58 protein-coding genes (2 of these 58 only partly in view) are annotated in these 55,993 nt (G+C 72.4%); 23 read left to right on the forward strand and 35 right to left on the reverse strand.

Annotated features, from left to right (window positions below; all coding sequences use genetic code 11):
* Positions 1-617 carry the 3' portion of a hypothetical protein gene (locus tag ABEA42_RS01150; RefSeq protein WP_345500571.1) on the forward strand. 577 nt of this gene lie to the left of the window's left edge, so the window shows 617 of its 1,194 coding nt (coding positions 578-1,194); its start codon lies off the left edge, out of view; its stop codon occupies positions 615-617.
* Positions 618-690: 73 nt separating this feature from the next.
* Here ABEA42_RS01150 and ABEA42_RS01155 read toward each other — a convergent pair whose 3' ends face one another.
* Positions 691-1,653, reverse strand: a complete 963-nt coding sequence (locus ABEA42_RS01155; protein WP_345500573.1) for a lysophospholipid acyltransferase family protein — start codon at positions 1,651-1,653, stop codon at positions 691-693.
* A gap of 22 nt (positions 1,654-1,675) precedes the next feature.
* On the opposite strand from ABEA42_RS01155, the gene ABEA42_RS01160 reads away from it, so the two are divergent.
* A complete protein-coding gene (locus ABEA42_RS01160) occupies positions 1,676-2,278 on the forward strand; it encodes a hypothetical protein (protein ID WP_345500574.1) in 603 nt (200 codons plus the stop codon).
* Here the strand turns inward: ABEA42_RS01160 and ABEA42_RS01165 are convergent.
* Positions 2,244-3,293, reverse strand: a complete 1,050-nt coding sequence (locus tag ABEA42_RS01165) for an NAD-dependent epimerase/dehydratase family protein (RefSeq protein ID WP_345500575.1) — start codon at positions 3,291-3,293, stop codon at positions 2,244-2,246. The two genes, ABEA42_RS01160 and ABEA42_RS01165, sit on opposite strands and share 35 nt — an antisense overlap.
* A gap of 147 nt (positions 3,294-3,440) precedes the next feature.
* Positions 3,441-3,539 carry a 30S ribosomal protein bS22 gene (locus ABEA42_RS01170; protein ID WP_003792170.1) on the reverse strand — a complete coding sequence of 33 codons (99 nt, stop codon included), beginning with the start codon at positions 3,537-3,539 and terminating at the stop codon, positions 3,441-3,443.
* Positions 3,540-3,786: 247 nt separating this feature from the next.
* On the opposite strand from ABEA42_RS01170, the gene ABEA42_RS01175 reads away from it, so the two are divergent.
* Positions 3,787-7,035: a M36 family metallopeptidase gene (locus ABEA42_RS01175; RefSeq protein WP_345500576.1), complete on the forward strand. Its 3,249-nt coding sequence runs from the start codon at positions 3,787-3,789 to the stop codon at positions 7,033-7,035.
* A gap of 99 nt (positions 7,036-7,134) precedes the next feature.
* On the opposite strand, the gene ABEA42_RS01180 is transcribed toward ABEA42_RS01175, so the two are convergent.
* Together ABEA42_RS01180 and ABEA42_RS01185 are read right to left on the reverse strand one after the other, a co-directional pair.
* A complete protein-coding gene (locus ABEA42_RS01180; protein WP_056915613.1) occupies positions 7,135-7,335 on the reverse strand; it encodes a helix-turn-helix domain-containing protein in 201 nt (66 codons plus the stop codon).
* Between the two features lie 162 nt (positions 7,336-7,497).
* Positions 7,498-8,694, reverse strand: coding sequence for an acetoin utilization protein AcuC (locus ABEA42_RS01185; RefSeq protein WP_345500578.1), 1,197 nt, complete (start codon positions 8,692-8,694; stop codon positions 7,498-7,500).
* Positions 8,695-8,802: 108 nt separating this feature from the next.
* Here ABEA42_RS01185 and ABEA42_RS01190 point away from each other — a divergent pair, with 108 nt between their 5' ends.
* Positions 8,803-9,468, forward strand: coding sequence for a potassium channel family protein (locus ABEA42_RS01190; RefSeq protein ID WP_345500579.1), 666 nt, complete (start codon positions 8,803-8,805; stop codon positions 9,466-9,468).
* A 34-nt stretch (positions 9,469-9,502) separates the two neighbouring features.
* Here ABEA42_RS01190 and ABEA42_RS01195 read toward each other — a convergent pair whose 3' ends face one another.
* The 9 genes from ABEA42_RS01195 to ABEA42_RS01235 all read right to left on the reverse strand — a co-directional run bounded on the left by ABEA42_RS01195 (position 9,503) and on the right by ABEA42_RS01235 (position 16,648).
* Entirely contained in the window at positions 9,503-10,027 is a 525-nt protein-coding gene (locus tag ABEA42_RS01195) for a GNAT family N-acetyltransferase (RefSeq protein ID WP_345500581.1), read from the reverse strand.
* 55 nt (positions 10,028-10,082) lie between these two features.
* Complete coding sequence (locus tag ABEA42_RS01200) at positions 10,083-10,625, reverse strand: GNAT family N-acetyltransferase (RefSeq protein WP_345500582.1); 543 nt, start codon at positions 10,623-10,625, stop codon at positions 10,083-10,085.
* Positions 10,618-11,424 (reverse strand): pyrroline-5-carboxylate reductase, encoded by an 807-nt coding sequence (proC, locus tag ABEA42_RS01205; RefSeq protein WP_345500584.1) that lies wholly within the window; start codon positions 11,422-11,424, stop codon positions 10,618-10,620. Before proC ends, ABEA42_RS01200 begins: the two co-directional genes overlap by 8 nt.
* A 37-nt stretch (positions 11,425-11,461) precedes the next feature.
* Positions 11,462-12,412, reverse strand: coding sequence for a proline dehydrogenase family protein (locus ABEA42_RS01210; protein ID WP_345500586.1), 951 nt, complete (start codon positions 12,410-12,412; stop codon positions 11,462-11,464).
* Positions 12,413-12,564: 152 nt separating this feature from the next.
* Positions 12,565-13,299 carry an ABC transporter permease gene (locus tag ABEA42_RS01215; RefSeq protein ID WP_345500587.1) on the reverse strand — a complete coding sequence of 245 codons (735 nt, stop codon included), beginning with the start codon at positions 13,297-13,299 and terminating at the stop codon, positions 12,565-12,567.
* The gene (locus ABEA42_RS01220) at positions 13,296-14,021 is read right to left on the reverse strand and encodes an ABC transporter ATP-binding protein (protein ID WP_345500589.1); all 726 of its coding nucleotides are present in this window, start codon (positions 14,019-14,021) and stop codon (positions 13,296-13,298) included. The genes ABEA42_RS01215 and ABEA42_RS01220 overlap by 4 nt, the downstream gene beginning before the upstream one ends.
* A gap of 46 nt (positions 14,022-14,067) precedes the next feature.
* Positions 14,068-14,679 (reverse strand): TetR/AcrR family transcriptional regulator, encoded by a 612-nt coding sequence (locus ABEA42_RS01225; protein WP_345500590.1) that lies wholly within the window; start codon positions 14,677-14,679, stop codon positions 14,068-14,070.
* Positions 14,676-15,500, reverse strand: coding sequence for a sugar phosphate isomerase/epimerase family protein (locus ABEA42_RS01230; protein WP_345500591.1), 825 nt, complete (start codon positions 15,498-15,500; stop codon positions 14,676-14,678). The genes ABEA42_RS01225 and ABEA42_RS01230 overlap by 4 nt, the downstream gene beginning before the upstream one ends.
* Positions 15,501-15,721: 221 nt before the next feature.
* Positions 15,722-16,648: a Ppx/GppA family phosphatase gene (locus tag ABEA42_RS01235; RefSeq protein WP_345500592.1), complete on the reverse strand. Its 927-nt coding sequence runs from the start codon at positions 16,646-16,648 to the stop codon at positions 15,722-15,724.
* A 79-nt stretch (positions 16,649-16,727) separates the two neighbouring features.
* Here ABEA42_RS01235 and ABEA42_RS01240 point away from each other — a divergent pair, with 79 nt between their 5' ends.
* The 8 genes from ABEA42_RS01240 to ABEA42_RS01275 all read left to right on the forward strand — a co-directional run bounded on the left by ABEA42_RS01240 (position 16,728) and on the right by ABEA42_RS01275 (position 24,174).
* Positions 16,728-17,240 carry a hypothetical protein gene (locus tag ABEA42_RS01240; RefSeq protein WP_345500594.1) on the forward strand — a complete coding sequence of 171 codons (513 nt, stop codon included), beginning with the start codon at positions 16,728-16,730 and terminating at the stop codon, positions 17,238-17,240.
* A gap of 9 nt (positions 17,241-17,249) precedes the next feature.
* A complete protein-coding gene (locus tag ABEA42_RS01245) occupies positions 17,250-18,050 on the forward strand; it encodes a hypothetical protein (protein ID WP_345500596.1) in 801 nt (266 codons plus the stop codon).
* Positions 18,047-18,757 carry a class I SAM-dependent methyltransferase gene (locus ABEA42_RS01250; RefSeq protein WP_345500598.1) on the forward strand — a complete coding sequence of 237 codons (711 nt, stop codon included), beginning with the start codon at positions 18,047-18,049 and terminating at the stop codon, positions 18,755-18,757. Before ABEA42_RS01245 ends, ABEA42_RS01250 begins: the two co-directional genes overlap by 4 nt.
* A 43-nt stretch (positions 18,758-18,800) precedes the next feature.
* Entirely contained in the window at positions 18,801-19,232 is a 432-nt protein-coding gene (locus ABEA42_RS01255) for an SRPBCC family protein (RefSeq protein ID WP_345500600.1), read from the forward strand.
* 71 nt (positions 19,233-19,303) lie between these two features.
* Positions 19,304-20,689 carry a DNA repair protein RadA gene (radA, locus tag ABEA42_RS01260; protein WP_345500602.1) on the forward strand — a complete coding sequence of 462 codons (1,386 nt, stop codon included), beginning with the start codon at positions 19,304-19,306 and terminating at the stop codon, positions 20,687-20,689.
* Positions 20,690-20,733: 44 nt separating this feature from the next.
* Positions 20,734-21,810 carry a DNA integrity scanning diadenylate cyclase DisA gene (gene disA, locus ABEA42_RS01265; protein ID WP_345500603.1) on the forward strand — a complete coding sequence of 359 codons (1,077 nt, stop codon included), beginning with the start codon at positions 20,734-20,736 and terminating at the stop codon, positions 21,808-21,810.
* Positions 21,807-22,709 carry an HhH-GPD family protein gene (locus tag ABEA42_RS01270; protein WP_345500605.1) on the forward strand — a complete coding sequence of 301 codons (903 nt, stop codon included), beginning with the start codon at positions 21,807-21,809 and terminating at the stop codon, positions 22,707-22,709. The genes disA and ABEA42_RS01270 overlap by 4 nt, the downstream gene beginning before the upstream one ends.
* A 1-nt stretch (position 22,710) precedes the next feature.
* Entirely contained in the window at positions 22,711-24,174 is a 1,464-nt protein-coding gene (locus tag ABEA42_RS01275) for an MFS transporter (protein ID WP_345500607.1), read from the forward strand.
* 42 nt (positions 24,175-24,216) lie between these two features.
* On the opposite strand, the gene ABEA42_RS01280 is transcribed toward ABEA42_RS01275, so the two are convergent.
* The 3 genes from ABEA42_RS01280 to ABEA42_RS01290 form a co-directional block, all read right to left on the reverse strand.
* Entirely contained in the window at positions 24,217-24,729 is a 513-nt protein-coding gene (locus ABEA42_RS01280) for an amino-acid N-acetyltransferase (RefSeq protein ID WP_345500609.1), read from the reverse strand.
* Positions 24,722-25,924 (reverse strand): LCP family protein, encoded by a 1,203-nt coding sequence (locus tag ABEA42_RS01285; RefSeq protein ID WP_345500610.1) that lies wholly within the window; start codon positions 25,922-25,924, stop codon positions 24,722-24,724. The genes ABEA42_RS01280 and ABEA42_RS01285 overlap by 8 nt, the downstream gene beginning before the upstream one ends.
* A gap of 171 nt (positions 25,925-26,095) precedes the next feature.
* Positions 26,096-27,466, reverse strand: a complete 1,371-nt coding sequence (locus ABEA42_RS01290; protein ID WP_345500611.1) for an LVIVD repeat-containing protein — start codon at positions 27,464-27,466, stop codon at positions 26,096-26,098.
* Positions 27,467-27,614: 148 nt separating this feature from the next.
* Between ABEA42_RS01290 and ABEA42_RS01295 the strand changes: the two genes are divergently transcribed.
* A complete protein-coding gene (locus ABEA42_RS01295) occupies positions 27,615-28,334 on the forward strand; it encodes a DUF305 domain-containing protein (RefSeq protein WP_345500613.1) in 720 nt (239 codons plus the stop codon).
* A gap of 97 nt (positions 28,335-28,431) precedes the next feature.
* Here the strand turns inward: ABEA42_RS01295 and ABEA42_RS01300 are convergent, their stop codons facing one another.
* The 3 genes from ABEA42_RS01300 to paaK form a co-directional block, all read right to left on the reverse strand.
* A complete protein-coding gene (locus ABEA42_RS01300) occupies positions 28,432-30,945 on the reverse strand; it encodes an ATP-dependent Clp protease ATP-binding subunit (protein ID WP_056882089.1) in 2,514 nt (837 codons plus the stop codon).
* A 219-nt stretch (positions 30,946-31,164) separates the two neighbouring features.
* Positions 31,165-31,674, reverse strand: coding sequence for a hypothetical protein (locus ABEA42_RS01305; RefSeq protein ID WP_345500614.1), 510 nt, complete (start codon positions 31,672-31,674; stop codon positions 31,165-31,167).
* A 204-nt stretch (positions 31,675-31,878) separates the two neighbouring features.
* Entirely contained in the window at positions 31,879-33,159 is a 1,281-nt protein-coding gene (paaK, locus tag ABEA42_RS01310; RefSeq protein ID WP_345500615.1) for a phenylacetate--CoA ligase PaaK, read from the reverse strand.
* A 166-nt stretch (positions 33,160-33,325) separates the two neighbouring features.
* On the opposite strand from paaK, the gene ABEA42_RS01315 reads away from it, so the two are divergent.
* From ABEA42_RS01315 to ABEA42_RS01335, 5 genes are all read left to right on the forward strand, one after another.
* Positions 33,326-34,177, forward strand: coding sequence for a S1C family serine protease (locus ABEA42_RS01315; RefSeq protein ID WP_345500617.1), 852 nt, complete (start codon positions 33,326-33,328; stop codon positions 34,175-34,177).
* 88 nt (positions 34,178-34,265) lie between these two features.
* Entirely contained in the window at positions 34,266-35,303 is a 1,038-nt protein-coding gene (locus ABEA42_RS01320) for an AAA family ATPase (protein ID WP_345500619.1), read from the forward strand.
* Entirely contained in the window at positions 35,282-36,214 is a 933-nt protein-coding gene (locus ABEA42_RS01325; RefSeq protein ID WP_345500620.1) for a DUF58 domain-containing protein, read from the forward strand. The genes ABEA42_RS01320 and ABEA42_RS01325 overlap by 22 nt, the downstream gene beginning before the upstream one ends.
* On the forward strand, positions 36,211-37,197 hold the full coding sequence (locus ABEA42_RS01330) for a VWA domain-containing protein (protein WP_345500622.1): 987 nt from the start codon (positions 36,211-36,213) through the stop codon (positions 37,195-37,197). Before ABEA42_RS01325 ends, ABEA42_RS01330 begins: the two co-directional genes overlap by 4 nt.
* 12 nt (positions 37,198-37,209) lie before the next feature.
* Entirely contained in the window at positions 37,210-38,334 is a 1,125-nt protein-coding gene (locus tag ABEA42_RS01335; RefSeq protein ID WP_345500623.1) for a VWA domain-containing protein, read from the forward strand.
* Positions 38,335-38,409: 75 nt separating this feature from the next.
* On the opposite strand, the gene ABEA42_RS01340 is transcribed toward ABEA42_RS01335, so the two are convergent.
* Entirely contained in the window at positions 38,410-39,237 is an 828-nt protein-coding gene (locus ABEA42_RS01340) for an Fpg/Nei family DNA glycosylase (protein ID WP_345500625.1), read from the reverse strand.
* Positions 39,238-39,363: 126 nt separating this feature from the next.
* Between ABEA42_RS01340 and ABEA42_RS01345 the strand changes: the two genes are divergently transcribed.
* Positions 39,364-40,392, forward strand: coding sequence for an ATP-binding cassette domain-containing protein (locus ABEA42_RS01345; protein ID WP_345500626.1), 1,029 nt, complete (start codon positions 39,364-39,366; stop codon positions 40,390-40,392).
* Positions 40,393-40,395: 3 nt separating this feature from the next.
* On the forward strand, positions 40,396-41,151 hold the full coding sequence (locus ABEA42_RS01350) for an ABC transporter permease (RefSeq protein ID WP_345500627.1): 756 nt from the start codon (positions 40,396-40,398) through the stop codon (positions 41,149-41,151).
* Positions 41,152-41,197: 46 nt separating this feature from the next.
* Here ABEA42_RS01350 and ABEA42_RS01355 read toward each other — a convergent pair whose 3' ends face one another.
* The 4 genes from ABEA42_RS01355 to ku form a co-directional block, all read right to left on the reverse strand.
* Positions 41,198-42,184 (reverse strand): hypothetical protein, encoded by a 987-nt coding sequence (locus tag ABEA42_RS01355; RefSeq protein ID WP_345500628.1) that lies wholly within the window; start codon positions 42,182-42,184, stop codon positions 41,198-41,200.
* A gap of 279 nt (positions 42,185-42,463) precedes the next feature.
* Positions 42,464-43,237 (reverse strand): type I methionyl aminopeptidase, encoded by a 774-nt coding sequence (gene map / locus ABEA42_RS01360; RefSeq protein WP_345500629.1) that lies wholly within the window; start codon positions 43,235-43,237, stop codon positions 42,464-42,466.
* Entirely contained in the window at positions 43,234-43,638 is a 405-nt protein-coding gene (locus ABEA42_RS01365; RefSeq protein ID WP_345500630.1) for a nuclear transport factor 2 family protein, read from the reverse strand. Before ABEA42_RS01365 ends, map begins: the two co-directional genes overlap by 4 nt.
* Positions 43,639-44,520: a non-homologous end joining protein Ku gene (ku, locus tag ABEA42_RS01370; RefSeq protein ID WP_345500631.1), complete on the reverse strand. Its 882-nt coding sequence runs from the start codon at positions 44,518-44,520 to the stop codon at positions 43,639-43,641.
* Positions 44,521-44,580: 60 nt separating this feature from the next.
* Between ku and ligD (ABEA42_RS01375) the strand changes: the two genes are divergently transcribed.
* Positions 44,581-45,534 carry a non-homologous end-joining DNA ligase gene (gene ligD / locus ABEA42_RS01375; RefSeq protein ID WP_345500633.1) on the forward strand — a complete coding sequence of 318 codons (954 nt, stop codon included), beginning with the start codon at positions 44,581-44,583 and terminating at the stop codon, positions 45,532-45,534.
* A complete protein-coding gene (gene ligD, locus ABEA42_RS01380; RefSeq protein WP_345500634.1) occupies positions 45,527-46,393 on the forward strand; it encodes a non-homologous end-joining DNA ligase in 867 nt (288 codons plus the stop codon). Before ligD (ABEA42_RS01375) ends, ligD (ABEA42_RS01380) begins: the two co-directional genes overlap by 8 nt.
* Positions 46,394-46,473: 80 nt before the next feature.
* Here ligD (ABEA42_RS01380) and ABEA42_RS01385 read toward each other — a convergent pair whose 3' ends face one another.
* The 9 genes from ABEA42_RS01385 to ABEA42_RS01425 all read right to left on the reverse strand — a co-directional run bounded on the left by ABEA42_RS01385 (position 46,474) and on the right by ABEA42_RS01425 (position 54,417).
* Positions 46,474-47,103, reverse strand: coding sequence for a (2Fe-2S)-binding protein (locus tag ABEA42_RS01385; protein ID WP_345500636.1), 630 nt, complete (start codon positions 47,101-47,103; stop codon positions 46,474-46,476).
* Between the two features lie 88 nt (positions 47,104-47,191).
* Positions 47,192-47,527: a histone-like nucleoid-structuring protein Lsr2 gene (locus ABEA42_RS01390; protein ID WP_345500637.1), complete on the reverse strand. Its 336-nt coding sequence runs from the start codon at positions 47,525-47,527 to the stop codon at positions 47,192-47,194.
* Positions 47,528-47,603: 76 nt separating this feature from the next.
* Positions 47,604-47,804, reverse strand: a complete 201-nt coding sequence (locus ABEA42_RS01395) for a hypothetical protein (protein WP_345500638.1) — start codon at positions 47,802-47,804, stop codon at positions 47,604-47,606.
* Positions 47,801-49,261, reverse strand: a complete 1,461-nt coding sequence (lysS, locus tag ABEA42_RS01400; protein WP_345501406.1) for a lysine--tRNA ligase — start codon at positions 49,259-49,261, stop codon at positions 47,801-47,803. Before lysS ends, ABEA42_RS01395 begins: the two co-directional genes overlap by 4 nt.
* 292 nt (positions 49,262-49,553) lie before the next feature.
* On the reverse strand, positions 49,554-50,432 hold the full coding sequence (gene nadC, locus ABEA42_RS01405; RefSeq protein ID WP_345500639.1) for a carboxylating nicotinate-nucleotide diphosphorylase: 879 nt from the start codon (positions 50,430-50,432) through the stop codon (positions 49,554-49,556).
* The gene (locus tag ABEA42_RS01410) at positions 50,429-52,117 is read right to left on the reverse strand and encodes an L-aspartate oxidase (RefSeq protein WP_345500640.1); all 1,689 of its coding nucleotides are present in this window, start codon (positions 52,115-52,117) and stop codon (positions 50,429-50,431) included. The genes nadC and ABEA42_RS01410 overlap by 4 nt, the downstream gene beginning before the upstream one ends.
* Positions 52,107-52,535: an aspartate 1-decarboxylase gene (panD, locus tag ABEA42_RS01415; RefSeq protein WP_345500641.1), complete on the reverse strand. Its 429-nt coding sequence runs from the start codon at positions 52,533-52,535 to the stop codon at positions 52,107-52,109. Before panD ends, ABEA42_RS01410 begins: the two co-directional genes overlap by 11 nt.
* A 52-nt stretch (positions 52,536-52,587) precedes the next feature.
* Positions 52,588-53,520, reverse strand: coding sequence for a pantoate--beta-alanine ligase (gene panC, locus ABEA42_RS01420; protein ID WP_345500643.1), 933 nt, complete (start codon positions 53,518-53,520; stop codon positions 52,588-52,590).
* Positions 53,521-54,417: a Rossmann-like and DUF2520 domain-containing protein gene (locus ABEA42_RS01425; protein ID WP_345500645.1), complete on the reverse strand. Its 897-nt coding sequence runs from the start codon at positions 54,415-54,417 to the stop codon at positions 53,521-53,523.
* Between the two features lie 99 nt (positions 54,418-54,516).
* Between ABEA42_RS01425 and ABEA42_RS01430 the strand changes: the two genes are divergently transcribed.
* Positions 54,517-55,470 carry an SAM-dependent methyltransferase gene (locus tag ABEA42_RS01430; protein WP_345500646.1) on the forward strand — a complete coding sequence of 318 codons (954 nt, stop codon included), beginning with the start codon at positions 54,517-54,519 and terminating at the stop codon, positions 55,468-55,470.
* On the opposite strand, the gene ABEA42_RS01435 is transcribed toward ABEA42_RS01430, so the two are convergent.
* Positions 55,454-55,993: the 3' end of a cytochrome P450 gene (locus ABEA42_RS01435; protein WP_345500648.1), read on the reverse strand. Its footprint extends 675 nt past the window's final position; 540 of the gene's 1,215 nt are visible here — the last part of the coding sequence; the start codon falls outside the window, past its right edge — the gene reads right to left on this strand; the stop codon is at positions 55,454-55,456. The two genes, ABEA42_RS01430 and ABEA42_RS01435, sit on opposite strands and share 17 nt — an antisense overlap.

Genomic DNA, 55,993 nt, shown 5'->3' on the forward strand with positions numbered 1-55,993 from the left:
GGTCGCTGGACCGGGCCTGGTCCGAGACGCAGAACCCCCAGGCACTGCTCGAGATGCGCGACTTCACCGCCCGCGCACTGCCCCAGGTCGACGCGCTGCGCACCGAGGTCCCCGCGGCGTCGCTGCCCGCGCTGCGCAGGCTCGAGTCGTTGCTGCGCCAGAGCGAGGTTGCGACCGCCCGACGCATCGCCGCGTGCGGAGGCGGGTGCGCGACGGCCCTGAGCTCAGGACTCGGACCGTCCTCGCTGCCCAGCTCGCTCACCGCCGGCCGCCCCGCGTCCGCCACCTCGACCGCCGCCCCCACCCGGACCGGGGTGACGGTGACCGTGCCCGGCGCACCCGTGACCAGTGGGGCCGGTGGCCTGCCGCCCGCCCCCAGCGTCTCGGGCGGGACCGGCGGCGTCGTCGTCGGCGGCGGGGGCAGCGGGGCGACCCTGTCCACCGGAGGGGCCACCGTCAACCTGCCGACCCTGAGCGCGACGCTGCCCCTGCCCTCGGCCACCCTTTCGGTGCCGCTGCCGTCGGCCACCGTGGGGACGGGCGGCGTGACGGCCACGGTGCCGGGCACCACGCTGGGACCGGTGACACTCCCGGGCGTGACGCTCTCCGTACCCTGACGCCGTCCACGCCCGACCCCCGAGGTGCGCCCGGTCAGGCGCGGGTGGCGCTGCTGATCAGGAGCAGCAGGGGTCAGAAGAAGACGGAGCGGCGCTGCATGAGCAGTGAGTAGAGCGTCTGCTGGATGGTTTCGCGGACCTGGTCGGTGAGGTCGAACACGAGCATGGGGTCGTCGGCGGCGGCAGGTCCGAGGTCGGCCGTCTCGACGGGTGAGCCGAACTCGATGATCCACTTGCTCGGCAGCGGGACGAGCCCCAGCGGGCCCAGCAGCGGCCAGGTGGGGGTGATCGGCGCGTAGGGGGCACCCATGAGCCGCGCCACGGTCTTCATGTTGCCGATGATCGGGTAGATCTCCTCGGCCCCCACGATCGAGCACGGGATGATCGGGGCACCCGTACGCAGCGCCGCCGAGACGAAGCCTCCACGGCCGAACCGCTGGAGCTTGTAGCGCTCGCTGAACGGCTTGCCGACTCCCTTGAAGCCCTCGGGCCACACCCCGCAGAGCTCGCCGTTGGACAACAGCCGCTCGGCGTCCGGGTTGGCCGCCAGGGTCGACCCGGACTTGCGCGCGATCTGGCCGACGACGGGCGTCTGGAACACCAGGTCGGCACCCAGCATGCGCAGGTGGCGGTGGGCAGGGTGCTCGTCGTGCACGGCGACCTGGGTCATCAGCGAGTCCATGGCGATCGTGCCGGAGTGGTTGGCCACGACGAGCCCGCCACCGGTCGCGGGGATGTTCTCGATCCCCCGCACCTCGACCCGGAACCACGAGCGGTAGAGCGGGCGCAGCACCGGCAGGTAGAAGTGCCGGGTGAAGTCCTCGTCGAAGCCGAACTCGTCGACCGAGTAGTCGCCGGTGAGTCGGCGCCGCAGGAAGGACAGCATGGAGGCGAGGTGGCGCTCGGCGTCCTCGGCGGAGATACCGGCAGCCTGTGCCGCGGCACGGACCGCTGCGATGCCGGCCGACAGGAGCTCCTCCACGCCCGGGGCGACGCTGCGGGTGGTGGCCTCCGGGGCCGGTACGGCGGCGAGCACGGGAGCATCGTCCGGCACCGCCTTGAGGGCACGGGCCGGCCGGGCCGCACTGCTGGCTGCTCCCGCCTTCGCCGGTCGGGTCGTCCGGGCGCCGGACCTGGCCACGGCCTTCCGGCTGGGGACCACCTTGGCTGCCGGCCGCGGGCGCGGGCGGTGCTTGCTGGTCGCGGCAGCTGCCGGCTGGGTGCTCGAGTCGTCGAGCGGGTTCGCGACCGGGGCGTCGGTGCGGGCCTCCGCGCGGTTGTCGGCCGCGGCGGACGACACCATCGGCGGCACCGTCGTGGCGGCCAGCAGCGGGGTGCTGCGGCGCTTGGCGCGCTCCCCCGACGCCCGTGCCGCGCCGGCGGCGAGCGCTCCGCGGCGGGGTGCGCCACCGGCACTCGAGGAGGCGGTCGCTTTCTTCGCCGTCCGCTTGGCGGCCGCCGTCTTCGCCGCGGTCGTCTTCGCGGCCGTCTTCGCGGTGGTGGACGTCGCCGCGGTCGTCTTCGCGGCCGTCTTCGCGGTGGTGGACGTCGCCGCGGTCGTCTTCGCGGTGGACTTCCTCGCCCCCGGAGTCTTCTTCGACGCCGTCTTCTTCGGGGTGGTCGCCATCAGTCGTTCCTCCCTGCGGGCCAGACGTGGCTGAGGGCCTGCGCCGCGGAGCCTGCCATCCCGGACACGGCGGAGCCCAGCGCCGCCCCGCCTGGCACGACGGCAGCGATGCCGCGGACGTAGTCCTCGAAAGCGGCCCGCGTCGAGTACACGGGCTCGAAGCCGAGCACCTCGCGCATCCGGCGGGTGTCCAGGCCGCGGCCGAAGGCGAGGAACTGGATCTGGTCGCTGCTGAAGTCGGCGAGGCCGGAGCGCTTGAGGACGAGGCCGAAGAGCCCCGCGGCCGGCATGGGCACGGGCAGCACCGGACGGCCCGCGAGGCCGGCGGCCTGGGTGACGGTGATGACGCCGTCGCCGGCGATGTTGGTGATCCCGCTCGACGGGCCGGTCGTCGCGAGCAGCAGCGCCCCGACGGCGTCGGACTCGTGCACGAACTGCAGGCGCGCGTCGTAGCCGAGCGGCACGGGCACCACGGGAAGGGCGAAGTAGTCGGTGAGCGAGGTGCGGATGCCCGGGCCGATGATGTTGGCGAAGCGCAGCATCGAGATGTCGACGTCGGGGCGGCGGCGGGAGAACCCGCGCACGTAGCCCTCCACCTCGACCGAGTCCTTGCCGAACCCCGCGCGGGGCAACGCCTTCGGACCCATGTCCTCGGTGAACATGGCCGGGTCCCGCGGGCTCGAGCCGTAGACGGCAGCAGACGACTTCACCACGAGGCGCCGGATGCTCGGCGCCTTCTGGCACGCCGCGAGGAGCTGCATCGTGCCGATGACGTTGATCTCCTTCTGGGAGGTCCGTCCACCGGCGTGGGTCGGTGTCGCGATGACGTTCATGTGGACGACGGTGTCGACCTCGGCCTGCGCGATGATCTTGCCGATCATGGGGTTGCGGATGTCCGCCCGGACGAACTCGGCCCGGCCGATGTCGTGCGGCGGGGGGATCACGTCGACGCCGATGACGCGCTCGACGGACGGGTCGGCGGTGAGCTGACGGGCGAACTTCCCGCCGAGGTAGCGGGAGACGCCGGTCACGAGGACGACCTCTGCCACAGCACCTCCCCTGGTACGCCGGTCACGGACGTCGCGACTGCTGCCACCCTACCCAGCGACCCGGGGTCGCCGAAGGCCCAGTCCCGGTCGTGGACGCCGCGTCTGGTGGGGGCAGACGAAAGGCCCCCGCGGTGCGGGGGCCTTCGATCACTTCTTGTTGCGACGCTGGTGGCGAGTCTTGCGCAGAAGCTTGCGGTGCTTCTTCTTCGCCATCCGCTTGCGGCGCTTCTTGATGACAGAGCCCATGGTGTCCTCTTGGTCGTGGTCGTGTTGCCGGACGGGGCAACGAACCAACGCACCACGCCGAACAGTGGTGGCCACTCTAGCGGCCCCGCGCGCCCCAACCCAAACCCGGTCCACGGCGCGCAGCTGGCGGGAAGCCGACGTGGCAGCGGCGGCAGTCCGCCAAAGCAGTCGAGTAACCCGAGGTCGGGCGGCCTCGTTGACAGCGCGACCGGGTCATCGAGGACCCGCCAGCCAGCAGGAGATTCCCGTGAAGTCGTCCCGCAAGCACTCGATCGCCGTGGGGGTGTGCCTGCTCACCGCGGCCGCCACCGCACTCCCCCTGTCCTCGGCCGCCGGAGCCACAGCCTCGCCCCCCACGGCCGACCCCGGCTCGGCGCTCACGGGACTCGGCGACACCGTCGACGCCCTGGCGAAGACCCTCGACACGCGCTCGGTCGACCGCCCGGTGGTTCCCACCACGGCGGCGAAGGACGCGGTCACCGCACTCCTGTCCCGCAGTGGCCACGGCGCCCGGGCGACGTGGGACGAGAGGTTCGGGACGCTGCGGTCGCTGCGCGGCCAGCAGCCCCTGACGGCGCCGACGAGCGGCACGGCAGTCAGCATCGCGCGCAGCTGGCTCCGGGCCAACGCCGCCGCATTCGGCCTCTCCACCACCCAGGTCGACGGGCTCGCCGTCGTGCGCGACCACGCGCTGCCCGGCACGGGCACCCACGTCGTCGACCTGGTCCAGACCGCGGCCGGGGTGCCCGCTGCCCGCGGGGGCCGGCTCAACGTCGCGGTCACCCAGGACGGCCGGATCCTCTCCTACGCGGGCGACCCCACCCCGGGAGCAGGCCTCACCGGCGGTTGGGTGCTCGGGGAGGGCGGCGCCGTGCTCGCGGTCGCGGGCGCCCTCGCCCCCGGCATCGCGTTCTCCCCACAGGCCACGGGAACCCAGGCGGGCTACACGACCTTCGCGCGCGGCCCCTTCGGCGGTCCCTCGTACGCCAAGAAGGTCACCTTCGGCACGCGGACCGGCAGCGTCGCGGCCTACAAGGTCTACTTCATCAAGAGCCCGACCGAGGCGTGGGAGGTCGTGGTCGACGGGACCACCGGCCGCACCCTGTACCGCGCGTCCGTCGTCCAGCACGCCGAGGACCCGCAGGGCACGGTCTACGACAACTACCCCGGGGCCGCCAGGGGCGGAATGCCACGCCAGCAGTCCTTCGGGCCGAGCGCGCAGTCACCCAAGGGCTGGGTGGACCCCACCAGCCTCGCCGGCACCGGCGTGACGACCTACGGCAACAACGCCGACACCTACGCCAACTGGTCCAACTACCTCGCGCCCGTCGACAACGCGCCCCGCCCGGTCTCGCCCACCGGCAACTTCAGCTACACGTACACCAACCAGTGGGCGGCGACGAAGGGCCAGACCGTGCCGCCGTCCTACGCCCAGGACCTCGACCCCGCCGCGACCAACCTCTTCTTCCAGCACAACCGGATCCACGACGAGTACTACGCGCTCGGGTTCACCGAGACGGCCGGCAACTTCCAGCTGGACAACGGGTCGAACGGTGGCATGGGCGGTGACGCGATCCGTGGCCTCGTCCAGGCCGGGGCGGCCTCGGGCGGCAGCCCGACCTACACCGGTCGCGACAACGCCTACATGCTGACGCTCGACGACGGCATCCCGCCGTGGAGCGGCATGTTCCTGTGGGAGCCGATCGACGACGCCTTCGAGGGTCCCTACCGCGACGGCTCGTTCGACATGAGCGTGATCCAGCACGAGTACACCCACGGCCTGTCGACCCGGTACGTCGCCGGCGGCAGTGCGCTCGGCTCGCAGCAGGCCGGGTCGATGGGTGAGGGCTGGTCCGACTGGTACGCGCTCAACCACGGCTTCAACGCCGGGTTGCTGACCAAGCCGATCGTCGGCGACTACGTCACCGGCAACGCGACCCGCGGCATCCGCAACTGGAACTACGACCAGAACCCGACGACGTTCGGCGACATCGGCTACGACCTCACCGGTCCCGAGGTCCACGCCGACGGCGAGATCTGGACGGCGACCCTGTGGGACCTGCGCAAGGCGCTCGTGGCGCGATACGGCGCGGTGAAGGGCGCGGACGTCGCAGCCCGCATCGTGACCGACGGCATGCCGCTCACCGCCCCCGACCCGTCCTTCCTCGACGCCCGGGACGGCATCCTCTCGGCCGACCTCGACCGCTTCCACGGCGACGACACCGACCTCATCTGGTCGGTCTTCGCCCGGCGCGGTGCCGGCGCCTCGGCGAAGTCGGTCACGGGCGACGACACCGACCCGACGCCGGGGTTCGACCACCCGGCTGCAGCCCTCAACGGCACGGTCGCGCTGACGGTGCTCAACGCCACCACCGGCAAGCCCGTGCCCGGAGCGAAGGTCATCCTCGGTCGCTTCGAGGCACGGGTGACCCCTCTGGGACGCACCGGCTCCACCGGCGGCTTCTCCGTCAAGGCGGTCTCCGGAACCTACCCGCTGACCATCCAGGCCCCTGGCTTCGGTGTGCAGACCATCGACGGGTTCGCCGTCGCCGCCGGGAAGAACGCGGCCCGCACGATCAAGCTGGCCCCCAACCTCGCCTCCACCGCGGCGGGCGCCACCGTGGTCAGCGCCTCGAGCCAGGACGACGGTGCCCCGGCGAAGTTCGCCTTCGACGACACCGCGGCCTCGGTCTGGGCGACCAGGGCCGGCACCACGCCGTACAACGACGGCCCCGACGAGCGCGTGACCGTGAAGCTGGCCGCGCCCGCCACCGTGAGCAGCGTGCGGGTCAGCGCGTTCAAGGCCACCAACGCCTCACGGTTCACGGCCCTCAAGGACTTCACGGTCCAGACCTCGACCGACGGCGTCACCTGGAAGACCGCCCGGACCGGAGGCTTCGCGTACGCCGCCCCGCGGCCGACCGCGCCCGACCTCAACTTCACGACGTTCGCCCTGGCGACCCCGGTGAAGGCGGCCTACGTGCGGTTCTTCGTCGACTCCGTGCAGGGCAACACGGCCACCCAGGCGCAGGTCGCCGACATCGAGGTCTTCGGCTCGGGTCCGGTGGTCCAGAACGGCTCGGTCACGCCCGACCCGGCCTACACCGACTCCGGCACCATCACGGCCCCCAACCCTGCTGCCGGTGACGCCACCGGCCTGCAGAACGTCTTCGGGGTCACCGGGACCGAGATGAGCACCGCCTGCACCTTCCCGCCCGCCAGCCAGGGCGTGGACGGCTGGGTGACGAAGTTCCCCGCAGGTTTCTCCGACGGTCTGCACTCGGTGTCGGTGAAGGGTACGAGCGACGCGGACGCCACGGTGGGGCACGACCTGGACCTGTACTTCCTCGACAGCGCCTGCCAGCTCACCGGGTCGGTGGCCACCGCCGCAGCCGACGAGTCGGCGGTCATCCCGCCGGGCTCGGTCTACCTCGTCACGCAGCTCTACACGGGCGCCGACGTGGCCGTGCAGGTGACCGCGGTCGACAACCGCTGACGAGCCCGTCCGCCGTCGCAGCGCCTGGGTGACACGGAAGGGGCGGGCCGGGACCACCTCGGTCCCGGCCCGCCCCTTCTTCGTGCTCTCAGCCGACGATCAGGCGGTGTCGACGTACGACGTGCGCAGGTACTTGTGCACGGCGTCTTCCGGGACCCGGAAGGACCGGCCGACGCGGATGGCGGGAAGCTCTCCTGCGTGCACCATGCGGTACACCGTCATCTTCGACACGCGCATGATCGAGGCCACCTCGGCAACGGTCAGGAACCGCACCTCGGCGAGCTGTCGCTCGTTGGACATGTCCACCTCGATCTTCTGCACGCGCGCATCGCCGGCTTCCCCTCCGGCGGACTCCTACGCTCGTGCATGAGGAACTGTAGGGGCAGATGTGACTCGTGGGGAAGTCAATGGGAAAACTTGCCCCACGATGTCCAGTCGACACGCCGCACAAGGGAGGAAATGTCAGTCGAACCAGGGGTCGAGGCCGTGCAGGGGGAAGACGGCCTGCCGGGTCGCCATGACCGCCCGGTCGACCTCGCTGTGCGGGTTGTAGCCCATGTCCCAGGGCTGGTGCCAGATCGGCCCCTCGGCCGGGTCGCGGTCGCCCATCCGGCGCGGACCGACTCGTCCGAGCAGGGTCTGGACGTGGTCCAGCCACTCCTCCGGCACCGGCTCGGTCAGGGCCACCGGCTGGTGGGCCGCGATCGCGGTGAGGTGCGTCCACGTCCGCGGCACGACGTCGACGACCTCGTAGCCGCCACCCCCGAGGGCGACCCAGCGCCCCTGGCACACCTCGTGGGAGAGGCGGTGCAGGGCCTCGGCCGCCGCGCGCTGGGCGTCGACCGACAGGGCGAGGTGGGCGAGGGGGTCCTGCACGTGGGTGTCGCAGCCGTGCTGGGTGACCAGCACGTCGGGCCTGAACGCCCGCACGAGCGGCAGGGCCGTGGCGTGCAGCCCGCGCAACCACGCGGAGTCTCCGGTGCCGGGAGGCAGGGCGACGTTGACGGCCTCACCCTGCGCGGACGGACCACCGACGTCGCCGGCGAACCCGGTGCCGGGGAACAGGGCGCGCCCCGACTCGTGCAGCGAGATGGTGAGGACCCGGGGGTCGTCCCAGAAGATCCGCTCGACGCCGTCGCCGTGGTGCACGTCGACATCGACGTAGGCGACCCGCTCGGCGCCGTGGTCGAGCAGCCACTGGATGCCGACCGCGATGTCGTTGTAGATGCAGAAGCCCGAGGCGTTGCCGGCCATGGCGTGGTGCAGGCCCCCGCAGAAGTTGACCCCGTGCTCGGTACGCCCCTCCCACACGTCGGCGCAGACCACGCGGGTGCCCTCGGCCACCCGGGCGCTGGACTCGTGCATGCCGCTGAACGCCGGGTCGTCCTCGGTGCCGAGCCCCATCGAGCCGTCGGCCGAGTCAGGGTCCTTGGACGCGGCCCGGACCGCCGCGACGTAGAGGGGGTCGTGGACCGTCTCGAGCACCGCGTCGTCGGGCACCTCGGGCGAGAACACCTCGACCCCGGCAGCATCGAAGACACCGAGCGCCTCGCACAGCCGGGCGGTCAGGTCGAGCCGGACCGGGTTCATCGGGTGGCCCGGCCCGAAGTCGTAGGCGGTGAAGCCTGGGTCCCAGACCACCCGCACCTGTGAGGGCATGACGGGAACGCTACCCGTGCGGTCGCCCCCGCGGACAGCACGGTCCCACCTGCAGGGACGCGGTAGCGTGGCGCCCTCACGTCGACGACGCCGCGGAGGGCCGCTCAAGTGGGTAAGAAGCTGTACGAGGACGACGTCCTCGTGATCGGGCTGGGTCGCTTCGGTGGTGCCGTCGCCGTCGAGCTCCAGCGTCTCGGCCACCACGTCGTCGCCGTCGAGCGCGACCCCGCGCTGGCGGAGACGTTCCTGGGCAAGGTCTCCCGCATCGTGCAGGCGGACGCCGCCCAGCCCCAGTCCGCGGCCAACCTCAAGGCCCGCAGCTTCAAGCTGGCCGTCGTGGGCATCGGGTCGTCGGTGGAGGCGTCGGTGCTGTGCGCGATGAACCTCGTCGACGCCGGCATCCCCACGATCTGGGCCAAGGCCCTCAGCCCCGAGCACGCGCGGATCCTCGACCGGATCGGCGTCCACCACGTCATCTCCCCCGAGGCCGAGAGCGGGCGACGGGTCGCCCACCTGGTCAACGGCAAGCTCATGGACTACATCGAGTTCGACGACGGCTTCGCGATCGTGAAGATGAAGCCGCCGCAGGAGTCGATCGGCTTCACGTTGGGGCAGAGCCAGATCCGCAGCAAGTACGGCGTCACCGTGGTCGGGGTCAAGGCGCCCGGCCACGACTTCACCTATGCCGTCCCGGAGACCAAGGTCACCGCCCACGACACCCTCATCGTCAGCGGTCCCACCGACCTGCTCGACCGCTTCGCCTCACGCCCCTAGGCAGGAATGGGCGCCAGGGGCGCCCTCGTCCGCGTCAGAGGGACGGGGTCCCGCGGTCCTCGCCCAGCGGCAGGACCATGGCGATCTCGTCCTCGGGCTCGTCGCCGTTCCTGACCCGCATCGGGCGGCGGCTGTCGGTGGGGCGGAAGCCGAACCCGCTGGCGAAGGCGACGGCGCGACCGTTGTCCGACCCCACCCAGTACGCGAGGTGGGTGCGGCCCTGCTCGCGAGCCGCGTCCGCACCAGCCTGGACCAGGCGGGTGGCCACCCCGGTGCCGCGCGCCGACGGCGCGACCCACAGCCCGAAGAGCTCGGCCACCTTGTCGTTGGCCTCCTGGGCCTGACCGATGCTGGCCACGCCCACGGACTGGCCCTCGACCTCGGCGAGCAGCCGCTGGGAGCGACGCATGCGGGCGCGCCAGAAGTCCTCGTCGTAGGCACGTTCCTCGTCGGCGGTCGCGACGAAGGCCTCGGGTGACTCCTCCAGGGCGCTCAGGCGGGCCGTCCGGTACTGCTCCCACTCGTCCTCGCCCAGTCGGCGCACGGTGATGTCGCTCATGCGGAACACTCTCGCACGCGCAGGGGCCGCGCCGTCAGATGGGTTTTCCCAGAGTTCACCAAGAGCCGGCTGGGAGCTCGCTGAGGACCACGGCCATCTCGAACTCGGTGACGGAGGGCTCGTGCGGCATCACGCCCGTCCTGCCCGTGGGGCGAAAACCCATGCGCTCGTAGAGGGCCCGCGCCGGGGTGTTCTCGTGGGCCACCTCCAGCACGACGCGCCGCAGCCCGTCCCGCACCGCTGCCTCGAGCACCGTACGCACCAGTCGCTCACCCACCTGCTTGCCGCGCGCCGACGGGTCGACCCACATGCCCACCAGGACGCACTCGTCGTCCGGCCCCTCGGGCACCTGGAAGGCGCCCACGGAGCCGACGGCCCCGCCGTCGCTCAGAGCCAGCCACGTGCGGGACTGGCCCACCAGCCGCTGCCACTCCTCGTCGGTGCGGGCAGCCGCCTCGTCGTAGGTCGTCCAGAAGGCGCGCGGGGCGCCCCTGAGCGCGGCGAGGCGCAGGTCACGGTAGGTCCGCCAGTTCGAGCCGTCGACGCGGACCACCTCGAGCCGGTCGACCGGCTGGGGGTCGAGGACGCTGTCACTCATGGCCGGACGCCAGCTCGTGCGACCGGTTGGCGGCCGCCTCCATCGCGGTGATGAACGCCGCCCTCACCTTGTGGTCGTCGAGCTGGCGCAGGGCGGCTGCCGTCGTGCCGCCAGGTGAGGTGACCTGCTCGCGCAGGACGGTCGGGTGCTGCCCCGTCTCGCGCATCATGGTCGCCGCGCCGAACAGGGTCTGGACCACCAGCTCCGTGGCGGTCGGCCGGGGCAGCCCCAGCACGACGCCGGCCTCGATCATGGCCTCGACGACGTAGAAGATGTAGGCGGGCCCGGAGCCGCTGATGGCTGTGACGGCGTCCTGGTGCTTCTCGGCGACCTGGACCACGCGCCCGCACGACCTCAGCAGCTCGGAGGCCTCCTCGGTGTGCGCGGCGTCGGCGCTGCGGCCCGGGCTGACCGCGGCCATGCCCTGGTCGACCAGCGCAGGCGTGTTGGGCATAACGCGGACCACCGCGACGCCGGCCGGCAGCCGCGCCTCCAGCCACGCAGTCGGGATGCCCGCGGCGAGGCTGACGACGAGGTTGCCCGGCGAGAGCTGGTCGCTGATCTCCTCGACGAGCAGGGCCATGTCCTGCGGCTTGACGACCAGCACCACCGTGTCCGCCGCCCGGGCGGCCTCCACGTTGGACAGGGCGCGCACGCCGTACCGCTCGACGAGGTCGGCGGCGCGCTCGGGGCGCCGGGCCGTGACGACCAGGTCGTCCACGCTGCGCCCGGAGCGGACCAGCCCGGACAGCAACGTCTCACCCATGACACCGGCACCGAGGATCGCGACAGTTCCCATGGGGGAAGTGTGTCAGCCGGTGGCGGTGCCGGGCTCCTCAGTTCTTCGAGGCGAGACCGCGCAGGAAGAACATGGTGTTGGCGGGACGCTCGGCCATGCGGCGCATGAGGTAGCCGTACCACTGCTCGCCGTAGGGGATGTAGACACGCATCTGGTGGCCCCTGTCGGCGATGCGCTTCTGCTCCTCGGGCCGGATGCCGTACAGCATCTGGTACTCGTAGCTGTCGGAGTCGCGGCCGTGGTGGTCGGCGAGGGCGGCGGTGATCTCGAGCAGCCGGGGGTCGTGGCTCGCGACCATCGGGTAGCCGTCGCCGGCCATGAGGATCTTGAGGCAGCGCACGTAGCTCTGGTCGACCTCCCCCGACGACTGGTAGGCGACGGACTCCGGCTCCTTGTAGGCGCCCTTGCACAGCCGCACGCGGCTGCCCTCGTGGGCGAGGTCGCGGCAGTCGGCCTCGCTGCGCCGAAGGTAGGACTGGATCACGGCGCCGACCCAGGGGAAGTCCTGCCGCAGCTCGCGCAGCGACTCCAGCGTGGCGTCGGTCGTGGTGTGGTCCTCCATGTCGAGGGTGACGGTCGTGCCTGCGTTGGCCGCGGCCTGGCAGATCTCGCGGGCGTGCTCGAGCGCGATCTTGTGGCCGTCACCGGGGAGGTACTGGCCGAGCGCCGAGAGCTTGAGGCTCACCTCGCCCATGCCGTGCTGCGAGAGGTCGGCGTCCGCGAGCGCCGCGAGCAGCTCGAGGTAGTGGTCGCGGGTGCGGATCGCCTGGGTGAGGTCGGTGGTGTCCTCGCCGAGGTAGTCGATGGTCGCGAGCCGGTTGGTGGCCCGCAGCTCGGCGGTCGCGGCCACCGCGTCGGCCGTGCGCTCGCCCGGGACGAAGCGCCGCACGACGCTGCGGCTCACCGGCGCCTTCTCGACCGCCTGCCGGACCGTCCCGCTCTTGGAGAGCTGGAGCAGGGAGTTGCGCAGCAGGTCACTGGCGTCCACAGGGGTCCTTCCGACGTCGAGGGGTGGCCATCCGAGGCCGTCCCCAAGGCTAACGTCAGCTCCGGGGTCCCCCGTACGCGAGCCTCCAGCGACCTGGACGGACGTCCCCGTGGACTCCCCCGCTCGAGCCCGAGCACGCCGTACGCGAGCGGTCAGGGGGTGCGGCGGCGCAGGGTGAGGCTGCCGAGCACCAGCGAGGCGACCACCCAGACCAGGATGACGACGGCGTCGGCCAGGACGTCGCCGCCGGGGGCGGCGCTCGTCGTGACCACCTTCATGGCGTCCACGGCGTACGACAGGGGCAGCACGTCGGAGACGGGGCGCAGCAGGTCGGGGAGGCGGTCGCGGCCCACCAGCAGCCCGCACAGGAGGAACTGCGGCAGGACGAAGGCCGGCATGAACTGCACCGCCTGGAACTCGGTGCGCGCGAAGCCGCTCGCGAGCAGCCCCAGCGCCGACCCCAACAGGGCGTCGAGGACGGCGACGACCACGAGCTGCCACAGCGGTCCGGCCACGTCGAGCCCGCAGACCCAGACGGCGAAGGCAGTGGCCACCAGCGCCTGGAGGACGGCCATGACCCCGAAGGCAAGGGCGTAGCCGAGCATGAAGTCGCCCTTGCCCATGGGGGTGGTGAGCAGCCGTTCAAGCGTCCCCGAGGTGCGTTCGCGCAGGGTGGCCACGCTGGTCACGATGAACATGACCACGAACGGGAAGACACCGAGAAGGGGGGCGCCTAGACCGTCGAAGACCGGGGTGTCCTGGAAGATCCAGGCCAGAAGGCCGATGAGCACGCACGGGACCACGAGCATGAGCCCGATGGTGCGGTGGTCGGCCCGCAGCTGGGCCAGGACCCGGCCGGCGGTGACGAGGGTGCGGTGGACGTTCATCGGGCGGCCTCCTCGGCGCGGTCGATCAGGGCGAGGAACGCGCCCTCGGCGTCGGTGGCGCCGGTGCGCTCGAGCAGCTCCGGGAGTGTCGCGTCGGCCAGCACGCGGCCCTCGCGCAGGAGCAGCAACCGGTCGCACCGGGCGGCCTCGTCCATCACGTGGCTCGACACGAGCAGCGAACGGCCTTGCGCCGCAAGGCGGTCGAACAGCCCCCACAGGTCGCGACGGAGCACCGGGTCGAGCCCGACGGTGGGTTCGTCGAGGACGAGGAGCTCGGGGTCACCGACGAGGGCGGCGGCGAGCGACACCCTCGACCGCTGACCCCCGGAGAGCCGGCCGACCAGCGCGTCGGCGTGATCGGTGAGGTCGACGGCGGCGATGGCGTCGTCTGCCGAGGAGCTCGGGGCACCGAGCATCGCGGCGAAGTAGCGCACGTTGGCGCGCACGGACAGGTCGTCGTAGACGCTGGGGTCCTGCGTGACGTAGCCGATGCGGTGACGCAGCCCCGGCGACCCGGCGGGCTCCCCGAGCACCTGCACGCTGCCTGCGGCGACGACCTGCACCCCGACGACGGTGCGGATGAGGGTCGACTTCCCGCTGCCGCTGGGTCCGAGCAGGCCGACGACCTGACCTGACGGAACCACCACGCTGAGGTCCGGCAGGACGGTGCGGCCGCCGCGTTCGACCCTCAACCCCTCGATCTCGATGACGTTATTCATCATGCGATGAATAGTAGACCCGGGGGAGGGGGCGGACAAGGGTCGATGGTCAGTCGTCGGGGGCGAGGTACCCCTGCAGGGTCGGGCCGAGCATCACCGCGAGCTCGTCGTGGCTCGCGGCGACCACGGCGGGCAGCTCGACGATGTAGCGCATCACCGCCAGCCCGATCATCTGCGACGCCGCCAACCCCGCCCGCAGCTCGACCTGGTGCGTGGGGACCCGACCGCTCCCCGCTGACGCGGCCAGCTCCCGCACGACCCGGCCGAAGACCTCGCGGGTGAGGAACTCGCGCAGCATGAGGGTGGCCTCGTCGTGGGTCACCGCCGACCGCAGCAGCGCCTGGAACCGCTGCCTGCCCTCGTCGGAGTCCCACACCGACAGGAACGTCCGCACCAAGCTCTCCCCGACCTGGTCACGTGGGCCCTGCACGACCGCACCGATGAGGGCAGCCGGGTCGGCGGGGATGTCGAGCACCGCGGCGAACAGCTTGGCCTTGCCACCGAAGTAGTGGTGCACCAGCGCGGGATCCACCTCGGCACGGCGGGCGATGCCACGCACGGACGTGGCGTCATACCCCTGCTCGGCGAAGTCGGCACGCGCGGCGGTGAGGATGGCCGCACGGGTGTCGACGCCCCCCGGCCGGCGGCCGCGGGGGCTCACCGGGACTCGCCGACGGCGGTGACCGCGGTCGCCAGGTGGAGCCGGGCGAACGCGAGGGCCTCGGCGAGGTCGACCTCACGCTGCTCCGGGCCGAGCTTGCGGGTGCCCACCTCGACGACGACGGGGCCGTCGTAGCCCCACGTCGCCAGCATCTCGAGGAACTCCGCGCACGGCTGCAGGCCACGACCGGGTACGAGGTGCTCGTCCTTGACCGAGCCGAGGCCGTCGGCGAGGTGCACGTGGGCCAGGCGCGGGCCGAGCGTACGGGCCATCTCCATCGCGTCCGACCCGGCCGTGGCGGTGTGGGACAGGTCGAGGGTGACGTTGTCGTAGGCCTGGGGCACGGGGTCCCAGTGCGGCAGGTAGGCCTCGAACTCCCGCTGGCGGGCCCGCCACGGGAACATGTTCTCGACGGCGAGGGCGACCCCCGTCTCGTGCTCGCGCAGTGCCACCCCCTCGACGAACTCGCGGGCGTAGTCCTTCTGCCACCGGAACGGCGGGTGCAGCACCACGGTCGAGGCGCCCACCTCCTGGGCCAGCTCGATCGATTTGTCGACCTTCGTCCACGGGTCAGGTCCCCACACCCGCTGGGTCAGCAGCAGCGTCGGCGCGTGGATCGACACGATGGGCAGGCCGTGGAGGTCGCTGAGCGCCGAGAGGGCACCGGCCTCCTGCGTAACGGGGTCGGTCCACACCATGACCTCGACGCCGTCGTAGCCGAGCCGGGCGGCCATCGCGAAGGCTGCGGCGCAGTTGTCCGGGTAGACCGAGGCGGTCGACAGCGCCACCGTGGCACCGGGAACCGAGACCGCCGAGGGCATGGGGCCGAGCCTACCCACGGTCGCTGGGCGGGCACTGTGGGCGGGCGGCTGACCCATACCCCCGCCCGAAGTCCCAGACCTCGGGGCACGGAGACGCACCTTCGCCCGAAGTCCCAGACTTCGGGTCATGGAGGCGCACGTTCACCCGAAGTCCCAGACTTCGGGGGTATGGGGCGGGCGACGCCAGGAGGCGACGCCGCGAGGGTACGGACGGGCGAGGGTCAGCGCAGGGTGTCGAGCCGGTCGAGGATGACGCCCTCCCGCAGCGCCCACGGGCAGATGTCGAGGCGCTCGAGGTCGAGCAGGTCCATCGCCGCCTCGGCCACCAGCGCCCCGGCGAGCAGCTGGCGCGACCGGCCCGGGGACACCCCGGGGAGCTCCGCGCGACGGGCGGCCGTCAGCCCCGACAGCCGGCCCACCAGCCCACCGAGGGCCGCGCGCTCGAGGTGGCGCGCCGCGTACGGGCCCTCACTGCTCGGCGCGGCCCCCGTGATGCGGGCGAGGGAGCGCAAAGTCTTCGAGGTCCCCACGGCCCGGTCCGGCGGGCCTGCCTTGGTCAGCGGGCGCACCTCGCTGGCGAGCCGGACCCGTATGGCGCGGCGAGCCTCGCGCACCACCTCGGGGGACGGCGGGTCGCCGGGGAGCAGGTCGCGGGTGAGGCGTCCGGCCCCGAGCGGCAGGCTCACCGCCGCGTCCGGCTCCTCGTCCATGCCGGCGGCGAGCTCCAGCGACCCGCCACCGATGTCGACGACCATCAGGGTGCCGCTCGACCAGCCGAACCAGCGCCGCACCGCCAGGAACGTGAGGCGCGCCTCGTCCTCCCCCGTGAGCACCTGCAGGGCCTGACCGGTCTCGGCGTGCACCCGTGCGAGCACCTCGTCACCGTTCGGGGCCTCCCGGACGGCGCTGGTCACGAACGCCATGACCTGCTCGACACCCTGGTCCTCGGCCACCTCGAGGCACTGGGTGATGAACCCTGCGAGCGCCCGCTCCCCCGACCAGGAGATCAGGCCGTCGTCGGTCACGTGCTCGGAGAGCCGCAGCTCGATCTTGTGCGACGTCGCGGGCAGCGGCTGGGCACCCCGGTGCGCGTCGACGACGAGCAGGTGGACCGTGTTGGAACCGACGTCGACCACCCCGAGGCGCATGCGCACACGGTAGCGGCGCCACCCCGGTGGACCGCCGTTCCCGGGAGCGGGAGGGGACGTACCGGGACAGACTGGGTCCATGACAACCGCCTCGTCCCAGTTCCGGCTCGCCGACCGGCCCGGCGGGTCCGGGCCACGCCGCACGTGGCCGGTGACCGCGGGCGTCGTGCTGCTCGGGTGGTGCGTGCTCGCGTGGACGGTGTTCGGCGCAGCCATCAACACGGCCCCGTTCTTCGGCGACACGCCCTCGCGCAGCCAGTACGTCGAGTCGGGCATGGCCTGCCTGGCCGCCCTGCCGCCCGTGGCGCTGCTGCTCGTGGCGGGGCTGCTCGCGGGTTCGCGCTGGGGGCTGCTGGTGCTCGCCCTGCCCGCGGTGCTGCTCGTGCCGATGGGGCTGGACCTGCTCTCGAAGCCCGGCGACCCGGCGGACGCCTCGCCCGGGCGCGCGGTGCAGTTCTCCGACGTGTTCGCCGACCTCACCCGGCTCAGCTGGGCCGCGACCGCGGTGCTGCTGCTCGTCGTCGGGGGCATGCTCCTCGCACGGCGCCGCCGGGCGCGGGCCGGGACCTCCGTGGGCGTCAGCACGCCGTAGGGTTGCCGCGTGCCCGAAACACCGCTCGACACCCCCCGCCTCTGGGTGGAGTTCACCGACCCGGCCGACAGCAGCCAGCGGTTCCGGGTGGACCTCACCTGGCTGACGTCGAGCTGGACCTGCATCTTCGGCAGCGGCTGCCAGGGCATCTACGCCGACCGGCCCGACGACGGCTGCTGCACGCTCGGCGCCCACTTCACCGACGACGACGACGTCAAGCGCGTCAAGAAGGTGGTCAAGGAGCTCGGCGAGGACGAGTGGCAGCACCACCCCGGGACGACCGCGCTCTCCGCCTGGACCGAGCCCGAGGACGACGCCCTCAAGACCAAGGTCGTCGACGGCGCCTGCATCTTCCTCAACCGCCCCGGCTTCCCGGCCGGCGCCGGCTGCGCGCTCCACCAGCACGCCGTGCTGCACGGCAAGGAGCCCCACACGGTCAAGCCCGACGTGTGCTGGCAGCTGCCCATCCGCCGCACCTACCGCACCGTGGAGCTGCCCGACGGCTCCTCGTGGCAGGAGGTGACCATCACCGAGTACGACCGGCGCGGCTGGGGGCCCGGCGGGCACGACCTCGACTGGTACTGCTCCGGCAACCCCGAGGCGCACGTCGGCCGCGAGCCCGTCTTCCGCAGCAACCGTGGCGAGCTGGTCGAGCTCATGGGCGAGGAGGCGTACGCGGAGCTCGCGGTGCGCTGCGAGGCCCACCTGGCCAGCGTGAAGGCCGCGCGGAACGCCTACTCCCGCAAGATGCTCCCGCTCATGGTCCACCCGGCGACGCTGGCCGCGCAGGAGGGCCGCAGGCGCCGGTGAACGAGCCGACCGCAGCCCGGCCCACGCCGACGCGCAGCCCCAACATCTGGGACTCTCCCGACGTCTACGAGGTCGAGAACCTCGGTGCCGACCGCGACGGCGTCATCGAGGCCGCCATGGCCCGGCTGCACCCGTTCGAGGGCGCCGACCTGCTCGACGTGGGGTGCGGCACGGGGTTCCACCTGCCGCGCTTCGTCGAGCTCGGCTGCGCGAGCGTGGTGGGCGTGGAGCCCCACCCACCCCTGCTCGCTGCGGCGCGGCAGCGCACCGCCGGTGTGGAGCGGGTGCGGGTCGAGGAGGGCGTCGCCCAGGCCCTGCCGCTCGGGGACGGTGCCGTCGACGTCGCCCATGCCCGCTGGGCCTACTTCTTCGGTGCCGGGTGCGAGCCCGGCCTGCGCGAGCTCGAGCGGGTCGTGCGCCCCGGCGGGACGGCGTTCGTCATCGACAACGACGCCACCCGCTCGACGTTCGGGCGCTGGTTCGCCCGGGCCAACCCGTCCTACGACCCCGTCGCCGTCGAGCGGTTCTGGGGTCGCCAGGGCTGGTCCCGTGAGGCGCTGACCATCCGGTGGGAGTTCGACCGCCGCGAGGACCTCGAGGCGGTCGTGCGCATCGAGTTCCCGGACACCGCGGCCGAGGGCATCCTCGCCGAGCACCCGGGCACGGGTGTCGACTACGCCGTCAACCTCTGGTGGCGCCGCTTCTGAGTCCGGCGCAGGATGTGGGGCACCGCAACCAACGGAGGTTCGCATGACTGGACACATCGCCAGGGCGCAGACCGAGGTCGCCGCAGACCGGGAGCGCGTGTGGGAGGCCCTCACCGACCCCGAGCAGGTCGCCCGCTACATGATGGGCACCCGGGTGGAGACCGACTGGGCGGTCGGCAGCCCGATCACCTGGTCCGGCGAGATGGACGGCAAGCCCTACGAGGACAAGGGCGAGGTGCTGAGGGCCGACCCGGGATGGGTCCTGGAAGTGACCCACTACAGCCCCCTCATGGGCCAGGAGGACCGGCCGGAGAACTACCACACGGTCCGCTACGAGCTGGCGTCGTCCGAGGATGGCGGGACGGTCGTGACGCTCAGCCAGGACGGCTGCTCCGACGAGCAGCAGGCCGAGCAGTTCTCGCAGAGCTGGCAGGGCATGCTCGACGAGCTGAAGAAGGTCGTCGAGCCGTCCTGACGAACCGGTCCCTCGGACGGGCGTCGACGGGCCGGGGCGTCCCTGTCGGGGGCGCCCCGTAGGTTGTCGCCATGGCAACCAAGGCGTCGACCCGGGCGAGCGGCTACCGCTGCAGCGAGTGCGGCTGGACCGCCGCCAAGTGGGTGGGTCGCTGCGGCGAGTGCCAGTCCTGGGGCACCGTCGCCGAGGTCGGCGCGGTGACCGTGCGCACCACGGCAGCAGCCCGGGTGGAGCGTCCCGCACTGCCCATCGGCGACGTCGACGTTCGCCGCGCCGAGGCCAGGTCGACCGGCGTCGACGAGTTCGACCGCGTCCTCGGCGGTGGGCTCGTGCCCGGCGCGGTGGTCCTCGTGGCCGGCGAGCCCGGCATCGGCAAGTCCACCCTGCTGCTCGACGTCGCTGCGCGCGCGGCCAGGTCCGGCAGCGGCCGCAAGGTCCTCTACGTCAGCGGGGAGGAGTCGGCGGCGCAGGTGCGCATGCGCGCCGAGCGCATCGAGGCCATGGCGACCTCGCTCTTCCTGGCCTCCGAGACCGACCTCGCCACCGTGCTCGGCCAGATCGCGGCCATCGAGCCCGACCTCGTGGTCGTCGACTCGGTGCAGACCATCTCCAGCGGCGACATCGAGGGCTCCGCGGGCAACGTCAGCCAGGTGCGTGAGGTCGCCGCGTCGGTGATCCAGGTCGCCAAGTCGCGCGGCATCGCCACCCTGCTCGTCGGCCACGTCACGAAGGACGGCTCGATCGCCGGCCCGCGCGTGCTCGAGCACCTCGTCGACGTCGTCGTGCAGTTCGAGGGCGACCGCCACTCCCAGCTGCGGCTCGTGCGCGCGGTGAAGAACCGCTACGGCCCCACCGACGAGGTGGGCTGCTTCGAGCTGAGCGACACGGGCATCACCGGGCTCGCCGACCCCAGCGGGCTGTTCCTGTCACGCAGCACCCTCACCGTCCCCGGCACCTGCGTGACCGTGACCCTCGAGGGACGTCGGCCCCTCATGACCGAGGTGCAGGCGCTGGTCGCCAAGAGCGAGATCCCCACGCCCCGCCGTGCCACCAGCGGCCTCGACTCCGCCCGCGTCGCCATGATCATCGCGGTCCTGGCCAAGCGGGCCGGGGCGCCGATCGGCAGCTCGGACGTCTACCTGTCGACCGTGGGCGGCGTGCGGCTCACCGAGCCCGCCTCCGACCTCGCCATCGCGCTGGCCGTCGCGAGCTCGGTGATGGACCGCCCCCTCGTCGAGCGCTCCATCGCCTTCGGCGAGCTCGGGCTCGCCGGCGAGCTCCGCCCGGTGGGCGGCATACCCCGTCGCCTCGCCGAGGCCGCGCGGCTGGGGTTCCGCACCGCCTACGTCCCCTCGGGCGTGCTGAGCCAGGGCCAGGTGCCCACCGGCATGCACGTCGTGGAGTGTCCCGACATCCGTGGTGCGGTGCACTCCGCGCTGCAGCCTGCGCACGGTTAGACTCGCGCCAGACCGGACCGGCGGCACACCAAGGGGACTGAGACGTGGATCTTCGCGAGGACGATGCGCTTCGCGCCACCCTCGCCGCAGTGGCGCCCGGCACCGAGCTGAGGGACGGCCTCGAGCGCATCCTGCGCGGCCGCACCGGTGCCCTGATCGTCCTCGGCCATGACCGCACCGTGGAGAGCCTCGCGACGGGCGGCTTCCCGCTCGACGTCGAGTTCTCCGCCACGAGGTTGCGCGAGCTCGCCAAGATGGACGGCGCCATCGTCGTCGACCGCGAGGTGTCGCGGATCCTGCGCGCGGCGACCCAGCTCGTCCCCGACCCCTCGATCGAGACGAGCGAGTCCGGCACCCGGCACCGCACGGCCGAGCGCGTCGCCAAGCAGACCGGGTACCCCGTGGTGTCGGTCAGCCAGTCGATGCGCATCGTCGCCCTCTACGTCGACGGCCGCCGTCACGTGCTCGAGGACTCCAGCGCGATCCTGTCGCGCGCCAACCAGGCACTGCAGACCCTCGAGCGCTACAAGTCCCGCCTCGACGAGGTCACTGGCACCCTGTCGGCCCTCGAGATCGAGGACCTCGTCACCGTCCGCGACGTCGCCAGCGTGCTGCAGCGCCTGGAGATGGTCCGCCGGATCCGCGACGAGATCTCCGGCTACGTCGTCGAGCTCGGCGTCGACGGCCGCCTGCTGACCCTCCAGCTCGAGGAGCTCACCGGCGGCCTCGGCAACGACCGCGAGCTCGTCATCCGCGACTACCTGCCGGTGACCCGCGCGGGCCTGCAGCTCGACGAGGCGATGGCCGCGCTCGAGGAGCTCACCTCCACCGAGCTGCTCGACCTCTCCGCCGGCGCCAAGGCGGTCGGATTCGCCATCGGCGGCGACGCCCTCGACTCGGCCGTGAGCCCGTGCGGCTACCGCCTGCTCAGCAAGGTGCCGCGGCTTCCTGGCGCCATCGTCGACCGGCTCGTCGACCACTTCGGGAGCCTGCAGAAGCTGCTCGCCGCCAACCTCGAGGAGCTCATGGACGTCGAGGGGGTCGGCGAGGGCCGCGCCCGCGCCGTCCGCGAGGGCCTGTCGCGCCTCGCCGAGTCGAGCATCCTCGAACGCTACGTGTGAGCAGCCGGGCCGCCACCGAGCGGCTGCACGAGCGGGTGCTGGAGTGGTACTCCACCGCCGCGCGTGACCTGCCGTGGCGCACCGACGACGCCACGCCCTGGGGCATCTTCGTCTCGGAGGTCATGCTGCAGCAGACCCCGGTGGCGCGTGTCCTGCCGGTCTGGGTGGAGTGGATGCGGCGCTGGCCCACCCCCACCGACCTCGCTGCGCAGCCCCCGGGTGAGGCCGTGCGGGCCTGGGGCCGGCTCGGCTACCCACGACGTGCCCTGCGCCTGCACGCGGCTGCCGTCGCCATCACCGAGAGGTTCGACGGCGCCGTCCCCAGCACCGAGGCCGAGCTCTCCACGCTGCCCGGTGTCGGCACCTACACCGCTGCGGCCGTGGCGACCTTCGCGTTCGGCGAGCGCACCACCGTGGTCGACACCAACGTCCGGCGCGTGCTGGCGCGTGCCGTGACCGGTGACGCGTACGCCGCCCCGTCGCCGACCCGCGCCGAGCTGGAGACCGCAGCCGCCCTCGTGCCCCTGGAGGCCGACCGGGCGCGCACGTGGAGCGTCGCCGTGATGGAGCTCGGTGCCCTGGTGTGCAGCTCGCGCAGCCCGCGCTGCGACGCCTGCCCCATCCGGGCACTGTGCGCCTGGCGGCTCGCGGGCAGCCCGGCCCACGAGGGGCCGCCTCGGCGCGGACAGGCCTGGGAGGGCACCGATCGCCAGATGCGTGGCGCCCTGCTGCGGGTCCTGCGCGAGAGCGACGGACCCGTGTCGCGCGAACGCATCGAGGCGGTGTCCTCCCTTGCCCTGCAGCGCGAGCGCTGCCTCGACTCGCTCGTCGCCGACGGACTCGTCGAGCCGCTCGCGCGTGGGTTCTACCAGCTGCCCGGGGCGCGGGAGGCGAGCTGAGGTGAGTGCGCCGGACCCCGGTGCCGGTCCCGACCGGACGCACGGCGCCGCCCGGCGCGCAGGCTCGGTACTGCGCCGTGGCGCCTCCGCGACCGGGCGCGCCATCGGGCACGGCACCGTGGCCGGGGCCCGGCTCGCCGGGAGGGGCAGCCGCGCCGGTGCCCGCCGGGCGCGCGCCTACACCAGCTCCTCCGGTGCCGGCGAGAGCGGGCTGGCCCGGATCATCGAGCTCCACTTCGTCAACCTCGCCGGCGACGCGGCCCTGACCGTCAGCCTGGCCGGCACCATCTTCGCCATCCCCACCGACGAGGCCCGCGGGCAGGTGGCGCAGTTCCTCGCCCTGACGATGGCACCGTTCGCGCTGCTCGCCCCGTTCATCGGCCCGCTGCTCGACCGGTTCCGCCACGGTCGACGCTGGGCGATCGGCACCACCCTCGCCCTCAGGGCCTTCCTGTGCTGGGTGCTGGCCGGTGCCGTCGTCGACGGGTCGGCCTGGCTCTTCCCCGCCGCGCTGGGCTGCCTCGTCGCGTCCAAGGCGTACGGCGTCACGCGCGCCTCGGCGGTGCCGCGGCTGCTGCCGCCCGGGTTCAGCCTGGTCAACGCCAACTCCCGCAACGCCCTCGCGGGGGTCGCCGGCATGGCGGTCGGCGGTGGGCTCGCGGGTGCCGCGGCCAAGGTGGGTCCGGAGTGGTCGCTGCGACTGGCGTTCCTCATCTACGTCGTGGGCACGGTCCTGGCCATCCGGCTGCCGTCGCGGGTGGACTCCAGCAGCGGCGAGCTCGACATCGAGGACACCGGCCCGGTGCCCGTGCCCCGTCGCGACAGCGGCGACCGCGTAGGCCTGGTCCACCGGCTGCGGTCGCGGGTGGCTGCGCTGCCGACCGCCGTGCTGGTGGCCCTGTGGAGCGCCGTCGGGGCCCGGTTGCTCACCGGGTTCCTGACCCTGTTCATGGCCTTCCTCATGCGCGAGCACCCGATCCCGGGGCACAGCGGCACCGTGGTGCTCGGCCTGGTCGTCGGCGCGGCGGGTGCCGGCAACGCCCTGGGGACCGTCATCGGCAACGCCCTTCGCCGGCTGCGACCCGATGTCATCATCGCCGTCGCCCTCATCGCCGACGTCCTGGCAGCGCTCGCCGCGGCCTTCTTCTACTCCCTGGGCACGCTGCTCGTCCTCGGCCTCACCGCCGGGCTGGCGGCCCAGCTCATCAAGCTCAGCAGCGACGCGGTCGTGCAGCGCGACATCGAGGAGTCCGTGCGCACCCGCGTCTTTGCCTGGTCCGAGACGGTGCTGCAGATCGCGTGGGTGGTGGGGGGTGGCATCGGCATCGGTCTGCCCCTGGTCCCCCAGCTCGGGTTCGGGGTCATCTCGGCCCTGCTGGTGGTGGTGCTGGGGGTCTCGGTCCGGATCCGCATGGCCCGGCCGGGGCTGTCGGAACGGACAGCAGCGGTCCGGGGGAAGGCCTAGCGGGCGTGCCACCGTCGTCGGGCGCGACCGCGGCCGCCGGGGTCAGAGGGTGCGCAGCATCCTGGTGTTGCCGAGGGTGTTGGGCTTGACCCGCTCGAGGTCGAGGAACTCGGCCACGCCCTCGTCGTAGGAACGCACGAGCTCGGCGTAGACCTCCGGCTCGACGGCTTGGCCCTCGATGACCTCGAAACCGTGCCGCGCGAAGAAGTCGACCTCGAAGGTCAGGCAGAACAACCGCTCGACGCCGAGCTCGCGGGCGTCCTGCACGAGTGCCTCGAGCAGGCGCGAGCCGACGCCGCGGCCCTTCGCCTCGGGGCTCACCGCGAGGGTGCGGATCTCGGCGAGGTCCTCCCACATGACGTGCAGCGCCCCGAAGCCGACGACCCGGCCGTCGACCTCCCCGACCCGGAACTGCTGGACCGCCTCGTAGTAGGTGACCGCGTCCTTGGAGACGAGCACCCGGGACTCCGCATGGGGTCGGACGATGTCGCGGATGGTGCGGATGTCGCTGGTCCTGGCGCGCCGGACGACGACGCCGCCCGCGGCCTCAGGCACCGAGGCGCCCGTCCTTCATGTCGGCGAAGGTGCTGTGCGCCTGGCTGCCCAGCAGCACCACGGACTGTCCCTCGCGCGTGCCGATGGCGCCGGGCACGACCTTATTGGACACCTTGGCGGCATCGCTGAGGTAGAGGCCCGCGCACAGGTTGAGCACCTCCGCGGGGGTCAGGCTGGTGGCGAGGTGGGGGCCCATGAGGCCGAGGAGCCGGGCCAGCTGGGCCGGTCCGAGCTTCTGGGCCATGACCATGCCGGCCTTGATGAGCTCGCCCTGGTTGGCCGAGCGCCCGAAGTCGCCGTTGGGCAGGTGCTTGCGCTCCCGTGCCAGGGCGAGCGCCGTCTTGGACGTCAGCTTGTTGGTGCCGGCCTTGACGATCTGGAAGTTGTCGACGCTGCGCAGCGAGTGCTTGGCGACGAAGATGATGCCGCCGAGGCTGTCGACCATCCCGCGGAAGCCCTTGAACCCGGTGATGACGTAGCCGTCGATCTGCACGCCGGACGCCTGCTCGATGGTGCGCACCAGGGCCTTGGGCCCGCCGAAGACCAGGGCGGCATTGACCTTGGCGTTGCCGCCCGTCGAGAGGGGCACCCACGAGTCACGCGGGATGCCCACCATCCCGCCGACACCCTTGTGGTCGACGCCGATGATGTGCAGCGCGTCGCCGCGGCACTTCTCCACGGGCTGTCCGGTGCGTGCGTCCGAGCCGACCGCCAGCACCCGCATCGTCGGGAACGGGGGGCGGTAGACGGAGAGCGAGGGCCACCAGCCCCCGACGACCGACCAGGACGAGGCGCCGTTGACGAGCAGCGTGACGTCCTTGCCGTGCACGACGCTGGCGACGGTCGAACCCATCCACTTGCCCGTCGTGCCACTGACGGCCACCGAGGTCTTCGCCGTCCTGCGCTTCGAAAGGGCCGAGGCCACGTTCCCGGTCGCGGGCACCTTGCCCCCGAGGTAGAGCGCACCCATCACGGCGAGCAGGTCCTTCGGCAGCCCCTTGCCGGTCACGGCGGCCTTCGGCGGCGCCGGCGCGGTGGTGGTGGTCGTGGAGGACGACGAGCTGGACGGTGTCGCCGGCTTCTTCTTGTCGCCCGAGCAGGCGGCGACGGTCAGGGGCGCCGCGACCAGCCCGAGGAGCATGGAGCGGCGGGGCAGCGAGGACGGCAGCGAGAAGCGAGGTGAGGTGGGGGCCACGGTCACCAATCTACGACGCGAGGCGCGGTGCGCCGTACACCGTCGTGCTGCCCGGGCGCGTCCGCTGGGCCCGGTGCCGGGACAGGACGCAGGCCCGAAACCCCGTGGGTTCGGGCCTGCGTCGTGGTGCGACCGCCTCCCTGCTCGGGCGGCGCACCGCTCACACCGCGGTCACCTGCGGCTGGTGACGTACAGCGGCTGGCTCTGCACGTTGAGCGTGCCCATCTTCACGTCGGCTGCCTTCTTCAGGCTCTTGTCGGTGATGCGCAGGGTGTCGAACCCCTTGCCGAGGTCCGAGGAGAAGACCGTCCCGTTGTAGTAGTAGGACGACCACGTGCCGCCGCCACCACCGGCGGGCCCGGCGGGTCCGCGCTCGAAGTAGCCGATCTCCCGCGGGTTGTCGCTGTCGGTGAAGTCCCAGAAGCTGGTGCCACCCATGTACCAGGACTGCACCATGACGTCGCGGCCCTTGAGCGGGATCAGCGAGCCGTTGTGCGCGACGCAGTTCTCACTGTCGAACTGGTGCCGCGGGATCTTGTAATAGGACCGGAAGGTGAGCTTGCGGTCCTTGCCCAGGTCGTAGATGCCGTTGGCACCGCGGTTGGGGCCGGTGGCCGTGTTGCAGGTGGCCGCGCCGCCGCCGCCGAGCTCGTCGGTGAAGACGACCTTCGTCGCGTCGGTGTTGAACGTCGCCGAGTGCCAGAACGCGAAGTTGGTCGTGTCGCGCACGCGCTCGACGACCTTGGGGGCGACCGGGTCGGAGATGTCCATGATGATGCCGTCGCCCATGCAGGCGCCTGCGGCGATCTTCTTGGCGGGGAAGACGGTGATGTCGTGGCAGCCGGAGGTATTGGTGTAGCCACCGTCCGGGAACAGGTTCGGCTCCGCGACGACCGAGGCGGTGGTCGGCGCCTTCTTCGGCACCTCGACGATGGAGATCGAGTCGTGCGGCGGGGCGCAGTCGGGGTACGTCTCGCTCGGCGAGTAGCTCGACACGTACAGGTAGTCCGACTTCTCGCCGGGCAGGAGGGTGTGGGTGTGCGAGCCGCACGCGGTCTCGACGGACTTGATGTAGCGCGGGTTGCGCACGTCGGTGATGTCGAAGATCTTGATGCCCTCCCACGACGACTTGATGGTCGCGGACTGCGGGACTGAGCTGCACGAGTCGTCGGACCGGGAGGAGTCCGTCGACACGTAGAGCAGGTTGCCCGAGACGCTGATGTCGTTCTGCGAGCCCGGGCAGCTGACCTGGGCCACCATCCGCGGGTTCGACGGCCGGGTCACGTCGTAGATGACGAACCCGTTGTAGTTGCCGACGAAGGCGAGGCCGTCCTTGAAGGCCATGTCGGTGCCCGTGGCGCCCGCGAGCGGGCCGCTGCTCGGGACGTTGGCGAGGTGTTCGACGTTCTTGCTGCGCCCGATCTCGTCCGGTCCCAGCTGGGTGCCGGACTTGCCGACCCCGTCGGCGGCGTGGGCCGCGGTGGCGGGGACGACCAGGGCGAGCGCAGCGACGGTGCCCAGCACCGCGTGGCGCGTTCTCATCAGACAGGCTCCTGTCGTGGTGCCGTCAGCTCCGGCACCCCTTCAGTGCCGTAGTCCCGACGGTCCTTCCACCCTGCCCAGACGTCGACCTGCCCCACAAGACCGGCTTGTCCCGTTTCCGGTAAAAACTTCCGGTTAGGGTGCGGGGGTGCGAACTCTTCTCCGCTCCCACCCCGGGCGCCGGGCCGCGGGGCCGGCGGCCACCACGGTCGCGGCGCTGGGCACGGTCGTGGTCCTGGCCCTCTCGGGCTGCACGGACGACACCTCCTCCCCCGCGTCCACGGCCACGTCGCCGACGGCGCCCGTGCTCCGGCCCGGCAGACCCGGTGAGCCCAACGCCTCGCTGTCCGGGTCGGCCGCCCTGCCGTCCAGGACCGCCGCCCCGCGGGAGGCCGACGTGCGCTTCATGCAGGACATGGTGGTCCACCACGCCCAGGCCATCGTCATGGTCTCGTTGGTGCAGGACCGCCTCGTCGACACCGAGGTCAAGGCGCTCGCTGCCCGCATCGCCGACGAGCAGCGGCCGGAGATCGGCGCCATGGCCCGCTGGCTCGAGGACCACGGCCAGGACGTGCCCCCGCAGGCCAAGGACCCGCAGTACGGCGCCGGCGCCTCCCACGAGCACACCGGCATGCCGGGCATGGCGACACAGGCGCAGCTGGCCCAGCTCGCCAAGGCCACCGGCAGCGAGGCGGACCGGATGTGGTTGCGGCTCATGACCGCCCACCACCAGGGCGCGCTGGCGATGGTGGTGCAGCAGCACCGCGACGGCACCGACGACGTCGTCACGCAGATGGGCGACGAGATCCACGTGACCCAGTCCGTGCAGATCCGGGCCATGCGCGAGATGCTCGACCGCCTGGGCTGACCCACACCCACCGACGCGAGAGGGCGGCACCCCGGCTGGGGTGCCGCCCTCTGGCGTTGCGGTACGGCGCGCGGTCACCCGCGCGCCGTACGCGAGGTCACTCCGAGGAGTCGCCCACCGTCTCGACGACGGGGAGCTCGATCCCGCTCGGGTGCGGCGTGCCGACGAAGGTGAACGTCGCCGACTTGCCCTCGCCGTCGGCGTTGACGAGCACCAGCTCGCCCGCCTTCAGCTCGCCGTACAGGATCTTCTCGGACAGGACGTCCTCGATCTCGCGCTGGATGGTGCGGCGCAGCGGGCGCGCACCGAGCACGGGGTCGTAGCCCTTCTTGGCCAGCGCGTTCTTGGCCTCGGTCGTGAGCTCGATGCCCATGTCCTTGTCCTTGAGGCGCTTGTCGAGCTTGGCGATCTCGAGGTCGACGATCGCGACGATCTCCTCCTGCGTGAGCTGGGGGAAGACGATCGTGTCGTCGACACGGTTGAGGAACTCGGGACGGAAGTGCTGCTTGAGCTCGTCCGTGACCTTGTTCTTCATCCGCTCGTAGTCGCTGCGGGTGTCCGCACCGGCCGAGAAGCCGAGCGAACCCTTGGAGATGTCCCGCGTGCCGAGGTTGGTCGTCATGATGATGACCGTGTTCTTGAAGTCGACCATCCGACCCTGGGAGTCGGTGAGGCGGCCGTCCTCGAGCACCTGCAGCAGCGAGTTGAAGATGTCCGGGTGGGCCTTCTCGACCTCGTCGAACAGCACCACGGAGAACGGCTTGCGGCGCACCTTCTCGGTGAGCTGGCCGCCCTCTTCGTAGCCGACGTAGCCGGGAGGCGAGCCGAACAGCCGCGAAACGGTGTGCTTCTCGGAGAACTCGCTCATGTCGAGCTGGATGAGGCTGTCCTCGTCGCCGAAGAGGAACTCGGCCAGCGTCTTGGCGAGCTCGGTCTTACCGACACCCGTGGGGCCGGCGAAGATGAACGAGCCACCGGGTCGACGCGGGTCCTTCAGGCCGGCCCGGGTGCGGCGGATCGCCTGCGACAGCGCCTTGATGGCGTCGTCCATGCCGACGATGCGCTTGTGCAGCTCGTCCTCCATGTGGAGCAGTCGCGAGGACTCCTCCTCGGTGAGCTTGAAGACCGGGATGCCGGTGCTGGCAGCCAGGACCTCGGCGATGAGCTCCTCGTCGACCTCGGCCACGACGTCCATGTCGCCGGACTTCCACTGCGACTCGCGCTCCGCCTTCTGGGCGAGGAGCTTCTTCTCGTCGTCGCGCAGGCTGGCGGCCTTCTCGAAGTCCTGGCCGTCGATGGCCGACTCCTTCTCGAGGCGCACGGCGGCGATCTTCTCGTCGAACTCCCGCAGGTCCGGCGGAGCGGTCATCCGGCGGATGCGCAAGCGCGCGCCCGCCTCGTCGATGAGGTCGATCGCCTTGTCCGGCAGGAAGCGGTCGTTGATGTAGCGGTCGGCGAGGTTGGCCGCGGAGACGAGGGCACCGTCGGTGATGGACACCCGGTGGTGCGCCTCGTAGCGGTCGCGCAGGCCCTTGAGGATCTCGATCGCGTGGCTGAGCGTGGGCTCGGCGACCTGGATCGGCTGGAAGCGGCGCTCCAGCGCCGAGTCCTTCTCGATGTGCTTGCGGTACTCGTCGAGCGTGGTCGCGCCGATGGTCTGGAGCTCGCCGCGGGCCAGCATCGGCTTGAGGATGCTGGCGGCGTCGATCGCGCCCTCGGCGGCACCCGCACCCACGAGGGTGTGGATCTCGTCGATGAACAGGATGATGTCGCCGCGGGTGCGGATCTCCTTGAGGACCTTCTTCAGCCGCTCCTCGAAGTCACCGCGGTAGCGGCTGCCGGCCACGAGCGCGCCGAGGTCGAGGGTGTAGAGCTGCTTGTCCTTGAGGGTCTCGGGCACCTCGCCCTTGACGATGTCCTGCGCCAGGCCCTCGACGACTGCGGTCTTGCCGACGCCGGGCTCACCGATCAGCACCGGGTTGTTCTTGGTGCGGCGGGACAGCACCTGCATGACCCGCTCGATCTCCTTCTCGCGCCCGATGACCGGGTCGAGCTTGCCCTCGCGGGCGGCCATGGTGAGGTTTCGCCCGAACTGGTCGAGCACGAGCGACCCCGCGGGGGTGCCCTCCTGCTGAACGCCGCCGCCGACACCAGCGGCCTGGCCCTCCTTGCCCTGGTAGCCCGAGATCAGCTGGATGACCTGCTGGCGCACCCGGTTGAGGTCGGCCCCGAGCTTGACGAGGACCTGCGCGGCGACGCCCTCACCCTCGCGGATGAGACCGAGCAGGATGTGCTCGGTGCCGATGTAGTTGTGGCCGAGCTGCAGCGCCTCGCGGAGGCTGAGCTCGAGGACCTTCTTCGCCCGGGGCGTGAAGGGAATGTGGCCGCTCGGGGCCTGCTGCCCCTGGCCGATGATCTCCTGCACCTGCTCGCGGACGGACTCCAGCGAGATACCGAGGCTCTCCAGAGCCTTGGAGGCGACGCCTTCACCCTCGTGGATGAGGCCGAGCAGGATGTGCTCCGTCCCGATGTAGTTGTGGTTGAGCATGCGCGCTTCTTCCTGCGCAAGCACGACCACCCGGCGGGCCCGGTCGGTGAACCGTTCAAACATCTCTTCTGCTCCTGCCTATCGAGATCACCTCGATGCTATCCGTGCGACACGCACCCCGCTCACGCCTTCCGGCGACCGATACCCGATCGGGACGCTTTCAGGCCGCGCGCGTGGTGCCTGCCGCGACGCTTGTCGGTGGAACGCGGGGCCCTGCACCCCTGTTCCCGACCCTGAGCCGAGTCGGCTCATGTTCGCCGTGAGCGGACGGATGCCGCCTCGTCAGGCCGCCGGGCCCTTGCGGCGCACCTCGTCGACGTGCTCCATCGCCTGCCTCAGCTCGGCGAGCCAGCTGTCGGACTTCTCGCCGACGAGGCGCACGCACCAGGCGAGGGCCTCCGAGCGCGACCGGGCGACGCCGGCCTCGACGAGGGTGTCGAGGACCTTGCGCTCCGGCTGGCGCAGCCGGGTCATGACGGGGGCGGCGAGGTGCGTGAAGAGCACCTCGGTGTCGCCGATGCGCACACCCCAGGAGACCTTGCGGCCGGAGAGGTGCTCGAGCTCGCGCGCGATCTCGATACGGCGCTCGCGCGTGTCCTCGCGGAAGGACGCGATACGCCCCCGGGCGGCGATCTCGCGCTCGGTGTCGTCGTCGGTGTCGAGGTCGGGCGCCGCCAGGGTGCCCACCACGAGGAGCTCGTCGCGGTCGCGGGTGACCTCGACGGGGCCGGTGAACCAGTCAGTGGGGAGTCGGCCGGCCAGCCAGGCTTCCGCTGTTGTCTTCGTTGCCATGTAACGATGATTACAAGATTACGAAGACGAAGCCAGCGTCGTCCGCTCAGGGCGGAACCGGGCGAGTGGCCGAAAGTTGCGCCGAGTACGGGCGGGCGGGCTTCGGCTCCCGGGCGAGTGGCCGAAAGTTGCGCCGAGTACGGGTGGGTGGGCGCCGGCTCCCGGGCGAGTGGCCGAAAGTTCGCGGGGTACGGGGCCTTGCGGCTAGCGCAGGTGTCGCTGGTCGCTGATCCGCTTGGCCTTGCCGAGCGAGCGTTCGAGGGCGTGCGGCGCCAGCACCTCGACGGCGACCGTCACCCCGACTCGGTCCTTGACCCGGGTGGCGAGGGCTCGAGCCATACCGGCCCGCTCCTGCTCGCTGGACGACGCCGAGGCGGCCTCCACCTGGACCGTCAGCTCGTCCATCCGGCCGGGGCGGGTGAGCACGCACAGGTAGTGCGGGGTCAGCCCCTCCACTGCGAGCAGCTGCTCCTCGATCTGCGAGGGGAAGACGTTGACACCGCGCACGATCATCATGTCGTCGGTCCGGCCGGTCACCTTCGCCATCCGGCGGAACTGCGGGTGGGCCGTGCCCGGCATGAGGGTGGTGAGGTCGCGGGTCCGGTACCGCACCACCGGCATCGCCTGCTTGGTCAATGAGGTGAAGACCAGCTCCCCCTCCTCGCCGTCGGGCAGCACCTCACCGGTGACGGGGTCGACGACCTCGGGGTAGAAGTGGTCCTCCCAGATGTGCAGCCCGTCCTGGGTCTGCCCGGACTCCTGGGAGACGCCCGGGCCCATCACCTCGGACAGGCCGTAGATGTCGACGGCGCGCAGGTTGCTGCGGCGCTCCACCTCCTCGCGCATCTGCTGGGTCCAGGGCTCGGCCCCGAAGATCCCGATCTCGAGCGAGGTGTCCTTGGGGTCGATGCCCTGGGCCTCCATCTCGTCGAGGATCGCCAGGAAGTAGGACGGGGTCACCATGATCACGCGCGGCTCGAAGTCGCGGATGAGCTGCACCTGCCGCTCGGTCATGCCGCCGCTGACCGGGACCACAGTGCAGCCGAGGCGTTCGGCGCCGTAGTGGGCGCCCATGCCGCCGGTGAACAGCCCGTAGCCGTAGGCGATGTGGACCATGTCGCCCGGTCGGCCACCCGCGGCCTCGATGGAGCGCGCCATCACCTCCGCCCAGGTGTCGATGTCCTCGCGGGTGTAGCCGACCACGGTGGGCCGACCGGTCGTCCCGCTCGAGGCGTGGATGCGTGACACCTGCTCGCGGGGCACCGCGAACATGCCGAACGGGTAGTTGTCGCGCAGGTCGGCCTTGGCCGTGAACGGGAAGCGGGCGAGGTCGGCCAGCTCGCGCACGTCGTCCGGGTGGACCCCGGCGGCGTCGAACGCGGCTCGGTAGTGGGGGACGTTGGCGTACGCGTGCGCGAGGCTCCAGCGCATCCGGTCCAGCTGCAGGGCCCGCAGCTCCTCCACCGACGAGACGACGTTGTCCATGGCGGTCAATGTACGACCTCGCCGGACCGCCGACGCACCCCCAAGGCCGGCGGTCGCCGACCGCTCGCTGCGAACCAACCTGAGAGTTTGCCGTGAAAGCCGACGGGATCCCACGACCCGGTGTCCGCCCGGGTGGATCGGACGTACGCTCGCAAAGGTGGACCCGGTGCCTGCACCGTCGGCCGTCGGCACCCCTGCAGGGCAGGAGGACGACGCGACCGGCCGCGCCGGGAGACGGTTCCCGAGGAAGCTGCTCGCCCTCGCCGCGGTCCTGCTCCTGGCCGGGCTCGCCCTCGTCGCCACGGCCCTCCTGCAGGGACCCGGTACGCCCGTCCTCACCCAGGCCGACGTCGACCGGAGCGTGCAGAAGGGCATCGCCGCCGCGCAGGAGCAGGCACGCAAGTCCCCCACCGACGCCACGACCGCGTACCGGGCCGCGCTGCCCTCCCTCGTGGTCATCCGGACGACGGGCGTCGGGGCGGGCGGCGCCCAGAACGGCACCGGTGCGGGCGTGGTCGTGAGCGCCGACGGCGCGATCCTCACCGCCCTGCACGTGGTCGACGGGGCCGACACGATCCGCGTGAGCTTCGCCGACGGCACCGAGTCGAGCGCCAGGGTCGCGGAGCAGGCAGCCTCCAGCGACACTGCCGTCCTCACCGCGTCGTCGCTCCCCAAGGTCGTCGTCCCCGCCGTGCTCGGCGGGGCGCCCCAGGTGGGTGACGAGGTCTTCCCGCTCGGCCACCCCCTCGGGCTCACGGAGTCGCTGAGCGGAGGGGTGGTCTCGGCGGTCGACCGGAGCATCCGCGTCGGAAGCGGCCGCACGCTCGCGGGCCTCATCCAGTTCGACGCGGCCGTCAACCCCGGCAACTCGGGTGGGCCGCTGCTCAACCGGGACGGCCAGGTCGTCGGCATCGTGACCGGCCTGGCCAACCCCTCCGAGCAGAGCTTCTTCGTCGGCATCGGCTTCGCCGTGCCCATCGCGACGGCCGGCGGCGTGGCCGGCAGCCCGCCGCAGTAGCCACCACCGCCGCCCGACCGACCAGCCACCACCACCGCCCTCCCGACCCAGCAACCAGCGCCGCCCGACCGACCGACCAGGAGACCCCATGGACCCGCACCGTCCCCAGCCCGGCCGACAGCAGCACCCCCTGGAGCTGGCGCTCTACGAGGTGAAGAAGACGATCGTCGGCCAGGACCTGCTCATCGAGCGGATGTTGGTGGCGCTGCTGGCACGCGGGCACCTGCTCGTCGAGGGTGTGCCGGGGCTGGCCAAGACGATGGCCGTCCGGACGCTGGCCCAGGCGATCGGCGGGGAGTTCCAGCGGATCCAGTTCACCCCCGACCTGGTGCCGGCCGACGTCATCGGGACGCGCATCTACAACCAGAAGGACGGCGAGTTCCAGGTCTCGCTCGGGCCGGTGTTCGCCAACCTGGTCCTCGCCGACGAGATCAACCGCGCCCCGGCGAAGGTGCAGAGCGCCCTGCTGGAGGTCATGCAGGAGCGGCAGGTGACGATCGGGCGCGAGACCTACCCGGCCCCGGACCCGTTCCTGGTCATGGCCACCCAGAACCCCATCGAGTCCGAGGGCACCTACGCCCTGCCCGAGGCCCAGGTCGACCGGTTCATGCTCAAGACCGTCATCGGCTACCCCACGCCGTCGGAGGAGTTCGTCGTCGTCGAGCGGATGACCTCGACGATCGAGGCGACCCAGAGGGTGCTCGAGCCCGGGCAGCTCGTGGAGTACCAGCGCCGCGCGGACGCGGTCTACGTCGACCCGGCGGTCATCGAGTACGCGGTCCGGCTGGTGGGGGCGACGCGGGCGCCGGCCTCGGTCGGGCTGCCCGACCTCGCGCGGTACCTCACCTTCGGGGCGAGCCCGCGCGCGTCGATCAACCTGGTGCTCGCGGCGAAGGCCCTGGCGTTCCTGCGCGGTCGTGACTTCGCCCGTCCGCAGGACGTGCGCGACCTCGCCTTCGACGTCATGCGCCACCGCCTGGTCCTGTCGTACGAGGCGCTCGCCGAGGGCATCGGCGCGGACGACGTGCTCGAGCCGGTCGTGGCGACGGTGTCCATGCCCGACGTGCCGCTGCGCGAGCGGCGGCCCCAGCCGAGCGAGGCCACGTGGAACACCGGCCCGCGCTGACCGCCTCCCCCCGCCCCGCGGGGACCTCCGCCCTCACCGCCGAGTCGCTGCTGCGGCGCCTCGAGTGGCGCGTCGTGCGCCGGCTCGACGGACGGCTCCAGGGCGACTACCGGACGCTCTTCCGCGGGACGGGCGTCGACTTCACCGACCTGCGCGAGTACACCCCCGGCGACGACCTGCGCCACCTGGACTGGAACGTCACGGCGAGGATGGACACGCCGTACGTGCGGGAGTACGTCGAGGACCGGGAGGTCACCTGCTGGTTGCTGCTCGACCGGTCGGCCTCGATGGGTTTCGGGCCGGTCGACCGGCAGAAGTCCCTCGTCGTCGCCGAGGTGGCCACGACCCTCGCCCACGTGCTGTCCCGCGGCGGCAACCGCATCGGTGCGGCACTCTTCGACGACCGGGTCGACGTGGTCCCGCCGGGCCAGGGCCGCAACCACGTCCTGCGCATCGCCGAGGCGCTGCTGCGCCCGCCGTCGACGGGTGGGGCGCGGACCACCACCGACCTGTCCGTGCTGCTGAGGGCGGGGCTGGGGCTCGCCCGGCGCCGTTCGCTCGTGGTCGTCGTCTCCGACTTCATCACCCAGCCAGGCTGGGAACGCCACCTCTCGCTGCTCGCCCGGCGCCACGACGTCGTCGCGATCCAGGTGGTCGACCCGCGGGAGTCCGAGCTCCCGGCGGTGGGGATGGTCTACGTCGAGGACGCCGAGACCGGCGAGCAGATCTTCGTGGACACCGACGACCCCGTGTTCCGTGCGCGGCTGCGCGCCGCCGCCACCGAGCGGCAGGACGCCCTGCTCGCGGCAGCGCGGCGAGCAGGTACCCAGGTACACACCGTGGCCACGGACGAGGACCTCGTGCGCGCCCTGGCGCGGATCTCGCACCTGCGAAGGCAGCAGCGGCGATGAGCTTCATGTGGCCGTGGATGCTCCTGGGCCTGCTCGCGGTGCCAGCGCTCGTCCTGGCGTACCGCGCACAGCACCGGGCGCGCGACCGCCGGCGCGCCGAGCTCGGGGCCCTCGGCCTCGTACCCCTGGGGGTCGGCACGTCGCGGGCGGGTCGGGGCAGGCACCTCGCACCCGCGCTGGTGCTCGCGGCCCTGACGGTGCTCATCGTGTCGCTGGCCCGCCCCACGACGAGCGTCGCCGAGCCGCACCGCGAGGGCACCGTGGTGCTCGCGTTCGACGTGTCGACCAGCATGGCGGCGACCGACGTGGCCCCCACGAGGCTGGACGCGGCGAAGGCTGCCGCCCGCACCTTCGTCGGCCGGCAGCCGTCGTCGATCCGGATCGGGGTGGTGGCCTTCGGTGACAGCGCGGTGGTGTCCCAGCAGCCGACCGACGACCGCCGCGCGGTACTCGCCGCGATCGACCGGCTCACCCCCCAGGGGGGCACCGCCGTCGGCCGAGGCATCGTCTCCTCCCTGAGCGCCATCGCGGGCAAGCCCGTGGAGGTGGGCGCGGAGCCGGGCGCCGGCGACGACGCCGACATCGGCTACTACGCGTCCGCGGCCATCGTCCTGCTCTCCGACGGCGAGAACACGACCGACCCCGACCCCAAGGAGGTCGCCGACCTCGCCTCCAGCGCCGGGGTGAAGGTCTACGCCATCGGCATGGGCAGCACCCGCGGCACGGTCCTGCAGGTCGACGGGTTCCAGGTCTCGACGGCCCTGGACGAGGCGACCCTGAAGCAGATCGCCGCGACCACCGACGGCGCCTACTACGCGGCGTCCGACGCCGGCTCGCTCGCCAAGGTGTACAGCTCGATCGACCTGGCGTGGACGGCCCGCACCCGCGAGCGTGAGGTCACCTCGTGGTTCGCCGCGGTGGCCGCGGCACTGCTCCTGCTGGGCGCGGGGGTCTCGGTGCTGCGTTCGGGGCGGGTGGTCTAGGTGCCCGGTCCGGTGTCCTTCGGCCTCCCCTACGTCCTGGTGGCCCTGCTCACCGTGCCCGCCCTCGTCGCGGTGTACGTGTGGCAGCTGCGCCGCCGGCGCCGGCAGGCTGTTGCGTTCTCGAGCATCTCCCTCATCAGGTCGGCCCTGCCGAGGCAGCGCACCTGGCGCCGGCACGTCCCGATCGGGCTGGTGCTCGCCAGCCTCGCCCTGCTCGCCGTGGCGGGCTCGCGTCCGCAGGTCCGGGCGCAGGTACCCGTGTCCAGCTCCGCGGTCATCCTCGCGGTCGACGTCTCGGGCTCGATGTGCGCGACCGACGTCAGCCCCAACCGCCTCGCCGCTGCGCAGGACGCCGTGCGGACCTTCATCGAGAAGCAGGACGACCGGACCCGCATCGGCCTGGTGGTGTTCTCCGGCTTCGCCCAGGTCGCCGTGCCCCCGACGACCGACCACGCCGAGCTGCGCAAGGCGGTGGACGGGCTCACCACGGGCCGCGGCACCACCATCGGCGCGGCCATCCTGAAGTCCATCGACGCGATCGCCGAGATCAACCCCGACGTCGCCCCCGCGGACACCAGCGGCACGACCTCGACCACCCCGGGAGCTCCCGGGGCCCCCTGGAACGGCGGCCCGTCGACGGGCACGCCCCTTCCCGGCACCCCCGCACCGAGGGCAGCGCGCACCGCCCCGGAGATCGTGGTGCTGCTCACCGACGGCGCCAACACCCGCGGCGTGACCCCCCAGGAGGCGGCCACCCAGGCCGCCGCGCGGGGTGTGCGCGTCTACCCGATCGGCTTCGGCACGACCGAGCCCACCCAGATGGTCTGCACCCGCGACCAGCTCGGGGGCGGCCTCTACGACGGCCCCGGGCAGGGGCTCAGCGGGATCGGGCCCGGCGGACGCAACTTCCTGGTCGTCGACGAGCAGGCCCTGCGCGAGGTGGCGACGACCACCGGGGGCGAGTACTTCGCGGCGAGTGACGCGGGCCAGCTGCAGGGCGTCCTCGCCGACCTGCCGAAGCACGTGCAGACGCAGGAGCAGCAGCTGGACGTCAGCGCGGCGTTCGCGGCGCTGGCGGCACTGGTGCTGCTCGCCGGGCTGGCGCTGGGGGTGCGCTGGGCGCCGTACCCCGGCTAGCCGGACGTCACTGGACGACGCCGGCTCAGCGGCGGTGGCGCTCGGCGCGCGCCCACACGTTGGCGCCGGCGCCGGTCAGCGGCGACGCTGGCAGCGACCGCACCAGTACAGGGTGCGGCCCGCCACCTCGCGCGTGCGGATCCGCGAGCCGCAGACACGGCAGGGCTCGCCCTGGCGCTTGTAGACGTAGGACGTCCGCGTCGTCAGGGGGTCGACGCGGCCGGCGGCCAGCTCCGCCCTGACCTGCTCGACCTGCTCGGCGACGGTGACGATCTTGCCGGTGGCCACCCCGAGCGGGAGCAGGTCGACGAGGTCGAGCCAGATGGCGTCCCAGCTGGTGCGGCGCAGCTCCTTGCCCGGGCGGAACGGGTCGATGCGCTGCCGGAACAGCACCTCGCAGCGGTAGACGTTCCCCACGCCGGCGAGCACCGCCTGGTCCATGAGCAGCTCGGCCACCGACCGCGCGGACCTCGAGATCTTGCGCCAGGCGAGCTCGGGGTCGGGTTCGGGGCGCAGCGGGTCGGGGCCGAGGCGCGCCGTGACCGACTCGACCTGCTCGGGGGTGATCACCGCGCACAGGTTCGGCCCGCGCAGATCTGCCACGTGGGCGTCGTTCGCGAGGCGCAGGCGCACCTGGCCGACCACCGGCAGCTCACCGGTGTAGGCCACCTGGTCGATGGTGAAGGTCCCGATGAGGCCAAGGTGCACGTGCAGCCACGCGTCGCCCTCGAACTCGGCGAACAGGTGCTTACCCCACGACGTCGCGTGCAGGAACGTGTGGCCCGACAGCAGGGCGGCACCGGCGGCGAACCTGCCCTGGGGGCTGCTCGCCTGCGGTCGGGTGCCGCGGAAGGCCGTGTCGAGGTCGCGGGCGAGGCGGTACAGCGTGTGGCCTTCGGGCATGCGCCCCATCATGCGGCAGGGCGATGAGTTCTGCCGGGCTCGGGGGTCTACCGGTGTGGAGAAACCCCATCGCCGCTGTCGGTGCGGTGGTGGACACTGTGGCGCACCAGACCAGAGGAGCGAGTGATGATCCATGCGCGGGGGCTCGTGCAGACCTTCCAGGCACGGGACGGCAGGAAGAAGACCGAGGTGCGCGCCGTCGACGGCGTCGACCTCGACGTGGCCGAGGGTGAGGTCGTCGGGTTCCTCGGCCCCAACGGCGCGGGCAAGACCACGACGCTGCGCATGCTGACGACGCTGCTGCGCCCGACCGCCGGCGAGGCGACGGTCGCGGGGTACGACGTGGTGCGCGAGCCGGAGCAGGTGCGCCGCAGCATCGGCTACGTCTCGCAGGCAGGTGGCGCGTTCAGCAGCGCGCGGGCCGGGGACGAGGTCGTCGACCACGGGATGCTCTACGGGATGAAGGGTGCCGAGGCGACGGCCCGCGGCAAGGAGCTGTTCTCCCAGCTCGACCTCGAGGGCCTGTGGACCCGCATGCCGAAGAACATGTCGGGTGGACAGCGCCGCCGCCTCGACATCGTCATGGGCCTGATCCACGAGCCGTCGCTGGTCTTCCTCGACGAGCCCACCACCGGCCTGGACCCCCAGGCCCGCGCCAACCTGTGGGAGCACATCGCCGACCTGCGCCGCAGGCGTGGGGCGACGGTGTTCCTCACGACCCACTACCTCGACGAGGCCGACGCCCTCAGCGACCGGATCCTCATCATCGACCACGGCAGGATCGTCGCGGCCGACACCTCCGACAACCTCAAGGCCCAGGTGGCCGGAGACCTCGTCGACCTCGAGGTCTCGGACGCAGACCTCGTCGCCGCTGCGGCCCAGCGCCTCGACGCGATCGCCGAGGCCCCGCGCCACGGGCTCCAGGGGGTCGAGATCGACGGCAACCACGTCCGCGGCCGGGTCCAGCGGGCCGGGAAGGCGGTGCCGGGGCTGCTGCGCGACCTGCACGACGCCGACATCGCCCTCGAGTCCATCGAGGTGCACCGCCCGACCCTCGACGACGTCTTCCTCACCCTCACCGGCCGCTCGCTGCGCGACGCCGCCGAGACCGACCCCGCCGGCGCCGCCGGCTCGACCTCCGAGAAGGGGATCTGACCGATGCGCTTCCTGCGTGAGTCCTACATCGTCTTCCGCCGCCAGCTGCGGATGAACCTGCGCAACCCCGCGTGGGTCATCATCGGCATGCTCCAGCCGATCCTCTACCTGCTGCTGTTCGGCCCGCTCCTCAAGCCGCTCATCACCCAGTTCGGGGCGACCAACGCCTACACGTTCTTCGTGCCCGGCATGCTCGTCCAGCTCGGCATCTTCGGCGCCTTCTTCGCCGGGTTCAGCCTCATCGGCGAGTGGCGCGAGGGGGTCATCGAGGCCGAGCGCGTCACCCCTGCGAGCCGCACGGCCCTGCTGGTCGGTCGCCTCGTCCGCGACATCCTGCAGCTGCTCGTGCAGGCCCTCATCCTCGTCGGCCTCGGCTACGTGATGGGGATGCGCGGCTCGGCCGCCGGAATCGTCTTCGGCATCCTGCTGACCCTGCTCGTCGGCGGCGCCTGCGCCGCGGCCTCCAACGCGCTCGCGCTGACGACCAAGTCCGAGGACGTCATGGCCCCGGTCATCAACATGGTGATGATGCCCGTGCTGCTGCTGTCCGGGATCCTGCTGCCCATGACGATCGGCCCCAAGTGGCTGCTCAACGTCTCGGACTGGATGCCGTTCCGCTGGGTCGTGGACGCGGTGCGTACGGCGTTCGCCGGCGACTTCGCCACCTCGCCCATGGTCTGGGGCTCGGTGTGGGCTGCCGTGCTGTTCGTCGCCGCCGTGGCCTGGGGTACCGCGACCTTCCGCAAGGAGAACGCCTAGCGGGGACGTCGGCCCGAACTGCCGACCACCCCGCGCACGATCCCCGTCACGCCGGGGTGCGCGGGAGGCGGCTGCGGTTCGGGCCGAGGCGCCGGAGCACCAGGCCCACGCCGAGCAGGCCGGAGCCGAGGAGACCGAGGAGCACGCCGTTCGAACCCGTGGCGGCCAGCTCCGGCCGGGCAGGCGCCGTGTCCGCCGGGACGACGGGGGTGTCGGCACGGGGCGCGCCGCCGGCCACGGGCCGGGCCACCACCGCGGCGGGCAGGATCCGGACGCGCACCGCATCCTGCAGCTGCGTCGTCGCGGTCGGGTCCCAGCGAGCCGACATCGTGAACACCCTCCCCGCGGCACCGGACAGCGCCTCGAGCCGGAAGCTGTACGTCTTCGTCCCCCCAGGAGGCACGGTCCCACCTGCACCGCACTGGTAGGAGGCCGGATCGGTGCCGCAGGTCGGTGGCAGGGAGACCCAGCGGAACAGCTCCCCACCCCCGCCCGGCCCCGAGTCGCTCATGATGACGGAGCCCCGGAACTCGTCGCCCACCGCGACGTCACCGTCGTTTCGCAGGTGCACCACGACCGTGAACACCTGGCCCTCCCGCGCGGTGGCCGGCGCAGTCACGTCCACGTGCGCCTCCAGCGGGACCACGGTCACGGTCGCCGTGGCCACGTCGTCACTGGGGTCGGAGTCGCCCGGCACCGGGTCGACCGTTGCCGTGAGGTCCAGCACCTGGCCCGCTGCCGCGGCCGGGTCCACCGTCACCCTCATCTGCGGCCTGGCCCCTTCCGCGGGGCTGGTGCAGTGCACGGTCCGTGTCGCTGCGGAGACGGTGCACTGACCGTTGGATGCCTCGACCGCCAGGCCTTTGGGGTAGGTGACGCTGAAGCCGAGATCAGCCCCGGCCGGCGGGGTTCCCTTCACGGCGTAGCTCGGCGTGAGCAGGACCCAGCTCCCGGGCGGAACCTGTGCAGCAGGGATGTCGAAGGCCAAGCCCGCGTCGAAGTCGGCGGCCGCGCGCACCTCGGACGTTCCCACCCGTAGGGCACGTGGCCCGGGTGGGAACGGCGCTGGCGCCTGCTCCGCCGATGCCACCCCCTGGCCCGTCAGCAGGGCCGCACCCAAGACCATCCACGCCCCAAGGAACTGCACTGCTCGCCCCATCGCGAACACCCCTCCGCCGGGCGCCGGCCCTTCACTGCGCGGCGCTGCTCGGCACAGTACTCCCCCGCAGGGCATCGCCACCGTTTCGTCGGGCCCTGTTCGTCAGGCCTGGGTCGTCGGCAGGCCCGGGTCGTCAGGTTCAGGTCGTCAGGTTCAGGTCGTCGGCAGGGTCAGGACCTCGACGCCGTCCTCGGTGATGGCCACCGTGTGCTCGCTGTGCGCGGTGCGGCACCCGGTGGCGCTGCGCAGGGTCCACCCGTCGGGGTCGATGACGAGCTCGGCGGTGTCGGCCATGACCCACGGCTCGAGGGCCAGCAGCAGGCCGGGGCGCAGGACGTAGCCCCGGCCCGGTCGTCCGGTGTTGGGGACGTGTGGGTCCTGGTGCATCGTCGAGCCGACGCCGTGCCCCCCGAACTCGGTGTTCACGGCGTACCCCGCCTCGCCGAGGACCGCGCCGATCGCATGGGACACGTCGCCGAGGCGGGCGCCTGGCCCAGCCGCCGCGATCCCTGCCCGCAGCGCGCGCTCGGTCGCACCGACCAACGCGGCGTCCGCCGCGGATGGCTTCCCGCCGATGACGAAGCTGATGGCCGAGTCGGCGACGACGCCGTCGAGGGAGACCGCGAGGTCGAGCGACAGCAGGTCACCGTCGGCGAGGACGCGGTCGTGCGGGAGCCCGTGCAGGACGGCGTCGTTGAGCGACGTGCAGATGTAGTGGCCGAAGGGTCCGCGCCCGAAGGACGGCTCGTAGTCGACGTAGCAGGACTCCGCACCGGCCTCGAGGACCATGTCGCGGGCCCAACTGTCGATGTCGAGCAGGTTGGTGCCGGCGACGCTGCGCCCCCTCAGGGACTGGAGGATGTCGCCCACCAGCGCACCCGTGCGGCGAGCGCGATCGACCTCGGTGGCGTCGAGGATCTCGATCATGCCGTGGGCCCCGAGGCGCGGTCCGCGACGACCGTGCCCTGGTGGTGGCGCACCTGCCAGCGGCCGCGCTCACGGACCCAGACCGAGCTGCGGTGGGCCCGCCGGGTCGGGGTGACCGAGTCGTAGGTGACCAGGACGACGCCGGGCCCGAGCGCCGAGGTGACGAGGTCCTCGGCCTTGATGTCGACCCGGCCGTCGGCGGCCTCCTCCTCCATCATGTCGAGGATGGACTCGCGGTCCCACACCACGCCGGACGCGCCGAACTCGTGGAAGTCCTCGTGCAGCAGGAGGACCGCCGAGGCGCGGTCACCACGGACGGCACCGGTGAGCAGGGCCAGCTCGCAGTCCCTGACGATGTCGCAGTCGTCCTGCGTGGGCATCCCGGTCGTGGAGGTCGCCACTCAGCTGGCCTTCTTCGCGGTCTTCTTGGCGGTGGTCTTCTTCGCCGTCGTCTTCTTGGCCGCGGCCTTCTTCGCCGCCGGCTTCTCGTCCGACGTCGACTCGCCACGGGCGGCCTTGGCCTTGTCCACGGACTTCTTCAGCGCGGCGAGCAGATCGACCACCTCGCCCGACTCGTCCTTGGACTCCTCGGCCACGCGCACCTCGCCGCCCTCGACCTTGGCCTTGACGAGCGACTGCAACGCGAGGGCGTAGTCGTCCTCGTACTCGTCCGGCTCGTAGTCGCCGGCGAGCTGCTCGATGAGCAGGTCGGCCATCGCGAGCTCCTGCTTGGTGGCCTTGCCCTCGTCGTCGAGGTGGGCGAAGTCGGGCTTGCGGATCTCGTCCGGCCACAACATCGTCTGCATGACGATGACGCCGTCGCGGACCCGCAGCACGGCCATCGTCATCCGGGTGCGGATGGAGACGGAGACCACAGCCATGCGGTTCTCCTTCTCGAGCGCGTCCCGGAGCAGGACGTAGGGCTTGGTGGACGCCTTGTCGGGCTCGAGGTAGTAGCACTTGTCGAGCAGCATCGGGTCGATCTGGTCGGCCGGCACGAACTTCTCGACCGCGATCTCCTTGGAGCTGCGCGAGGGCAGGTCCTTGAAGTCCTCGTCGGTGAGGACGACCATGTCGCCGTCCTCGGTCTCGTAGCCCTTGGCGATGTCGTCGTAGGACACGACCTCGCCGTCGATGCTGCAGATCCGCTGGTACTTGATGCGGCCGCCGTCCTCGCGGTGGACCTGGCGGAACTGCACGTCGTGGTTCTCGGTGGCGGAGTACAGCCGGATCGGTACGTTGACCAGCCCGAAGGACACTGCGCCCTTCCAGATCGCTCGCATGCCCCACGCTCCTCGTCCCGGTTGCCTTCCACGGCAGAGCCTATGCGTCAGGATGGCCCCATGCGCCCCATGCTGGCCACCCCGGCCACCTCGATCCCCCACGGTGGGGACTGGGTGCACGAGGTGAAGTGGGACGGCATGCGGGTGCTCGCCGACATCAGCGACGGCCGGCTCACGCTGACGTCGCGAGCCGGCAACGACGTGACCGCGAGCTACCCCGAGCTGGCGCCCCTGGCCGACCTCTACGACGACATGCTCCTCGACGGCGAGGTGGTCGCCCTCGACGGCGGTCGCCCGTCCTTCGGCGCACTCGCCGACCGCATGCACGTCCGCGACCGTCGCAAGGCCGAGCGGCTGTCCGCGGTGCGACCGGTGACGCTCATGGTGTTCGACCTGTTGCGGCTGTACGGCGCCGACCTCACGACCCAGCCGCTGTCGGCCCGGCGGGAGCTGCTCGAGCGCCTCGACCTGCGCGGCCGCCACTGGCAGGTGCCACCGGTGTACGACGACGGCGAGGAGCTGTTCGCGGCGACCCGCGAGCAGGGGCTCGAGGGGGTCGTGAGCAAGCGGCTCTCCGCGCCGTACCTGCCGGGGCGGCGCTCCACGGACTGGCTCAAGTCGCCGCACCGCACCACGGTGTCCGCGGTGGTCGGCGGCTGGCGGCCGGAGACGGGCACCACCGACCGCCTCGGTGCGGTGCTGCTCGGCATGGCGACCCCGCAGGGGTGGAGGTACGCCGGCCGCATGGGTTCGGGGATCGCGGGCAGGGCGCAACGCGAGCTCGCGGGGCTCCTCGCGCCGCTCGCCCGCGACTCGGCCCCCTTCGCCACGCCCGTACCGCGCGTCGACGCCGACGGCGCCTTCTGGGTCGAGCCCCGCGTGGTGGTCGAGGCCCGCACGCTGGAGGTGACGCGCGACGGTCGGCTGCGCCAGCCGGCCTACCTCGGTGTCCGCACGGACCTCACCCCCGAGGACCTGCTGGCCGACGCGCGGGCGGAGGCGGGCGGTGAGTGAGACCACCTCGGTCGTCGTCGAGGGCCGCAAGCTCAAGCTGACGAGCCTGGACAAGCTGCTCTACCCCTCGACCGAGACGACCAAGGGCGAGGTCCTCAGCTACTACGCCCAGGTCGCCGAGGTGCTGCTGCCGCAGCTGGACTCCCGGCCGCTGACCCGGGTGCGCTGGCCCCACGGCACCGGCGACCAGAGCTTCTTCGAGAAGAACCTGCCCTCCGGGGCGCCATCGTGGCTGCCGCGGGTCAAGGTCGACGACGTGACCTACCCCGTGGTCGAGGACCTGGCCCAGCTGACCTACCTGGTCAACCTCAACTCCATCGAGCTGCACGTGCCCCAGTGGAAGGTCGACGAGGACGGCGCGCGCCTGCACCCGGACCGGCTCGTCATCGACCTCGACCCCGGCACCGGGGCCGGGCTGCACGAGTGCGCACGGGTCGCCGTCATGGTCCGCGACCGCCTCGGTGAGCTGGGCCTGGACCTGTTCCCCGTCACCAGCGGCAGCAAGGGCATGCAGCTGTATGCCGCCCTTCCGGGCGACCTCACCTCCGACCAGACCCGTGACCTCGCCCAGCAGCTGGCGCAGGAGCTGACGAAGAAGCACCCCGACCTGGTCGTGTGGAAGATGACCAAGTCGCTGCGTCCGGGCAAGGTCTTCCTCGACTGGAGCCAGAACGTCGCGGCGAAGACCACCATCTGCCCCTACTCCCTGCGCGGCAAGGAGACCCCGACCGTGGCCGCCCCGCGCACGTGGGACGAGGTCGAGGCCGGGGCCGCGGGGAAGAAGCTCGAGCAGCTGATGTTCGACGAGGTGCTCGACCGGCTCGAGGCCGACGGCGACCTCGTCGCCGACCTGCTCTGAGGCCCGGTCTGAGGCCCGGTCTGAGGCCCGGTCTGAGGCCGGCTCAGCGGCCGGCTCGGCGCGGGCTGCAGGGCCCCTGTTCAGCGGCGGCGCAGGCGCGGGCACCCCGCGCACTCGTGGGTGCCCGGCACGGCATACAGGTAGCAGCACGATGTGCGCTCGACCGGTCCCCGACCCTGCAGCCGGGCCACGGCCATCGCCCAGAGGTCGTCGACCATCGACAGGCGCTGGTGGCGTCCGAGGTTGACCCCCGGGTGGTAGCCCTCGGCGAGCTGCCGCCCGGCGTCGAGGTAGGCGTCCCGCGCCAGCCCGAGTCGGCGCACGGGGTCGTCGACGACCTCGCCCGCCGACCGCAGCCGCACGGCCGTCGGGTACGCCGCGGTGGGCTCGACCGCGAGGCTCAGCCCTGTCGTGCGGGGGTCGAGCGCCCACGGGCCGAGCAGCGCGGCCGCCGCGCCCACGGTCGCCGGGACCTCGAGGCACCACTGCAGGACGAAGGCGGCGGGCATGGCCGGCGGCGGCTCGGTGCGGTAGTAGCGCTCGGTGGCGGTCGTGAATGCCGCCCGCCAGCCGGCGGTGGCGGGTCCGGGCGAGGCGCAGAGCTCGGTCCACACGAGCGGGAGGTCCGGGGACTGTTCGATGGCGGCGTCTAGGCGCCAGAGGAGGTGCGGGGCAATGGAGCGGACCAGCGCACCGAGGGAATCATCCACGGTATTCGTGCAGGTCAAAGGCACAGCGGGTGGCATTCGTGGGTTTGCACCCGGAATGCCACCCGCTGGAAGGCGCTGTCGAGCTGATTCAGTGGGCCTTGTCGTAGGCGGCCTGGACCTCGGCCGAAATACGACCGCGCTCACTCACCTTGTGGCCATTCTGGCGAGCCCATTCACGCACGTCGGCAAGGTCGCGCTTTCCGGCCGACGAACGCGGGGCCGAGCTGCGCGGGGACGAGGCGCGGCGTCCACCGGAGCGGCGGCCGTGGCCCACGTACGGGGCGAGGGCGTCGCGCAGGGCGGCGGCGTTGGCACTGCTGAGGTCGATCTCGTAGCTGACGCCGTCGAGGGCGAAGGTGACGGTCTCGTCGGCGGGTCCGCCGTCGAGGTCGTCATCGAGGACGATGTTGACGCGCTGGGCCATCGTTAATTCCTTTCGGACATTCATGCGGGGTGCCATCAAAGTATTGGTTGGAGGCACCCGGCGCAAAGAGGTCCGTTCAGCCGTTTTTGTGGTCGTCCCCGGAATTCGTGGAATCGCCGTCCTTTTCCTGCGACTGCGCGCGGGTGGCATCCCACTGTGAATGCGCGAGACGTTCCTTGCGGTCGCCCTCGACCATGTTCTTGATGACGATCCAGAAGAGCACGCCGACCCCCGCGGAGGGGATCAGCGCAGCGATGTAGGGCCATACACCGCTCATCGCGAGGCCTCAGGCTTCAGGTGCGGGAAGAGGATCGTCTCGCGGATGTTGGCGCCGGTGAACAGCATGACGAGGCGGTCGATGCCGAGCCCGAGCCCGCCCATGGGCGGGGCGCCGTACTCCAGCGCCCGCAGGAAGTCCTCGTCGAGCTGCATGGCCTCCGGGTCGCCCCCGGCGGCCTTGAGCGACTGCTCCTCGAGGATGCGCCGCTGGATGACCGGGTCCACGAGCTCGGAGAACGCCGTGCCGCGCTCGACGCCGGCGATGATCAGGTCCCAGGCCTCGATGAGGTGCTCGGGGTCGTCGCGGTGCGGGCGGGCCAGCGGCTGCGCGTGCGGCGGGTAGTCGCACAGGAACGTGGGCTGGAGCAGGTAGGGCTCGACCAGCTCGCCCAGCAGCTCGGTGACGATCTTCGAGGCCTCCCACCCGGGGTCGACCTCCACGTCGTGGCGCTTGGCGATCGCGCGCAGGGTCTCGACGTCGGTCTCGGGCGTGATGGTCTCGCCCACCGCCTCGCTGACTCCCTGGTAGACCGGCAGCCAGCGCCACTCGCCGTCGAGGTCGACGACCCCCTTGGGCGTCTCGACCTGCCGCGTGCCGACGGCGTCGGCGGCGGCGAGGAACATCGCCCGCATCAGCTCGGCCATCGTGTGCTGGTCGCCGTACGCCTCGTAGGCCTCCAGCATCGTGAACTCGGGGCTGTGCGTGGAGTCCACGCCCTCGTTGCGGAAGATGCGCCCGATCTCGAAGACCTTGTCGACGCCGCCCACGACGGCCTTCTTGAGGTTGAGCTCGAGCGCGATGCGCAGGGTCATCGGCTGGTCGAAGGCGTTGAGGTGGGTGCGGAACGGCCGGGCTGTCGCGCCGCCGTGGATGAGCTGCAGGACGGGGGTCTCGATCTCGAGGTAGCCGCCCTCCTCCAGCGTGGTGCGGATGGCCTTGACGATGGCGGCACGGGTGCGCACCATGTCGCGGGCCTCCTGCCGGACGATGAGGTCGGCGTAGCGCTGGCGCACCCGCGACTCCTCCGACAGGTCCTTGTGCATGACCGGCAGGGGCCGCAGCGCCTTGGACGCCATCTCCCAGCGGGTCGCCATCACGGAGAGCTCGCCGCGGCGGGAGGAGATGACCCGTCCCTCGACGAACACGTGGTCACCGAGGTCGACGGTGGACTTCCAGTCGGCGAGCGCCTCCTCGCCGACCTCGGCCAGGCTGAGCATGACCTGCAGGCGGGTGCCGATGCCCTCCTGGAGGGTCGCGAACGCGAGCTTGCCCGTGTTGCGGATGAAGATGACGCGGCCCGCGACCCCGACGACGTCCTGGGTCTCCTCACCGGTCTCGAGGTGGCCCCACTGCTCGCGGACCTCGGCCAGGGTGTGCGTGCGCGCCACCGAGACCGGGAACGGCTGCCGGCCCTCGGCGAGCAGGCGGTCGCGCTTGTCCCGGCGGACCTGCATCTGCTCGGGCAGGTCGGCCTCGGGCAGGGCGTCCGTCGGGTTCGCGGGGGTCACGGCGGGGGTTTCACTCACCCGCAAAGGGTACCCAGCGCAGTACGCGCCCTCGGCACCGCCGTGACGCCGCAACCCCGGTCGCTCCGTGCGGCCCCTGCTCGACCGACCCCGCAAAACGCCGGTTGCCCGGGGAAGGTCGGGCTGACGACCCGACCTTCCCCGGGCAACCGGCGTTTTGCGGGGAGGGCCGGGCGAGACGAGGCTGGCCGAGACGAGGCTGGGCGAGGGGCAGGGGTGGTCAGCCGACCAGGTCGAGGGCCAGATCGAGGATCGGCGAGGAGTGCGTGAGCCCACCGACGCTGAGGTAGTCGACCCCCGTGAGGGCGTAGTCGCGCGCGACGTCGAGGGTCAGACCGCCGGTCGCCTCGAGCTCGACGGGCTCGCCGGTCGCGCGGACGGCCTCGACCGTGGTGCGCAGCAGGTCGACGGACATGTTGTCGCACAACAGGAACCGCGCGCCGACACCCACCGACTCGAGCGCCTCCTCGGTGGTGGTCACCTCCACCTGCACCGGCACGTCGGGGTACCGCGCCCGCACCGCGGCGTACGCGGCCGCGAGCGAGCCCGCCGCGAGCTTGTGGTTGTCCTTGATCATGGCCACGTCGTAGAGGCCCATCCGCTTGTTCGTGCCGCCGCCGGCGCGGACGGCGTACTTCTCCAGCGCACGAAGACCCGGTGTCGTCTTCCGGGTGTCGAGCACGGTGGCGCCGGTGCCCTCGAGGCGCTCGGCCCACCGGCGCGTGTGGGTCGCGGTGCCCGACAGGCGGCACAGGATGTTGAGCATGGTGCGCTCACCGACGAGGACCACCTGGGTCGGTCCCTCGAGGGTGGCGACCACGTCGCCGCGGACGAGGCGGTCGCCGTCGGCACGCTCCAGGGTGGCGCGGACCGGCTCGGCGCCGAGGCGCCGGGCCACCTCGTCGAAGACCAGCGGGACCACCGGTATGCCGCCGAGCACGCCGTCCGCGCGCGCGACGACGTGCGCCCGGCTCACCTGGTCGGCGGGGATGGTCGCCGAGGTGGTGACGTCGACGCCGTCCGGGCCGCCGAGGTCCTCGTCGAGGGCGGTGCGGACGACGGCGAGCGCCGCCGCCTCGGGGAAGTGCAGGTCGGTCACGAGAGGTCCTGTTCGGGGACGGGTTCGAAGGAGGTGGTGACGGTGCCGTCCGCGCCGCGCACGAGCAGGGTGTGGCCCCGCCAGCCGGGGTCGACGAGCTCGGGGTGGTCGGAGCGGACGTGCCCTCCCCGGGTCTCCTCGCGCAGCGACGCGGCGAGGGTGAGGACCTGCCCGACGTGCAGGAGGTTGGTCGTCTCCCACGAGTCGGGGCCCGGCTCGCCGGACGTGGCGGCGTCCGCGAGCTCGACGAGCGTGTCGGCTGCCTCCGCGAGTGACGCTGCGGACCGCACCGCTCCCGCCCCGGCCGTCATGGTGGCCTGCACCCGGAGGCGGGCGGACCCGTCCAGCAGCGCCGTGCCGGCTGGTGCCGGGGCCGGGTCGACGGCCGGGAGCTCGCCCGCGGCCAGCCGGGCGCTGATGTCGTCGGCGATGCGGTGGGCGAAGACGAGGCCCTCGAGCAGGGAGTTGGAGGCCAGGCGGTTCGCGCCGTGCACACCGGTGCAGGACACCTCGCCACAGGCGTAGAGGCCGTCGAGGGAGGCCCGGCCCACGAGGTCGGTGCGCACGCCGCCGCTGGCGTAGTGCTGGGCCGGGGCGACGGGCAGCAGGTCGACCGCCGGGTCGAAGCCCAGCTCGCGGCAGCGGGCCACGATCGAGGGGAACCGCTGCTCGAGGAACTCGCGCCCGAGGTGGCGGGCGTCCAGGAACACGTGGTGCTCACCGGTCTCGTGCATCCGGTCGACGATCGCGCGCGAGACGACGTCGCGCGGTGCGAGGTCGGCCAGGGGGTGGCGACCCTGCATGAACCGCACGCCGTCACGGTCCACGAGGAAGGCGCCCTCGCCCCGGACCGCCTCGGAGATCAGTGGCTGCTGGCCGCTGGAGCCCTCGCCGAGCCACAGCACGGTGGGGTGGAACTGCACGAACTCCACGTCGGCGAGGACCGCACCCGCGCGCAGGGCGGCCGCGAGGCCGTCGCCGGTGGCCACGGAGGGGTTCGTCGTCGCGGAGTACACCTGGCCCAGGCCGCCGGTGGCGAGCACCACCGCGCGGGCCAGCGCCGCCCCGACGCCGTCGATCTGGCCCTCCCCGATGACGTGCAGGGTCACGCCGCAGACCCGGGCGTCGGCGTCCTGGAGCAGGTCGACAACGAGCGCGTGCTCGATGACCTCGATGCCGGGGTCGTCCTGCACGGCATGCAGGGCGGCGATGAGGGCGCGGGAGATCTCCTTGCCCGTCGCGTCGCCACCGGCGTGGGCGATGCGGTCGCGGTGGTGGCCGCCCTCGCGCGTGAGGCGCAGCTCGCCCTCCTCGTCGAGGTCGAACTCAGCCCCGAGCGCCACGAGCTCGCGCACCCTCGCGGGCCCCTCGTGGACCAGCGCGGCCACGGCCGGCACGTCGCAGATGCCGCACCCCGCGACGAGGGTGTCGTGCAGGTGCTCCTGCGGGGAGTCGGCCGGGTCGAGCGCGGCGGCGATCCCACCCTGGGCCCACTGCGTCGAACCCTCGCTGAGGACGGTCTTGGTCACCAGCAGGACCCGGTCGACGCGCTGGCGCAGCCGCAACGCGGTGGTCAGGCCGGCGATGCCCGAGCCGACGACGACGACATCGGCCGAGGTCGTCCAGCCGGGCTCCCCCGACACCAGCCAGCGCGGGACGACCAGCGGAGGCAGGTCAGCCGACATGCGCGTGCCTGGTCACCGCGGAGGTGCGCAGGCCGAACCCGTCCGGCACGTCGCCCGGGTCGTCGCCGACCTCCACGACCCGGTTGTCGCGGTCGACGAAGACGACCCGTGGCTCGTGGGACCTGGCCTCGTCCTCGTCCATCGCGGCGTACGCGATGACGATCACGAGGTCACCGGGCGAGATGAGGCGGGCGGCCGCGCCGTTGATGCAGACGGTCCCCGAGCCGCGCTCGCCCTCGATGACGTAGGTCGTGAGGCGGTTGCCGTTGTCGACGTCGACGACGTCGACCTGCTCGCCGGGCAACAGCCCCGCCGCGTCCATGAGGTCGCGGTCCAGGGTGAGGGAGCCGACGTAGTGCAGGTCGGCCTGGGTCACCGTGGCCCGGTGGATCTTGGCGTGGAGCATGAAGCGCTGCATTGGCTGGGTTCCCTCAGGGTGCGTGGGCGGACGGACGGCGCAGGCCGCGGGTTCAGGTGGTGGCCGAGTCGACGTCCGAGAAGACCTCGAGGGCCCGCCCGCCCGGACCGACCAGCAGGGGCACGTTGTCGATGAGCCGGGTGGTGCCCACCCTGCCGGCCACGGCCAGCAGCGCCTCGCCGCGGTACCACTCCGGCACGTCCTCGAGGGTCGACGGGTGGACGAGCACGAGGTAGTCCACGAGGGCGAGCGGCTCCCGGACGAGCACGGCCCTGGCCGCCCGGCGGATGGCCGACGGGCCCTCCCCCGCGGCGCCAGCACCGGCCTGCAGCGCCCTGGACAGGCAGAGCGCGACCTCGCGGTCGGACTCGGTGAGGTAGGTGTTGCGGCTGCTCATGGCCAGCCCGTCGGGCTCGCGCACCGTCGGCACCGAGACGACGTCGACCGGGAAGTCGAGGTCGCGGACCATGCGGCGGATGAGGAGCAGCTGCTGGGCGTCCTTCTGGCCGAAGTAGGCGCTGTCGGCGCCCGTGAGGTGCAGGAGCTTGGCGACGACGGTGAGCATGCCGTCGAAGTGCCCGGGCCTCGCCTGGCCCTCGAGCACGGTGCCGAGCGGCCCGGCGGAGATCCGCACCCCGGGGTCGCCGTCCTGGTAGATCACGTCGGGGGTCGGGGCGAAGACGAGGTCGACGCCGGCCGCCCGGCAGATCTCCATGTCGGAGTCGAAGGTCCTCGGGTAGCGCGACAGGTCCTCGCGCGGGCCGAACTGCAGCGGGTTGAGGAAGATCGTCACCACGACGTGGGCGGCCTTGCGCCGCGCGGTCTCGATCAGGGTGGCGTGCCCCTCGTGCAGGGCCCCCATGGTCATGACGACCGCGACGTCGCCGCCGGTGAGGCTCGCCCGCGCGGTACGCAGCTCGTCACGGGTGCGGGCGACGACGGGGCCGTGGGCACCGTCGACGCTGACGGGGCGGGGGTCGGTCACTCAGTGCTCCTGATCGCTCGCGAGGATGTCCAGCAGTGGCGCCGCGGCGTGCGGGCGCAGGCGTCCGCTGGCCAGGGCCCGCTCCGCCGTGGCCCGCGCCAGCGCCACGTAGGTCGGCCGGATGTCGGGGGTGAGGCTCTGCAGTTGTCGCAGGTGCTCGGCCACCGTACCGGCATCCCCGCGCGCCACGGGGCCGGTGAGGGCAGCGTCACCCGCACGCAGCGCGTTGTCGAGGGCGGCGGCCACGAGCGGTCCGAGGACGCGGGCCGGCTGCTCGACACCGGCCGCCGCCAGTGCCTGCAGCGACTGGGCGATCAGCGTGACCAGGTGGTTGGCCCCGTGTGCCAGGGCCGCGTGGTAGAGCGGACGCATCTCCTGCTCGACCCAGACCGGCTCCGACCCGATCTCCAGCACCAGCGCCTCGGCCACCGGGCGCAGCGGCTCGGGCGCCGTGACGCCGAAGCAGCAGTCGGCCAGCCGGTCGAGGTCGAGCGGCGTCCCGGTGAAGGTCATGGCGGGGTGCAGGGCCAGCCCCAGGACGTGCTGGTCGCGGGCTGCGTCGAACACCTCCAGCCCGTGCCGTCCCGAGGTGTGCACGACGAGCTGCCCCGCCTGCCACCCGTGGGTGCTGGCCAGCCCCGCCACGAGGTCGGTCAGGGCGTCGTCGGGCACGGCCAGCAGGACCAGCTCGGCGCGCCGTACGACCTCCTCCACGGGCAGGAGCGGCACCCCCGGCAGCAGGGCCTCGGCCCTCGCGCGGGAGGCGTCGCTGACACCCGACGCGGCCACGACCTTGTGGCCGGCACGCCGCAGCGCGGCACCCAGCACCGCGCCGACGCGGCCGCTCCCGACCACGCCGACGTCGAGCCGAGCGGGTCGCTCGTCCGCCGAAGTCACGCGTGCACGCTACCCCCAGCGACCAGCACCGCGGTCCGCACCGTCCGCCGCGGGGCCGGAGTGCGCGGCACCCCACCGCGGGTGGCTAGCGTGGGGGCCATGGCGCGGGTGGAGTGGCAGCGCGCGTGGCAGGACGCGCTGTACGGGGCGGACGGCTTCTACCGTGACGCGCGCGGGCCCGCGGGGCACTTCACCACCGCCACCCACGGTCGGACCGGCGCAGTCCTCGCCGGCGCCCTCGTGGCCCTCGCCCGCGAGCACGACCTCACCCGGGTGGTCGACGTCGGCGCGGGCCGCGGGGAGCTGCTCGCGCACCTGCACGCGGTCGCGCCCGACCTGCACCTCACGGGGGTCGACGTCGTCGATGCCGGTGAGGTGCAGGCCGGGCTGCCGCCGGGCTGCGGCTGGGTCAGGTCGACCGGCGGGGCCGCGCTCCCAGAGGACCTGACCGGCCTGGACGACGCACTGGTCGTCGCCCACGAGTGGCTCGACGTCGTGCCGTGCGTCGTCGCCCAGGTCGACGACGACGGGGTGCTGCGCCACGTCGAGGTGGACGGCGCGACCGGGTCCGAGGCCCTCGGGCAGCCGGTCGGGGGCGACGACCTCGCCTGGGCGCGGGAGCACTGGCCGACGACCACCCCCGGCGACCGGGTCGAGGTCGGCCTGGCCCGCGACCGCGCCTGGTCCACCCTCCTGTCACGGCTCCACCACGGCGTGGCCGTGGCGGTCGACTACGCGCACCGCGCCGGTGAGCGCCCCGCCGGTGGCACGCTCGCGGCATACCGGGAGGGCCGCACGGTGACCCCGGTGCCGGACGGCTCCTGCGACCTCACGGCCCACGTCGCGATGGACACCCTCGACCACGACGAGCTGCTCGACCAGCGGACCGCGCTGCGGGGGCTCGGCGTCGACGGCTCGACCCCACCGCACGACCTCGCGCTGCGCGAGCCACAGGCCTACCTGCGCGCCCTCGAGCTGTCGTCGGCGGCCGCGGCCCTGACCGCGCCGGGCGGCTTCGGCGACTTCCTGTGGGCGGTCAAGCGGGTCGGCTGACCGCCGCCACGACCAACCGCTCGAAGCCGCGCAGCACGAACGTGGGACGGCGCACCGCCTCGACGACCTCGAGCGCGGGGTAGCGAGCCAGCAGCGTCCGCAGTGACACCTCCAGCTCCAGCCGCGCCAGCGGGGCGCCGATGCAGAAGTGGATGCCGGCGCCGAAGGCCAGGTGGGGGTTCGGGTCGCGGGTGGGGTCGAACCGGTCGGGGTCGGCGAAGACGGCGGGGTCGCGGTTGGCCGCCCCGAGCAGCGCCGCCACCTTGGCGCCCGGCTGCAGCTCCACGCCCGCCACGGTGGCCGGCTCCTTGGCCGTCCGCTCGAAGAGGTGCAGCGGGCTGTCGTGCCGCAGGAACTCCTCGACCAGCCGGGCCCGTGCGGACGGGTCGGTGACGTCCACGGCCGGGCGGTCCGGTGCGGTGAGCCACGAGTGCAGGCCGTTGCCGAACCCGTTGACGCTGGCCTCGTGGCCGGCGTTGAGCAGCAGGACCGCGGTGGCGACGAGCTCGTGGGCCGACAGCCG

Origin of the sequence: Pedococcus ginsenosidimutans (genome assembly GCF_039544395.1) — a bacterium.
GTDB lineage: Bacteria > Actinomycetota > Actinomycetes > Actinomycetales > Dermatophilaceae > Pedococcus > Pedococcus ginsenosidimutans.

Coding starts and splice junctions, on each gene's coding strand:
- ABEA42_RS01170 (WP_003792170.1), bottom strand. CDS start 3,539: ATGGGCTCTGTCATCAAGAAGCGCCGCAAGCGGATGGCGAAGAAGAAG.
- ABEA42_RS01180 (WP_056915613.1), bottom strand. CDS start 7,335: ATGTCCAACGAGCGACAGCTCGCCGAGGTGCGGTTCCTGACCGTTGCC.
- ABEA42_RS01185 (WP_345500578.1), bottom strand. CDS start 8,694: ATGCCCTCACAGGTGCGGGTGGTCTGGGACCCAGGCTTCACCGCCTAC.
- ABEA42_RS01195 (WP_345500581.1), bottom strand. CDS start 10,027: ATGAGCGACATCACCGTGCGCCGACTGGGCGAGGACGAGTGGGAGCAG.
- ABEA42_RS01200 (WP_345500582.1), bottom strand. CDS start 10,625: ATGAGTGACAGCGTCCTCGACCCCCAGCCGGTCGACCGGCTCGAGGTG.
- proC (WP_345500584.1), bottom strand. CDS start 11,424: ATGGGAACTGTCGCGATCCTCGGTGCCGGTGTCATGGGTGAGACGTTG.
- ABEA42_RS01215 (WP_345500587.1), bottom strand. CDS start 13,299: ATGAACGTCCACCGCACCCTCGTCACCGCCGGCCGGGTCCTGGCCCAG.
- ABEA42_RS01220 (WP_345500589.1), bottom strand. CDS start 14,021: ATGATGAATAACGTCATCGAGATCGAGGGGTTGAGGGTCGAACGCGGC.
- ABEA42_RS01230 (WP_345500591.1), bottom strand. CDS start 15,500: ATGCCCTCGGCGGTCTCGGTTCCCGGTGCCACGGTGGCGCTGTCGACC.
- ABEA42_RS01235 (WP_345500592.1), bottom strand. CDS start 16,648: ATGCGCCTCGGGGTGGTCGACGTCGGTTCCAACACGGTCCACCTGCTC.
- ABEA42_RS01240 (WP_345500594.1), top strand. CDS start 16,728: ATGACAACCGCCTCGTCCCAGTTCCGGCTCGCCGACCGGCCCGGCGGG.
- ABEA42_RS01255 (WP_345500600.1), top strand. CDS start 18,801: ATGACTGGACACATCGCCAGGGCGCAGACCGAGGTCGCCGCAGACCGG.
- radA (WP_345500602.1), top strand. CDS start 19,304: ATGGCAACCAAGGCGTCGACCCGGGCGAGCGGCTACCGCTGCAGCGAG.
- ABEA42_RS01290 (WP_345500611.1), bottom strand. CDS start 27,466: ATGAGAACGCGCCACGCGGTGCTGGGCACCGTCGCTGCGCTCGCCCTG.
- ABEA42_RS01300 (WP_056882089.1), bottom strand. CDS start 30,945: ATGTTTGAACGGTTCACCGACCGGGCCCGCCGGGTGGTCGTGCTTGCG.
- ABEA42_RS01305 (WP_345500614.1), bottom strand. CDS start 31,674: ATGGCAACGAAGACAACAGCGGAAGCCTGGCTGGCCGGCCGACTCCCC.
- paaK (WP_345500615.1), bottom strand. CDS start 33,159: ATGGACAACGTCGTCTCGTCGGTGGAGGAGCTGCGGGCCCTGCAGCTG.
- ABEA42_RS01320 (WP_345500619.1), top strand. CDS start 34,266: ATGGACCCGCACCGTCCCCAGCCCGGCCGACAGCAGCACCCCCTGGAG.
- ABEA42_RS01330 (WP_345500622.1), top strand. CDS start 36,211: ATGAGCTTCATGTGGCCGTGGATGCTCCTGGGCCTGCTCGCGGTGCCA.
- ABEA42_RS01340 (WP_345500625.1), bottom strand. CDS start 39,237: ATGCCCGAAGGCCACACGCTGTACCGCCTCGCCCGCGACCTCGACACG.
- ABEA42_RS01345 (WP_345500626.1), top strand. CDS start 39,364: ATGATCCATGCGCGGGGGCTCGTGCAGACCTTCCAGGCACGGGACGGC.
- ABEA42_RS01350 (WP_345500627.1), top strand. CDS start 40,396: ATGCGCTTCCTGCGTGAGTCCTACATCGTCTTCCGCCGCCAGCTGCGG.
- map (WP_345500629.1), bottom strand. CDS start 43,237: ATGATCGAGATCCTCGACGCCACCGAGGTCGATCGCGCTCGCCGCACG.
- ku (WP_345500631.1), bottom strand. CDS start 44,520: ATGCGAGCGATCTGGAAGGGCGCAGTGTCCTTCGGGCTGGTCAACGTA.
- ligD (WP_345500633.1), top strand. CDS start 44,581: ATGCGCCCCATGCTGGCCACCCCGGCCACCTCGATCCCCCACGGTGGG.
- ABEA42_RS01390 (WP_345500637.1), bottom strand. CDS start 47,527: ATGGCCCAGCGCGTCAACATCGTCCTCGATGACGACCTCGACGGCGGA.
- ABEA42_RS01395 (WP_345500638.1), bottom strand. CDS start 47,804: ATGAGCGGTGTATGGCCCTACATCGCTGCGCTGATCCCCTCCGCGGGG.
- lysS (WP_345501406.1), bottom strand. CDS start 49,261: ATGCAGGTCCGCCGGGACAAGCGCGACCGCCTGCTCGCCGAGGGCCGG.
- ABEA42_RS01410 (WP_345500640.1), bottom strand. CDS start 52,117: ATGTCGGCTGACCTGCCTCCGCTGGTCGTCCCGCGCTGGCTGGTGTCG.
- panD (WP_345500641.1), bottom strand. CDS start 52,535: ATGCAGCGCTTCATGCTCCACGCCAAGATCCACCGGGCCACGGTGACC.
- ABEA42_RS01430 (WP_345500646.1), top strand. CDS start 54,517: ATGGCGCGGGTGGAGTGGCAGCGCGCGTGGCAGGACGCGCTGTACGGG.